This window comes from Bacteroides sp. NSJ-48, assembly GCF_014287405.1.
In the GTDB taxonomy this organism is placed as follows: Bacteria; Bacteroidota; Bacteroidia; order Bacteroidales; family Bacteroidaceae; genus Bacteroides; species Bacteroides stercoris.
The window spans coordinates 173015-225580 of the sequence record NZ_JACOOD010000001.1; the positions used below are offsets into that span (position 1 = coordinate 173015).

The 52566-nt window shown below is 47.6% G+C and carries 52 protein-coding genes and 1 other RNA gene (1 of these 53 running past the window's edge); 14 read left to right on the top strand and 39 right to left on the bottom strand.

What is annotated here, in order from left to right; genetic code table 11:
* The 5 genes from H8S52_RS00665 to H8S52_RS00685 form a co-directional block, all read right to left on the bottom strand.
* On the bottom strand, positions 1-351 hold the 5' portion of the coding sequence (locus H8S52_RS00665; RefSeq protein ID WP_287710773.1) for a DUF4943 family protein. 147 nt of this gene lie to the left of the window's left edge; the window shows 351 of its 498 coding nt (coding positions 1-351); the start codon lies at positions 349-351; its stop codon lies beyond the left edge, outside the window.
* Positions 352-418: 67 nt separating this feature from the next.
* Positions 419-1510, bottom strand: coding sequence for a porin family protein (locus H8S52_RS00670; protein ID WP_186909173.1), 1092 nt, complete (start codon positions 1508-1510; stop codon positions 419-421).
* The gene (locus H8S52_RS00675) at positions 1494-2105 is read right to left on the bottom strand and encodes an RNA polymerase sigma factor (protein WP_005653348.1); all 612 of its coding nucleotides are present in this window, start codon (positions 2103-2105) and stop codon (positions 1494-1496) included. Before H8S52_RS00675 ends, H8S52_RS00670 begins: the two co-directional genes overlap by 17 nt.
* Before the next feature lie 171 nt (positions 2106-2276).
* Positions 2277-3125 carry a carboxylating nicotinate-nucleotide diphosphorylase gene (nadC, locus tag H8S52_RS00680; protein WP_005653350.1) on the bottom strand — a complete coding sequence of 283 codons (849 nt, stop codon included), beginning with the start codon at positions 3123-3125 and terminating at the stop codon, positions 2277-2279.
* Positions 3118-3510 (bottom strand): DUF4783 domain-containing protein, encoded by a 393-nt coding sequence (locus H8S52_RS00685; protein ID WP_117984321.1) that lies wholly within the window; start codon positions 3508-3510, stop codon positions 3118-3120. Before H8S52_RS00685 ends, nadC begins: the two co-directional genes overlap by 8 nt.
* Before the next feature lie 112 nt (positions 3511-3622).
* Between H8S52_RS00685 and rlmH the strand changes: the two genes are divergently transcribed.
* A complete protein-coding gene (gene rlmH, locus H8S52_RS00690; RefSeq protein WP_005653354.1) occupies positions 3623-4096 on the top strand; it encodes a 23S rRNA (pseudouridine(1915)-N(3))-methyltransferase RlmH in 474 nt (157 codons plus the stop codon).
* Between the two features lie 16 nt (positions 4097-4112).
* On the opposite strand, the gene H8S52_RS00695 is transcribed toward rlmH, so the two are convergent.
* From H8S52_RS00695 to H8S52_RS00735, 9 genes are all read right to left on the bottom strand, one after another.
* Positions 4113-4460 carry a MarR family winged helix-turn-helix transcriptional regulator gene (locus H8S52_RS00695; protein WP_005653356.1) on the bottom strand — a complete coding sequence of 116 codons (348 nt, stop codon included), beginning with the start codon at positions 4458-4460 and terminating at the stop codon, positions 4113-4115.
* Between the two features lie 8 nt (positions 4461-4468).
* Entirely contained in the window at positions 4469-6925 is a 2457-nt protein-coding gene (locus H8S52_RS00700; protein WP_186909174.1) for an FAD-dependent oxidoreductase, read from the bottom strand.
* 268 nt (positions 6926-7193) lie between these two features.
* Positions 7194-8423, bottom strand: coding sequence for a clostripain-related cysteine peptidase (locus H8S52_RS00705; protein ID WP_186909175.1), 1230 nt, complete (start codon positions 8421-8423; stop codon positions 7194-7196).
* Between the two features lie 30 nt (positions 8424-8453).
* Positions 8454-8846 (bottom strand): hypothetical protein, encoded by a 393-nt coding sequence (locus tag H8S52_RS00710; RefSeq protein ID WP_016662114.1) that lies wholly within the window; start codon positions 8844-8846, stop codon positions 8454-8456.
* A gap of 111 nt (positions 8847-8957) precedes the next feature.
* Positions 8958-9818: an RNA polymerase sigma factor RpoD/SigA gene (locus H8S52_RS00715; RefSeq protein WP_002561589.1), complete on the bottom strand. Its 861-nt coding sequence runs from the start codon at positions 9816-9818 to the stop codon at positions 8958-8960.
* 192 nt (positions 9819-10010) lie between these two features.
* The gene (locus tag H8S52_RS00720) at positions 10011-11540 is read right to left on the bottom strand and encodes a trypsin-like peptidase domain-containing protein (protein WP_117906401.1); all 1530 of its coding nucleotides are present in this window, start codon (positions 11538-11540) and stop codon (positions 10011-10013) included.
* A 323-nt stretch (positions 11541-11863) separates the two neighbouring features.
* On the bottom strand, positions 11864-13198 hold the full coding sequence (locus H8S52_RS00725; protein WP_186909176.1) for a transglutaminase family protein: 1335 nt from the start codon (positions 13196-13198) through the stop codon (positions 11864-11866).
* A 61-nt stretch (positions 13199-13259) separates the two neighbouring features.
* Complete coding sequence (locus H8S52_RS00730; RefSeq protein WP_118939674.1) at positions 13260-14429, bottom strand: dipeptide epimerase; 1170 nt, start codon at positions 14427-14429, stop codon at positions 13260-13262.
* Position 14430: 1 nt separating this feature from the next.
* Positions 14431-15633, bottom strand: a complete 1203-nt coding sequence (locus H8S52_RS00735; protein ID WP_151870538.1) for an NlpC/P60 family protein — start codon at positions 15631-15633, stop codon at positions 14431-14433.
* A 172-nt stretch (positions 15634-15805) separates the two neighbouring features.
* On the opposite strand from H8S52_RS00735, the gene rnpB reads away from it, so the two are divergent.
* Both rnpB and H8S52_RS00745 read left to right on the top strand, forming a co-directional pair.
* An RNA gene (rnpB, locus tag H8S52_RS00740) (RNase P RNA component class A) lies at positions 15806-16178 on the top strand.
* A gap of 93 nt (positions 16179-16271) precedes the next feature.
* Positions 16272-17591: a YihY/virulence factor BrkB family protein gene (locus tag H8S52_RS00745; RefSeq protein ID WP_005653424.1), complete on the top strand. Its 1320-nt coding sequence runs from the start codon at positions 16272-16274 to the stop codon at positions 17589-17591.
* 8 nt (positions 17592-17599) lie between these two features.
* Here the strand turns inward: H8S52_RS00745 and H8S52_RS00750 are convergent, their stop codons facing one another.
* The 3 genes from H8S52_RS00750 to phoU all read right to left on the bottom strand — a co-directional run bounded on the left by H8S52_RS00750 (position 17600) and on the right by phoU (position 19833).
* Entirely contained in the window at positions 17600-18139 is a 540-nt protein-coding gene (locus H8S52_RS00750) for a nitroreductase family protein (RefSeq protein WP_005653426.1), read from the bottom strand.
* Positions 18140-18181: 42 nt separating this feature from the next.
* Positions 18182-18784, bottom strand: coding sequence for a riboflavin synthase (locus H8S52_RS00755; RefSeq protein WP_117904441.1), 603 nt, complete (start codon positions 18782-18784; stop codon positions 18182-18184).
* 353 nt (positions 18785-19137) lie between these two features.
* On the bottom strand, positions 19138-19833 hold the full coding sequence (gene phoU, locus H8S52_RS00760) for a phosphate signaling complex protein PhoU (protein WP_005653429.1): 696 nt from the start codon (positions 19831-19833) through the stop codon (positions 19138-19140).
* 1 nt (position 19834) lies between these two features.
* Between phoU and H8S52_RS00765 the strand changes: the two genes are divergently transcribed.
* The 4 genes from H8S52_RS00765 to H8S52_RS00780 all read left to right on the top strand — a co-directional run bounded on the left by H8S52_RS00765 (position 19835) and on the right by H8S52_RS00780 (position 24192).
* The gene (locus H8S52_RS00765; RefSeq protein ID WP_186909177.1) at positions 19835-20092 is read left to right on the top strand and encodes a hypothetical protein; all 258 of its coding nucleotides are present in this window, start codon (positions 19835-19837) and stop codon (positions 20090-20092) included.
* 248 nt (positions 20093-20340) lie between these two features.
* On the top strand, positions 20341-22080 hold the full coding sequence (locus tag H8S52_RS00770) for a glutamine--tRNA ligase/YqeY domain fusion protein (RefSeq protein WP_186909178.1): 1740 nt from the start codon (positions 20341-20343) through the stop codon (positions 22078-22080).
* Positions 22081-22090: 10 nt separating this feature from the next.
* On the top strand, positions 22091-23512 hold the full coding sequence (locus H8S52_RS00775) for a tetratricopeptide repeat protein (protein WP_022104823.1): 1422 nt from the start codon (positions 22091-22093) through the stop codon (positions 23510-23512).
* Positions 23513-23547: 35 nt separating this feature from the next.
* Complete coding sequence (locus tag H8S52_RS00780; RefSeq protein ID WP_186909179.1) at positions 23548-24192, top strand: DedA family protein; 645 nt, start codon at positions 23548-23550, stop codon at positions 24190-24192.
* Between the two features lie 74 nt (positions 24193-24266).
* On the opposite strand, the gene tpx is transcribed toward H8S52_RS00780, so the two are convergent.
* On the bottom strand, positions 24267-24770 hold the full coding sequence (gene tpx, locus H8S52_RS00785) for a thiol peroxidase (protein WP_005653439.1): 504 nt from the start codon (positions 24768-24770) through the stop codon (positions 24267-24269).
* 125 nt (positions 24771-24895) lie between these two features.
* Between tpx and H8S52_RS00790 the strand changes: the two genes are divergently transcribed.
* On the top strand, positions 24896-25471 hold the full coding sequence (locus tag H8S52_RS00790; RefSeq protein ID WP_186909180.1) for an HdeD family acid-resistance protein: 576 nt from the start codon (positions 24896-24898) through the stop codon (positions 25469-25471).
* Positions 25472-25601: 130 nt separating this feature from the next.
* On the opposite strand, the gene H8S52_RS00795 is transcribed toward H8S52_RS00790, so the two are convergent.
* Positions 25602-26198: a master DNA invertase Mpi family serine-type recombinase gene (locus tag H8S52_RS00795; RefSeq protein ID WP_117986062.1), complete on the bottom strand. Its 597-nt coding sequence runs from the start codon at positions 26196-26198 to the stop codon at positions 25602-25604.
* A 314-nt stretch (positions 26199-26512) separates the two neighbouring features.
* On the opposite strand from H8S52_RS00795, the gene H8S52_RS00800 reads away from it, so the two are divergent.
* Genes H8S52_RS00800 through H8S52_RS00810 form a run of 3 tightly spaced genes read left to right on the top strand, consistent with a single transcriptional unit; the run spans position 26513 to position 28681 of the window.
* A complete protein-coding gene (locus H8S52_RS00800; protein WP_005653445.1) occupies positions 26513-26977 on the top strand; it encodes a DUF4494 domain-containing protein in 465 nt (154 codons plus the stop codon).
* Between the two features lie 39 nt (positions 26978-27016).
* A complete protein-coding gene (locus H8S52_RS00805; RefSeq protein WP_186909181.1) occupies positions 27017-27685 on the top strand; it encodes a YggS family pyridoxal phosphate-dependent enzyme in 669 nt (222 codons plus the stop codon).
* An 18-nt stretch (positions 27686-27703) separates the two neighbouring features.
* Positions 27704-28681, top strand: coding sequence for a dihydroorotate dehydrogenase-like protein (locus H8S52_RS00810; RefSeq protein ID WP_005653448.1), 978 nt, complete (start codon positions 27704-27706; stop codon positions 28679-28681).
* A gap of 108 nt (positions 28682-28789) precedes the next feature.
* Here the strand turns inward: H8S52_RS00810 and H8S52_RS00815 are convergent, their stop codons facing one another.
* The gene (locus tag H8S52_RS00815) at positions 28790-30115 is read right to left on the bottom strand and encodes a PhoH family protein (RefSeq protein ID WP_117986064.1); all 1326 of its coding nucleotides are present in this window, start codon (positions 30113-30115) and stop codon (positions 28790-28792) included.
* Between the two features lie 152 nt (positions 30116-30267).
* Here H8S52_RS00815 and H8S52_RS00820 point away from each other — a divergent pair, with 152 nt between their 5' ends.
* Positions 30268-31521, top strand: coding sequence for a folylpolyglutamate synthase/dihydrofolate synthase family protein (locus H8S52_RS00820; RefSeq protein WP_117917398.1), 1254 nt, complete (start codon positions 30268-30270; stop codon positions 31519-31521).
* Here the strand turns inward: H8S52_RS00820 and H8S52_RS00825 are convergent.
* The 7 genes from H8S52_RS00825 to dnaN all read right to left on the bottom strand — a co-directional run bounded on the left by H8S52_RS00825 (position 31489) and on the right by dnaN (position 39627).
* A complete protein-coding gene (locus H8S52_RS00825) occupies positions 31489-31863 on the bottom strand; it encodes a RidA family protein (RefSeq protein ID WP_060386007.1) in 375 nt (124 codons plus the stop codon). The genes H8S52_RS00820 and H8S52_RS00825 overlap by 33 nt on opposite strands.
* A gap of 248 nt (positions 31864-32111) precedes the next feature.
* On the bottom strand, positions 32112-33818 hold the full coding sequence (locus H8S52_RS00830; protein WP_186909182.1) for a tetratricopeptide repeat protein: 1707 nt from the start codon (positions 33816-33818) through the stop codon (positions 32112-32114).
* 2 nt (positions 33819-33820) lie between these two features.
* Positions 33821-34561, bottom strand: coding sequence for a 23S rRNA (guanosine(2251)-2'-O)-methyltransferase RlmB (gene rlmB / locus H8S52_RS00835; RefSeq protein ID WP_005653455.1), 741 nt, complete (start codon positions 34559-34561; stop codon positions 33821-33823).
* A gap of 95 nt (positions 34562-34656) precedes the next feature.
* On the bottom strand, positions 34657-36318 hold the full coding sequence (gene recN, locus H8S52_RS00840) for a DNA repair protein RecN (protein ID WP_186909183.1): 1662 nt from the start codon (positions 36316-36318) through the stop codon (positions 34657-34659).
* 40 nt (positions 36319-36358) lie between these two features.
* Positions 36359-37582, bottom strand: coding sequence for a bifunctional phosphopantothenoylcysteine decarboxylase/phosphopantothenate--cysteine ligase CoaBC (coaBC, locus tag H8S52_RS00845; protein ID WP_005653457.1), 1224 nt, complete (start codon positions 37580-37582; stop codon positions 36359-36361).
* Positions 37583-37606: 24 nt separating this feature from the next.
* Positions 37607-38377, bottom strand: coding sequence for a 3'-5' exonuclease (locus tag H8S52_RS00850; RefSeq protein WP_117741296.1), 771 nt, complete (start codon positions 38375-38377; stop codon positions 37607-37609).
* A 125-nt stretch (positions 38378-38502) separates the two neighbouring features.
* Complete coding sequence (gene dnaN / locus H8S52_RS00855) at positions 38503-39627, bottom strand: DNA polymerase III subunit beta (protein ID WP_117955043.1); 1125 nt, start codon at positions 39625-39627, stop codon at positions 38503-38505.
* A 154-nt stretch (positions 39628-39781) separates the two neighbouring features.
* Here dnaN and H8S52_RS00860 point away from each other — a divergent pair, with 154 nt between their 5' ends.
* Positions 39782-40159 (top strand): DUF3127 domain-containing protein, encoded by a 378-nt coding sequence (locus H8S52_RS00860; protein ID WP_005653460.1) that lies wholly within the window; start codon positions 39782-39784, stop codon positions 40157-40159.
* A 319-nt stretch (positions 40160-40478) separates the two neighbouring features.
* Here the strand turns inward: H8S52_RS00860 and H8S52_RS00865 are convergent, their stop codons facing one another.
* The 5 genes from H8S52_RS00865 to H8S52_RS00885 all read right to left on the bottom strand — a co-directional run bounded on the left by H8S52_RS00865 (position 40479) and on the right by H8S52_RS00885 (position 45822).
* Positions 40479-42143, bottom strand: a complete 1665-nt coding sequence (locus H8S52_RS00865; RefSeq protein WP_186909184.1) for a DUF3352 domain-containing protein — start codon at positions 42141-42143, stop codon at positions 40479-40481.
* A 72-nt stretch (positions 42144-42215) separates the two neighbouring features.
* Positions 42216-42980: an MBL fold metallo-hydrolase gene (locus H8S52_RS00870; protein ID WP_117906395.1), complete on the bottom strand. Its 765-nt coding sequence runs from the start codon at positions 42978-42980 to the stop codon at positions 42216-42218.
* 28 nt (positions 42981-43008) lie between these two features.
* Positions 43009-43992 carry a UDP-N-acetylmuramate dehydrogenase gene (gene murB / locus H8S52_RS00875; protein WP_186909185.1) on the bottom strand — a complete coding sequence of 328 codons (984 nt, stop codon included), beginning with the start codon at positions 43990-43992 and terminating at the stop codon, positions 43009-43011.
* A gap of 5 nt (positions 43993-43997) precedes the next feature.
* On the bottom strand, positions 43998-44846 hold the full coding sequence (locus tag H8S52_RS00880) for a DUF4348 domain-containing protein (RefSeq protein ID WP_117955035.1): 849 nt from the start codon (positions 44844-44846) through the stop codon (positions 43998-44000).
* A gap of 19 nt (positions 44847-44865) precedes the next feature.
* Positions 44866-45822, bottom strand: coding sequence for an NAD-dependent epimerase/dehydratase family protein (locus tag H8S52_RS00885; protein ID WP_117906393.1), 957 nt, complete (start codon positions 45820-45822; stop codon positions 44866-44868).
* A gap of 155 nt (positions 45823-45977) precedes the next feature.
* Between H8S52_RS00885 and kbl the strand changes: the two genes are divergently transcribed.
* A complete protein-coding gene (gene kbl / locus H8S52_RS00890; protein ID WP_016662128.1) occupies positions 45978-47165 on the top strand; it encodes a glycine C-acetyltransferase in 1188 nt (395 codons plus the stop codon).
* A gap of 357 nt (positions 47166-47522) precedes the next feature.
* Here the strand turns inward: kbl and H8S52_RS00895 are convergent, their stop codons facing one another.
* The 7 genes from H8S52_RS00895 to H8S52_RS00925 form a co-directional block, all read right to left on the bottom strand.
* Positions 47523-48005, bottom strand: a complete 483-nt coding sequence (locus tag H8S52_RS00895) for a ferritin (protein ID WP_005653478.1) — start codon at positions 48003-48005, stop codon at positions 47523-47525.
* A 124-nt stretch (positions 48006-48129) separates the two neighbouring features.
* Positions 48130-48603: an N-acetylmuramoyl-L-alanine amidase gene (locus tag H8S52_RS00900; protein ID WP_117986072.1), complete on the bottom strand. Its 474-nt coding sequence runs from the start codon at positions 48601-48603 to the stop codon at positions 48130-48132.
* 43 nt (positions 48604-48646) lie between these two features.
* Entirely contained in the window at positions 48647-48748 is a 102-nt protein-coding gene (locus tag H8S52_RS00905; protein WP_016662130.1) for a smalltalk protein, read from the bottom strand.
* A gap of 94 nt (positions 48749-48842) precedes the next feature.
* A complete protein-coding gene (locus tag H8S52_RS00910; RefSeq protein ID WP_016662131.1) occupies positions 48843-49331 on the bottom strand; it encodes an HU family DNA-binding protein in 489 nt (162 codons plus the stop codon).
* A 358-nt stretch (positions 49332-49689) separates the two neighbouring features.
* The gene (gene dnaB / locus H8S52_RS00915; protein ID WP_016662132.1) at positions 49690-51066 is read right to left on the bottom strand and encodes a replicative DNA helicase; all 1377 of its coding nucleotides are present in this window, start codon (positions 51064-51066) and stop codon (positions 49690-49692) included.
* A gap of 32 nt (positions 51067-51098) precedes the next feature.
* Positions 51099-51713, bottom strand: a complete 615-nt coding sequence (locus H8S52_RS00920) for a hypothetical protein (RefSeq protein ID WP_016662133.1) — start codon at positions 51711-51713, stop codon at positions 51099-51101.
* 269 nt (positions 51714-51982) lie between these two features.
* The gene (locus tag H8S52_RS00925; protein ID WP_016662134.1) at positions 51983-52264 is read right to left on the bottom strand and encodes a DUF4248 domain-containing protein; all 282 of its coding nucleotides are present in this window, start codon (positions 52262-52264) and stop codon (positions 51983-51985) included.
* Between the last annotated feature and the right edge of the window lie 302 nt (positions 52265-52566).

Genomic DNA, 52566 nt, shown 5'->3' on the forward strand with positions numbered 1-52566 from the left:
GCCTTCATAATTCTCGGCATCGGTATGCACCATCTTACACCCCATCGAAGCATTATGTCCCAAACGAATCGTTTCCACCGTCCACAGGATACATTCGCCTAACCGCAGTTTTCCGCCTGCCGAATAGGATACGGGAGCCAACGGAAAAGAAGGTATTACCGTCAAATCCTCGGCATACTTCAGGAGTTCTTCAATATCTTCTTTGGCAAATTTGGGAACATTACTCAGTCCTTCAGGACTTTGAGTAGAGTATTTGCCGGTTTTCAGTTGTTTTACAAACAAATCTACATCCGGATGATTGTAATCCAGCGATTCTTTACCGCAGGATGCAAGCATAAGGCAAGCTGCCATTGCAAGTATCAGATATCCGTATTTATATAGTTTACAGAGAGCATTCATTTCGTTGTTGTATTTAAGGTTAATAAGTCATACGCACTCCACACAAAAGATTCAGGTTCGTAGGGCGTTCCGTCCGCAAGGTTCCGGTTTCGGAGTCCGTACCGAAATGGTGGGAAACCGAAGGCTCGGCAAACAAAGCAAACCGCTCATTCAATCTGTAACGCACCCCTACTCCTGCCGCTACTGACAGTTGAACGGGTTCCGCATTAAAGCCGTTATCCGCAGCGCCGGCAATGCACTTTTCGGCAGTTCCGCCTACAGTGGCATATAAATCGAGTTTGGGAGTACTTGCCAATGTCATATTCAATTTTACGGGAATCCCTAAAGTATGGAGCGTGCGGTCGGCATGCAAACGATTATACAGAATACCCGTTTCCAACGCGAACCGGCTGTTCAGACTGCGTTCCACTGTAACTGCCGCCGTCAGCGGCATATTGTAGTCCCCTTTAGGAAGAGAGGTTCCAAGAGCTGCTTTCAACGCCCACTTACGCGATTTCCGGTATTTTAAAGGAGTAGTTGCCTGCTCTTCTTCCGCAGGAACAGCGGAAAAGGTGTCCGAAGCAGAACTTATCCGGCCGGTGGTGTTCTGATAAGAACTGCCGGTTTGTGCAACGGCATTATTGTTGAAGTAACCGTCACCGGCCTGCTGCACCCGCTGCCTGATAGTGATGGAAAGCCGGACGGAAACGGACTCGCCCTCAGTTTCCGATTGGGCAGTCATGCCTGCGGGAATTCCATTGACAGGTTGTTTTGTACCGGAATTCCGTACCATCGGGGTTGCCTGATGGATAGATGGAAAAGATTCCTGCACCACATCTCCGTCCAGACTACCCTCTGGCGTCAAAGCAGCCACTTGCGTAAAGGCTTCCTTTATCTCCTCTTTCGGAGAGAAATACCAGAAAGCGGCCGAAGCGGCTCCCAGCACAAATATAACGGATGCGGCGGCTGCCACCCGATAATATTTAGGAGAAAGAACAGCCGCTCTCTTCCGACCTGCAGCCGAAGATGCCGCGTCTTCCTGCAACTGCTCCCAAAAGCCATCGCGTACCGTCATCTCTGTACCGGACAGACGGCTGCGGAACAATCCGGTTATTTCATCTTTTTCTCTCATATTCAGTATATTCTTTAATTCTTTTCGCTAACATACACTTGGCACGGTGCAACTGCGAGGTAGACGAATGCTCCTTGATATGAAGCAGTTCTGCAATCTCCTTGTGCGACTTCTCCTCGAACACGTACAAGTTGAACACGGTACGGCAGCCGTCGGGAAGTTCCGCCACGAACGCCATCAACACTTCCTCTGAAAGCCGGCTTCCGCTTTCGGCAATACTCGCTTCGTCCTGCACATCGGGAAGTTGTTCTTCGTTTACCACCAGTTGGCTGAAACGGTGCTTCCGTCGCAGATAGTCGATAGCTTGTGTCACCATCACCCTCGTTACCCACGTGCCCAATGCACATTCACCGCGAAACGTGAAGCGGGTGAAGATTTTGATAAAGCCGTCGTGCAAAACATCGTGCGCCGCATCCATATCGCCCGTATAACGGTAGCATACCGCCAGCATCTGCTTGGAATAGAGAGTGTAAAGTTCCTTTCGGGCGGAATCCTTTCCTGCCCGGCAGCCCTCTATCAGTTCTATCTCATTTTCCAATGTCAGTGCTCGTTTTACGGACGCCTCTTCGCGTCGTTTGTTAGTTAGACGCAGCATCCGGCAGAATGCTGCAATAGAATCTCTAAAAAGAAGTTAAAGAATAAGGTTATCCATATCTTTCCATTTCATCATTTGCCTTTTACAACATAAGAAAAAAGCCTCTCACAGACCTGCCCTGACGGGCAGCATTCCCTATGAGAGGCTTTCTCCTGTATTATATCGCCTTTATCAGCAGGCTTTGAAGCTCATGTCCAATCCTTTTACGGAATGCGTCAAAGCACCTACCGAGATAAAGTCTACGCCGCATTCGGCATAGTCGCGCAGAGTGTCAAAGGTGATGCCGCCGGAAGATTCCGTTTCATAACGGCCTGCTACCATTTCTACGGCTTTCTTCGTCATTTCGGGTGTAAAGTTATCGAACATGATACGGTCTACACCGCCCAAATCGAGTACCTGTTGCAGTTCGTCGAAGTTACGTACTTCAATTTCTATCTTGAGGTCCTTGCCCTTCTCCTTGCAATATTCCTTGGCACGGGTAATGGCTTTGTCAATACCACCGGCGAAGTCAACATGATTGTCTTTCAGCAGAATCATGTCGAACAGACCGATTCGATGGTTTACGCCGCCACCTATCTTCACAGCCATCTTTTCCAGAATACGCATGCCCGGAGTCGTCTTACGGGTATCGAGCACACGGGTATTCGTACCTTTCAGCTTCTCGGCATACTTATGGGTCATGGTAGCGATGCCGCTCATACGCTGCATAATGTTCAGCATCAGGCGTTCGGTCTGCAACAAAGACTGCACCTTGCCCTCCACAACCATAGCCACATCGCCCGGTTTTACTTCAGTACCGTCATTGATGAATACTTCCACTTTCATGGTGGGGTCGAAACGACGGAACACTTCTTTGGCTACCTCGATGCCGGCAAGAATACCGGCTTCTTTAATCAAAAGTTTGGATTTGCCCATTGCCGTAGCAGGAATGCACGAAAGGGTGGTGTGGTCACCATCGCCTATATCTTCGGCAAAGGCCAGGTCAATCAGCCTGTCAATCAATTCTTCTTCCTTATTCATTTGTCTTATCTATTCTTATTTGGTGTATCACATATTTGCCTGCCACTTTTCTAAAGAAACAATTCACCCGGAAGTTTCCGTTCGCGGTTGTCAGCGTACCGACTATGAAACTCGACTCATTGCGCTTTCCCTGGTGATTCACCGTAAAACCGCTCACCCGATTACCGGAAAAGAAAGATGCCATCTTTTTCTCTGCCGCTTGGCTGTCGACATTGATTGAACGACTCTCCAGAATCAGTTCCACTTTATCACTCAGATACCCGTTCAGTTCCTGAGAATTTCCTTTTTTAAAGGCGGAAACCACTCCTGCCGGCACGTCTTGCGCCATGAGCGAAACCGCCCAAATCAAGAGGCAGCCCCATAATATTACTACTCGTTTATTCATTTTCACAAGTATTAATGATAGGCAAAGGTAAGCAAATCTTATAAATAACAAGAAAAGAAAGGCGACATTCTCACAAGAAAGGATTATTTTTGCACGAAAATCAGTAACTCACATGAAAATGACTTTGCTCGTCGTAGGACGAACCGTAGAACAGCACTTTATTACAGCCATCAATGACTATATACAGCGCACGCGACGTTATCTCTCGTTCGATATGGAAGTTATCCCGGAACTGAAAAATACCAAAAGCCTCTCCGCAGACGTACAAAAAGAAAAAGAGGGCGAACTGATACTGAAAGCGCTCCAACCGGGCGATGTGGTGGTGCTGCTGGATGAGGGCGGAAAAGAAATGCGCTCCATAGAGTTCGCAGACTATATGAAGCGCAAGATGAATACCGTAAACAAACGGCTGGTTTTTATCATTGGCGGGCCTTACGGCTTCTCACCCAAAGTCTATGAAGCGGCACACGAGAAACTGTCTCTTTCGCGCATGACCTTTTCGCATCAGATGATAAGACTTATTTTTGTGGAGCAGTTATACCGTGCCATGACCATACTGAACGGCGGGCCGTATCACCATGAATAAATCGGAAAGCCTCTCTCTAAACAATCTCCTGCAATAGGGCCGGAATTTCGGGAGTGCTGTTTTTTATAACTGTAATACGGCTTTTCCCTTCCGGCGTCAGCGCAAAGTGCATCTGACGCTTATCCGTTTTTCCTACCAGACGGGTAATCAGCTTCTTGTCCTCTACCGAGCGGATTACCTTGGAAGTATTGGAAGCTGACAGTCCGAGCGCTTCCGCTATCTCGCTGGAGGTGAGTTTGGGCGTATTGAGCAGGGTACACAACAGCATACCTTCATTCAACGACAAGTCAAACTCCTGCATGAATTTTACTTCAAACTCGGCTATCGCCCGGTAAATATCGCGGATTCTACATAAAGTTTCCATTATTCCGTTTATATAAATAGATTCACATTCGCCTTGTCCGCGCGCTCCATATAGGTCGCTACACCGCCTATGGTAACTTCGTCCAGCAATTCTTCGCGCCGGATGCCCATCATATCCATAGACATCTGACAAGCAATAAACTCAACTCCTTGCGCCAACGCCTGAGAACGCAACGATTCCAAAGAATCTATTCCTTTCCGCTTCATCAGGAAGCGCATCATCCTGCTGCCCAAGCCCATCATATTCATTTTAGACAGTTTCAGCCGCAATGAACTGGACGGAAGCATCATACCGAACATCTTTCCGAAAATATCTTTCTCTGTCCGGGGTTTCTGTATCTTCTTCAAGACATTCAATCCCCAGAAGGTGAAGAATATCGACACTTTCTGTCCGGTTGCCGCTGCGCCGTTAGCGAGTACAAAGGTAGCTAAAGCCTTGTCTAAATCATCGCTAAAAAGAATTAAAGTTTTTCCCCGTCCGCCTGCTGCCGGAAGAGACGACGGGCAGGTACAAGCCTCATCGCCTTTTTCAAGCAATACCGTGTAGCGTCCTTTTTCTTCCTTTTTCTCTATCAGCTTGTTGCCCGTAGTGGCACACCAGGCAGAAGCGTCACGTGCAAATCCGGCATCGGTTGCCACAATTTCCACCCGCTCACCCGGAGCGATGCTGTCCATGGCTTTCTTTACCTGCATGATAGGGCCGGGACATTGCAGGCCGCAGGCATTAACCCTCAAAGGCTCTTTGACAGAACCGCTCTGTGCCGATTGCGACGGAGCGGATGCAGCAGGCTGCGCCGGCGATGATGCCGTAGGAGCAGGAATGGGCGCCACTGCCGTAGAATAGGTCTTATATCCGCCTATCAAGTTGGCCGTATTGCGATAACCGCGCCCTATCAGAATACGTTGTGCCAAATATCCGCGCAAACCTACGGCACAGAAAAGCACGACGGGCTTATCCGCCAGTATTTCCGACAAACGGTCGCGCATCTCATCCAGCGGGATATTGACAGCTCCCGGAATCGTTCCGAACGAGAACTCTTCGGGGGTACGGGTATCTATCAGCATTACTTCGTCTTTCTTCTCTGCCAGTTCGCGCCAGGAGATAACCGGCATGGCGCCGCTGATAATATTGGAAGCCACGTATCCGGCTATGGCAATAGGGTCTTTTGCCGATGAGAATGGCGGTGCATAGGTGTGCTCCGTTTCCATCAAATCGTAAACGGTTCCGCCATGTTTGATAAGTCCCGCTATCTGGTCGATGCGCTTATCCACTCCCTCGTAGCCTACGCATTGCGCACCATAGAGTTTTCCGGTTTTCGGATGGAACGTCAGTTTCAAGGTCAGAGGCAACGCATCGGGATAATAACCTGCATGCGAAGCAGAATGGGTTACCGAGCTTTGATACTCCATGCCCCATTGTTTCAGACGCTTGGCGGCAAGTCCAGTAGAGGCTACCGTCATATCAAAGACTTTGGCGATGGATGTGCCGATGGCTCCTTCGTAGGATGTGGTATTGCCCAATGCCATATTATCGGCAACGATGCGTCCCTGACGGTTTGCCGGATTGGCCAGATAGTTGAGCCACGGTTTTCCGGTCAGCGGATGGGGATATTCAATGGCATCGCCCACGGCATAGATGTCTTTTGCGGAAGTTTCCAAATACTCGTCTACCCGGATACCACCCATTTCGCCCAACTCCAAACCTGCCTGTTGCGCCAATGCCGTTGCCGGACGCACACCGATAGAAAGCAATACCATATCGGCAGGAATCGTCTTGCCACTTTTCAGAAAAACGGTAATTCCCTCTTCTGTACGGCGGAAACGGGTAACGCCCTCTTCCAGATAAAGGGAAACGCCTTTTTCGATCAGATGCTGGTGAATAGGTGCAGCCATGGAGAAGTCGATAGGCGCCATAACCTGATTGCCCATCTCCACAACAGAAACCGCAACGCCCGCATGATGCAGGTTTTCCGCCATCTCAAGTCCGATGAAGCCTGCGCCTACTACAACTGCGCGTTTTACTTGCTTGTCTATGATATAAGCCTTAATACGGTCGGTATCTTCCACATTGCGAAGCGTAAAGATGCCTTCCGAATCGATGCCTTCCAAAGGCGGTTTCACCGGATTGGCTCCCGGAGAAAGCAGAAGTTTGTCATAGGTTTCTTCATATTCCTTTCCATCTGCTTTACGGATAGTTAATGTCTTCTTTTCCGGATCGATTGCGATTACTTCGTTCTCTACCCGCACATCAATACGGAAACGTTTACCGAATGATGCGGGAGTCTGAACCAATAGTTTTTCGCGCTCGGCAATAACTCCGCCTATATAATAAGGTAATCCGCAATTGGCATAGGAAATGTATTTGCCTTTCTCCAATAAAATGATTTCAGCTTGCTCATCTATTCTTCTTAACCGGGCAGCAGCCGTGGCTCCACCTGCAACGCCACCGATAATTACATATTTCATATTTCTTTCTTTTTAGTTTGACACTGCAAAGAAAGCAATAATTTCCAATATAAAATAGTTTCCTTAGGAAAATAATGTTAATAGGTTATATTTTAGAGAGTAATATGGGCATAAAGATGATAATAAAAGAAAAGGTTTTAATCAAGAGATGAAGAAAAAACGTAGAAGCAGAGAAAAGACAGGTGGTAATTCTTCTTCCGTAAAGGGCTACTTTAGCATTTCAAAGTTAAACTTTAGTGTGCTAAAGTAGCCCTTTACGGAAGAAGAATTACCACCCTATTTTATTAAGACCGGCAGCCGTATACCAAGCTGTAGAACGATATGCGGCAGCAGCCTGAGAATCTAAGGAAAAAGGAATATAATGAGACACACCACAAGTCCGCCCCTGCGATATAGGGAACATTCCGATATAAGACGAATAATTCTTTGGAGTGGCTTTCCAATAAATAATTGCATTATTAGCTGCACTTGTCCAATTATCTATATCCGAAGACAAGTATTGCATTAACTGTCTCATATCATAATAGCCAATATACGAACTACTCGACTTAGCACGTCTATCATAATTATATATATTACTATTTAAAAGTAGATTCAATAGTATCGGGTCTGAACTCAAAGTCTGCTTCGTCACAGACGCCAAATTTTCTAAAGCAGCACAATCTATAACAGATACAGAAACACCAGCAGTCCAAGGATCTTCAAAACGACTAGGACGGTCCCCTGTATATAAAGCTGCATAAGGATCATAATATGCTTTACCAATCTCTATTCCTACATTAGCCGCAGCAAACATAGCCGGTACGACTTTATCATAAGAAGCGCCTGGTCCTGGGATTTCTGTTGGAGAACCTATAATATAATCAACATAGTCATGCAATTCATACACTACTTCTACGGACTGTCCGAAACAAGCGTCAAACAAGATAAAATCCAAATGACATCCTACTTTTTCAAATATGAAAGCCATATCAGCAATATTCAGATGATGACCGCTATCTTCACCTATCCAGCGTGTAGAAGTCTTTTTTACAATTGGCAAAGGACTGGGAATCCATCCTTCTCCATGCGACCAAACCACTAACCCATAACTCTCTGCGGGATATTCAGCAAATGTACGCTTCATAACTTCCTCCATCACCGAGGCATCAGTAGAAACCTGCTCTTTATACTCCCTCACAACTTCCTTCAACACAGTACCGGATTTATCTTTTGACAAACGAAACAGCGTAGGAGGATTATAGGACGGAGAGCCTTCCCTACTATTATCGTCTACATAAACTAAAAGATTGTTGTCTGAAGCATCCACGGCAGCCATTCCTACCATCATCTCATCAATATCCAATGATGCGTAATTTGACAAACTATTGTCTGCCATTATATAGACCAACACAGTCCGGCTAACTTTCTCAGGTGGCACCGGATCATCATCTTGATTACAAGCCGTAAACAAAAGGAAAAAAGATATGCACAGCAATGTATAAAGCTTCATTCTCATAGGTATCGTATAATTGTTGCAACGCACCGATTACTCTTCCGGCTTCTTAAAACTGAACTTATCCGACGTAATAGCCTGCAACACCATTGTGCTCTTCTTATACTTCGCCTTTACCTTGACAGCTTCCTTTTCCAGTTTCTTTTTATTCTCACTGAAATAGATCATACACGTATAATCGGGTTTCTTCAAATCGTATTCCAGATAGTTTTTCAATTGATAGCTGTACAAGTCACGCTTGGGCAAAAAGCCGTTCTTGTCCAGTGCCGTACTGTCCAATACTTGGATTTCCGTACAATACACTACCGAATCATTGAAAGACGCCGCTACGCCAAAAGCATAAACAGGCTTATGGCTTTTCATTGTAAATGCTGTACACAAAGTAAATACGAGCATCACTGCAAATACTATTTTTATGTGCTTCATAACTTCTTTTTGATTGTTTAATGGGGCAAAGATAATAAAAAAACCGGCCATCCACTCTGGACAGACCGGTTTTCTTAATTTCTTTTATTTGTCAGAAACCGATATTCTTATTTATCCCAAATAAGATTTGAGCAATTTACTACGATTACTTTGTCTTAATCTTCTGATTGCTTTTTCCTTAATCTGGCGGACACGCTCACGTGTGAGACCGAATTTGTCGCCGATTTCCTCTAATGTCATTTCCTGCTGTCCGATACCGAAAAACATCTGTATGATTTCTTTTTCCCTATCGGTTAACGTAGAAAGAGCTCTATCAATTTCCCTCGCAAGAGACTCGTTCACCAAAGAGCGGTCGGCCATAGGAGAGTCGTCGTTGACCAGCACATCGAGCAAGCTGTTGTCTTCTCCTTCAACGAAAGGCGCGTCTACCGAAATATGGCGGCCGGAAACCTTCAGCGTATCGGAGATTTTGTCAACAGGGATTTCCAGTTCATCGGCAAGTTCTTCGGGCGACGGGCGGCGTTCGTTTTCCTGCTCGAACTTGGAGAAGGCCTTGCTGATTTTATTCAGCGAGCCTACCTGGTTCAAGGGAAGACGCACAATACGCGACTGCTCTGCCAAAGCCTGCAAAATGGACTGACGTATCCACCATACTGCATAACTGATGAACTTGAAACCACGTGTCTCATCGAACTTTTCGGCAGCCTTAATCAGTCCTAAATTACCCTCGTTAATCAAGTCGGGCAAACTCAAACCCTGGTTCTGGTACTGTTTGGCTACAGATACAACGAAACGCAGATTGGCACGTGTCAATTTCTCCAGTGCAACACGGTCACCCTTGCGGATGCGCTGAGCGAGCTCTACCTCTTCTTCGACTGTAATGAGGTCTTCGCGACCGATTTCCTGCAAATACTTGTCAAGAGAAGCGCTCTCTCTGTTAGTGATACTTTTGGTAATTTTTAGTTGTCTCATTCTTATAATACAGATTTGGGTTGCAAAGTTACGACAAATTATTTATTACAACACTAACATGCCGAAACTTTTTCACCTTATTTATACCTTACTTATACAACAAAAAAGATGTCGGCAAGTATTCGCCGACACCTTTCTTTTCATCTTTCTTTGCTTATATTACAATCTTCTTACCTGATTATCATGTTTTTGTTATTCCTGGCTCAAATCAACAGCATAACTTGCACGCTTGCCCGACGGGAACATACCGGTGATAAACAACACTTGTTCGGGAGATTGGGCGGCAGCTTTCAGTACCTGCTCCATGTCCTCTACCGACTTCATCTGTACATTGTTCGCCTTGAGGATGATGAATCCCTTACGGATACCGGCATCTGCCATTTTACCGTTGGACACTCCGGTTACTTCCAAACCGTAACCCAAGTTAAGTTGTCTCTTCAATTCGGAAGATACAGGCTTGAAAGCTGCACCCAACAGTTCCATTCCGGCATCTTTCACTACTTTCGTATTGCCTTGAGAGTTCTTCAGCGTCAATACAAATTCCTTCTCTTTCTTGTCACGGATTACCTTCACCTTTACTTTATCGCCCGGACGATGCTTAGCCAGCACTTCCTGCAAATCGGTAAACTTATGCACCTTCTTACCGTCAATACCGATGATAACGTCATCCGACTTCAACACACCGGCAGCAGAACCGCCTTCTACAACTTCGGCAATCAAGACACCTTCCTTCACACCGAGTTCGTCGGCTTTCTTCTTCATTTCCTCAGCCAGTCTTTCGTCCATTTGCAGGTCTGTGCCCAATGTAGTACCGGTAATACCCAGCAAAGCACGCTGTACCGTACCGAACTGCTTCAAGTCCGCTACAACTTTCGTCATGATGCTGGTGGGGATTGCAAAGCCGTAGCCGGAGTATGCACCTGTCGGTGAATACAACATGGCGTTGATACCTACCAGCTCACCTCTTGCATTAACCAGCGCACCACCACTGTTGCCCTGATTGATGGCAGCATCCGTCTGGATGAAGGACTGGATATTCGCAGCCTGTCCGTTGGACGCCGTTGCGCCGATGGCACGAGCCTTTGCACTGACGATACCGGCTGTTACGGTAGAGTTCAGGTTGAACGGGTTACCTACCGCCAACACCCACTCACCTACTTTCAGTTCGTCGGAGTTGCCTACCGGTACTGTGGGGAAATCGTCACCCTCAATCTTAATCAGCGCAAGGTCGGTGCTGGGGTCAGTACCGATGATGCGGCCTTTCAACTCGCGGTCATCGTTCAGTTTCACGGTAATTTCATCAGCACCCTCAACCACGTGGTTGTTGGTTACGATATAGCCGTCTTTGGAAATAATCACGCCGGAGCCGAAACCTACGCGCGGTTGGGTCTGTATCTGACGCTGCTGTCCGCGACCGTCACCGAAGAAGAAGTCAAAAATATCCGGCATGCTCTGCACTGTCTGAGTCTTGCTCAACTGTTTGGCACGTATATGTACTACGGCATGAACCGAACTTTCTGCCGCTTGCGTCAGGTCAACAGGCTGCGCATCCGTCGCGTTATAAGCAGCCAACCGTAAATTATTAGGGTTCTGCTGGAACAATTCGCTAAATGTAGCAGACTTTTCCTTATTCTGCATCTTATAAGTGGTAACACCGGCCACTCCTGCACTCAGAACTACAATGGCTGCAACTCCAAGGATGTTTTTTGTTGTCTGTTTCATATTACTTTCTATTTTCTTTAATTGTTAATATTCAAATCTCATTTAACATTCTGACGTTAAAATAACGACAAAAATCGTTCTGTTATTCCGCTTGTCACTCTTTTTTGTTCTCTTTTAACAGTGAATATTTGGGACTTAACAGCGGTTAACGGCAGAAGCTGACAAATTAGCATTTATGCACGATTACTGTCTGTTAAAAGACTGACAGATAGACAAAACAAAAACGCACCATCCGTTTGCCTGTAACGGATGATGCGTTGAGGTTCAACAGATGATGCGTTTCGCCTCAACACATCATCTGTTTTCAAGCTGTATGCCATACCTTAATAATTAAGGTAATCGATGTCCATATGGTAACTCCATTGCGGAAAATAAAGGTTTCCACCTTCCCACTCTACCTCGCCGCGCTGGAAATCCACGGTTTCGCTACGCGGATACTTCTTTTCGGGCACTAACGGCATGCCGTAATCGGTATTTACAATCATGCGCCAGGAGTCGATACCACCCAGGAAGAAATACTCTTCATCGGCATTGCGGGCAAAAGCCGGGATTCCGAACGATTGGTCTACAGGCACCCACCCAACACCTTCAAAATATACTTCCGCCCAATCGTGCAGGTTCCAAGCACGGGGATGCATCATGAACCCGCTCTGAAAATGTGCGGGAATGCCGCTGATGCGGCATAAGGTTATGAATAAAAGGCTGACCTGACCGCAATCGCCGTGACGGTTGTCCAATACATATTCCGGAATATTCTCAATCGTGGAATACTCGCGGGCAGATGCCCAGGGGAAGTGGTCGTTAATCCAACGGAAGATGCGCTTCGCCTTTAAATAAGGATTGGTTTCACCTGCTGTCAACTTGGCAGCCAACTCACGCAGCCGCGGAGAGAAGACGATGTGTTTCTCCCGCTCGGCGGTATACTCTTTATAAAGAGCGGCAGTCGTATCATAAGGCAGAACATCTTCCGCACGCAGATTATGCCACTCTCCGCAGGAGGTATATTCAAATGTTTCGGAGAACACGGTAGGCTCTCCTTGTACCGCACACTTTTCCATATAGAGCGTGCTATGCCGGCACTCTTGCGGAGAAAAGACATACTCCGGCTCACTGGCAGAGATGAACTTCACATCCCGCTGCCGGGCCTGGTCGGTACGGGGATAAGGCAACCAGCAGCGAACCAGCTTTCCGGCAGGAACGGCATTGGTGTCTACCGTCAGCGTATAAGTGACACGCATCCGCTTAGGAGCGACTATCGCCTTGTTTTCTTTCTTCACGGCGGTAATCACTTCGGGCAGATTCTCTTTATTCACCTTCTCACTTCCGCTTAGAGCAGTGCCCTCTTTGGCTATCTTTATATCATAGCAGGCAGAATCCACACGAAACAGGTTAGGACCGGCATTACGGAAATAGCGTTTTTCGCCATCCAGAACCATGCACTCCAAAGCATTGGATGCTTCCCACTGCCGCATCTGTTCGTCCGTTACATCAGGGATATACTTTCTGATATAGTCCTTGACCTGAGATTCCGTCAAACAAAAATCCGTAAGCAGACGCTGGTGCAAATCATCATCCCAACTGTATGGTTTATTCTCCGGTTTCGTGCTGCAAGCAGAAACAAAAACAAACAAAAAGACAATATATAGCAGATTCTTCATGGATTATATAAGTAAATCAGTTTATATCAGGAGCACCTGTCACTGTATGATTTCCGTACTTTTATATCTTCACGACTCCAATACCCGGCAAGTCCGGCAGTGTAATCTTTCCCTTTACAACTTCCATTCCCTTGAAACGGTCGTTGGCTATCAGCAAACTGCCGTCCAAATCGGCAAAATCAACTGCCGGAGAAAATTGTGCAGCCGCAGAAATGGCACACGAAGTTTCGGTCATGCACCCCACCATTACTTTCATGCCCAAAGCACGCGCCAGTGTCACCATCTTCCATGCCTCACGCATACCGGTACATTTCATCAGCTTGATATTGATACCGGTAAAAGCATCTTTCAGCCCTACTATATCTTTTAAGCGTTGGATGGATTCATCTGCAAATACCGGCAACGGACTTTGCCCGGTTACCCACGCAATATCATCCAATTGCTCTTTAGGCATGGGCTGCTCTATCATCACAATGCCTTTCTCTTTCAGCCAGTGAATCATATCAAGCGCATAGTGTTTGTCTTTCCAGCCCTGATTGGCGTCAATGGCGATAGGCAGGTCGGTTACCGAGCGGATGGTCTCGATCATCTCCTTATCGTTGTCGCGCCCCAGCTTCACCTTCAGGATATTGAACTGCCCGGCACACTCTTTGGTCTTTTCACGCACCACATCGGGCGTATCAATACCGATGGTAAAGGTGGTAGAAGGCGCTTTCTCCTTATCCAATCCCCAGATTTTATACCAAGGGGCCTGCAACAATTTACCCACCAAATCGTGCAAGGCAATATCCACCGCAGTCTTGGCCGCCGAATCTCCTGCAGAGAGACTGTCTATATAACTCAGGATATCTTCCAGCCGGAAAGGATCGGAGAACTGTCCGATAACATCCTGCACTTTCTTTAAGAAAGCCAGTACGCTGTCCATCGTGCCCAATTCGTGTTGCAGATAGGGCGGCATGGAGGCTTCGCCATAACCGATGATGCCATCATACTCTATTTCGACCTGCACATCGGGAGTGGTGGTGCGCGAATAAGCAGCCACCGTAAACACATGACGCAACTTCAGTTCATACGGAAAGAAACGCAGCTTCATCTTAGGCGTAACGCCACTCTTATTGATATTGAACAAAGCAGGCGCCGCACCCTCACCTGCCAATACGCTATTGATAGCCATGCCCGAACCTAAGGCGGCAAAGGCGGCGGTCTTTAAAAAGTCTCTTCTGTTTTGCATGTCATTTATAGTATTCATTGGTTTCCGTCGTATTTAATCCCTCTTCCTTATTTATATAAGGTAATACGCGCGTAGCGAACAGCAACCGCCCGAGATTGTACTCATCGAACAATTCATCTGCCGGGTCGAAACTGCTGATATGCACATCGCCCTGCGAATGGATGAAACGCTTGCCGCCAATATACATACCCACGTGTACGACCCGTTCTTTACGTTCCGGAGTTGCCTTGCGGCCGAAGAATATCAAATCGCCCGGTTGCAGGTTGGAGAAATCGGCTGCAATGTCTATATGCTCGCCCACATAAGCCTGCTGGGAAGCATCACGTGGTATAATGATGTCGTGCATAAAAAGTATGGTACGCATAAATCCGCTGCAATCCACGCCTTTCGATGAAGTTCCCGCCCAAAGATAAGGTATTCCCATCATGGTGTGTGCCGTACGGATAATGCCGGCGGCATCCTGCTGCAAGCCGGAACGCCATTTCTTCTCGGGCATGGCTATGGATTTGGAGATGTATCCCCGGCGACCGTCGGGATAGGTCACCTTGTAGAAAGCTCCCTTGCTCCCTTCCCACTTCAAACGGTTGCCGGCCACAACGTCCGAAACCGTTTGTGAAGTTTGGTTTGGCTCGGAATAAACAAAACCGTAATGAGCGGTCACAACGATCTTTTCCGCCTTGTTCCACGCAGCCATTTCTTCTTCGGTCACCGGATGTACACCCACACGATGCACCCAAGCGATATAATTGTCGGGAGTCTGGATACGCACCCAGCCATCGCGCTGCAATACGCGCACTGGCATCCCCATCAAACTCTGCGTCATCATTTCCGACGAAAAATCCGGAGCGACACGCATATTTGCCACAGACACATTGATAATACCGCAGGTTTTGCCTTCCAGCCCCTTCACATCGGGAAGCAGTTCAAGACAGTCCATTACGGTATAGCCTTTTCTTGCCAGTTCCTTCAACAATACGTTTTTCGCTTCTGCCGAAGTAGTGACGCCACGCAGCATCACATTCTTATCGGAAAAAGAATAATCTATATCCAGCAATGCCACACGCCTGTCCGGTGCAAACTGTTTTTTCAAACTGTCGGTAAGGTGTGCCACCTCTGCCGGTATATCACGATCTCCGGACTCCGAAGCAACGGTAAATAGAGGTATCAAGAGAAACACAGCAAAGAGTGAGGCTAACTTTTTCATAAGCTTATATGAATTTGGGGGTTATTAATGTTAGCAAAGCTAACAAATTATTCTGAAAGAGATACATATTTTCAGTGTTTTTAAGAAATTACACAAATAAAACACCGATAACGAACAAATCACCGGTCACCTGACGTCAATCACTAAAAAATTCCTATCTTTGCACCTCAAAGCAGTTGGTCGGTCTGTCGCTTGCGCCCCGTGCGCATGAGGAAAGTCCGGGCAACACAGAGCATCCTACTTCCTAACAGAAAGCTGTCCGCGAGGGTAGAGTAACGTAGAAGAAAATAACCGCCATGCCTTCCGGGGTTGTGGTAAGGGTGAGAAGGTGGGGTAAGAGCCCACCGGCCTTGTGGCGACACAAGGGCTGTACGTCTTAGGAGTTGTAAGGTCATGTAAACCGACGTTATGAGAGTTGCTCGCTCCATGTCGGAGGGTAGACCGCTAAAGCCTGTATGGCAACATACGGCTCAGATAAATGACAGACGCCTTGATTCAATTGCTGAATCAGGGAACAGAACCCGGCTTACAGACCGACTGCTTTTTTAAATTAAAAATTAAAAATTGAGAATTAAGAAATAAAGCCCTTTCGGCATACTATCGTTTTTCAATTCTCGATTCTCATTTTTCAATTTAGCATGAACAAGCGCATTGCCACCCTTTGGAAATTCCTGACATACGACATCTGGCGTATTACAGAAGATGAAGTCACTAAAACGACTTTCTCCTTATATAATATTATCAAGACCATTTATCTCTGCATCAACCGCTTTACCAAAGACAGGCTTGTAAACAAGGCATCGGCATTGACATATAGCACTTTACTGGCTATTGTACCTATCCTGGCCATTGTGTTTGCCATTGCACGCGGGTTCGGCTTCGACAATCTGATGGAGAGTCAAATCGTTCAAGGCTTCGGCGGCCCGTCGGAAACAACGGAAGTTATCTTTCAATTCGTCAACTCCTATCTATCGCAAACCAAAAACGGCATATTCATCGGCGTGGGCCTGATCATGTTATTGTGGACGGTGCTCAACCTGATTAACAACATGGAGATTACCTTCAACCGCATCTGGCAGGTAAAAAAAGCAAGAAGCATGTACCGTAAAATCACGGATTACTTCTCCATGCTCCTGCTGATACCCCTTCTGCTGGTAGTTTCGGGCGGTCTTTCCATATTTATGAGCACCATGCTGAAGAATGTGACAGACTTCACCCTGCTCGCTCCCATCGGCAAATTCCTAATCCGCCTCATACCTTTTGTGCTGACATGGGTGATGTTCACGGCACTGTATGTTTTCATGCCCAATACAAAGGTGAAACTCAAGCATGCGCTGATTTCGGGCATTCTGGCAGGTACGGCACACCAGGCGTTCCAGTTCCTCTATATCAGCAGCCAGTTGTGGGTATCCCGTTACAACGCCATTTACGGTAGTTTTGCGGCACTTCCCATGTTCCTGTTGTGGTTGCAGATATCGTGGACCATCTGCCTTTTCGGAGCGGAACTGACGTATGCCGGACAAAACATCCGGAACTTCAGTTTCGATAAGGATGCACGCAACATCAGCCGCCGTTACCGCGACTTCATCTCCATCCTCATCATGTCGTTCGTAGCCAAACGTTTTGAAAAGAACGAACCGCCCTATACCGCCGAAGACATATCCGAGGAATGCCAGATACCCATACGCCTGACCAACCAGACTCTTTATGAACTGCAGGAAATCAACCTTCTGCACGAAGTGGTGACCGATGCCAAAAGCCAGGACATCGCCTACCAGCCTTCCATGGACATCAGCAAGCTGAACGTTGCTCTCCTGCTGGACAAGCTGGACACTCACGGTTCCGAGGACTTCAAGATAGACAAGGACAAAGAATTCCACGGGCAATGGGAAACACTGATGAAAGCACGGGAAGAGTACTACAAGAGTGCAAGCCAAGTACTGCTGAAAGACCTGTAACGGTAGCTTTAATAATGGTTGTATGAAACAACCTTGTCCTTGGATTTCCTGGACTTCTTCCGTTTGTCTTTTGCCGGATAGCCTATCGTGATGTCGAGCAACAGACGTTTATTGGCAGGAATGCCGGTAAGCTTCTTAATCTCCTTTTCATCGAACCAGCCCAGGATGCACGAACCCAGCCCCTCGCTTTCGGCAGCCAGCGTAATATGAGCGGTGGCAATGCCGATATCTATCAGAGGGAAATACTTGTCCTTAATCTTGGCGCCCAAGAAAGAAGTGATATTCATGGATTCTTCCACCACCAGAATATGTACCGGAGCATCTTTGGCAAACTTATTCATCCCCAATCCGGCAGTGGCCTTACCCACTTTTACAGCAAGTTCCGGATCGGTGATCACCACAAAACGCCACGGCTGTGCATTGCATGCCGAAGGCGACAGCCGGGCAGCTTCCAAAATACGTTCCAACTTCTCCGGCTCTACCGCACGGGACATATCATAAGCACGGTCGCTTTGACGTGAAGCGGCCAATTGCAAAAAATCATTCATAATAAGATATGAGTTATGAATTATAAATTATGAGTTATAACTCTATTTATACTGTATCATTCTGCTGATATATTTACCGATAATATCGAATTCGAGATTCACTACGCTCCCCACCTTGAAAGCGTGGAAATTGGTATGCTCGAAGGTATAAGGGATAATGGCTACCTGAAAGGTATCGTCCGTAGGGTTGCACACGGTCAGGCTGACACCGTTTACGGTTACCGAGCCTTTATCCACGGTGATATAACCGCGCTTCGCCATTTCCTTATCAAAGGCATACCGGAACGTAAAGTAATAGCTGCCCTCGGCATCCTTTATGTCCACACAGGTTGCCGTTTGGTCTACGTGTCCCTGTACGATGTGTCCGTCCAGACGGCCGTTCATCATCATGCTGCGCTCCACGTTCACTTCATCGCCTACTTCCAACAAGCCGAGATTGGAACGGTCCAGCGTCTCTTTCATCGCCGTCACCGTATAAGTATCATCCGTCATGCTGACAACCGTAAGGCATACGCCATTATGAGATACGCTCTGGTCTATTTTTAATTCATTTACGAACGAACACTTGAAAGTAAAGTGCACGTTTTCTTGGTCTCTGACCATAGCCACCAGTGTGGCACATTCTTCTACTATTCCGGAAAACATAAGCTTGTTACAATTTAAATTTAGATATTACCCGCATTGCGGATGCGACAAAGATACAAAAAGGGTCTCATATAGAAATGAAAAAAAGGAAGCTTTTCACAAAGCCTCCTTTTTCAGTTTTCAATAGGTATTAGTTTTTTTTAAGGTAAAAAGATTGTTTTCAGGATAACGTTGCAAAGATAGCCGCTTTTCAAGATACCAACCAAATTAAAAAACATGTCTTATAACATCTTTTCTGTAATTCTTTTGATTTTATTATCATTTCAAAGCAAATTTCTACATCTGCAATCGTTTTCAATGGGCAAATATAGGGCTATTTTCCATTAAACACTAAAAATATCCTAAAAAGTTGACTATTTCTTATCGTCTGCATAGTGTTCGTCCGTACGTCCGCTATGTTTCAGCACCTTCGCATCGATAAAAAACACTATTTCCTCGGCGATATTCGTAATATGGTCTCCGGAACGTTCCAGCTTACGGAAAACACTAACCAGATTCAGACAAGAGAGTGCGCTTTCGGGATGCTTGCCGATATAATCTGCCAGAACAGCAGTGGCATTTGCATTAATTTCATCCAGCAGGTTATCTTTGGCGAATACCGCGGTTGCCAGTTCCTGACTTTCTTCCTGAAGAGCTCGTTTGGCAAGTTCAAGCATGGCCGAAACTTGATTTATCATCTCCTCCAGGCGCAGTTCCTTCACCAGTCCGCTTGCCAGAATCGGTTCCTTGCAATTCAGCGCAAAGCGGGCTATGCCTTCGGCGAAATCGCCCAAACGCTCCAGGTTCGTATTGATTTTGAGCATGGCAAGCACAAAACGCAAGTCGATAGCGACAGGATTATAGAGGGCGATGATGTCTTCTATATCACTGTCTATCTTGAGTTCGAAGGCATTGACACGACGTTCGCGCACCAATACCTGCTGTGCCAGCTCGCGGTCCAAAGTCAGTACGGCTTCTCCGGCACGGCCGAGCTGGTTATACACTAAAGTCCACATTTCGTCTATTTCTTTTTTCAGCAAGACGAGCTCTGATTCGATAAACTGCACCATAATGTTTTTCTATTTCAAAATTATCAATTTCCTAATCATATCACTTGTTCCAACGCATGAAACTGTCCGTACCAAGGCATGGTATCGCCCGTACCACGGCATGAAACTCACTGTACCAAAGGGTGGTAGTGTCTGTACCAACGCGTGGTACGAGAAGTACCATGCCGTGAAATTCCCCGTACCGGCACGTGGTATTTTTTTCATATTGCCTACGTTTTTCCGCGTACAAAGAAACAAGGGAAATATTAAGGCAGTATGACTATTGTTTGAAAGAAATGTTTCAAACATGTTACAAAACCGTTACAATACGCACAAACCCGCCGCATGTAACAAGAATGCAACATGCGTTGCTTTAATTCGCATGCAAAAAACTCCGGCTTTCACGGTTCGTGTCTGCCGCCTTCCGGACAGGAAATCACTAAAAAAGAGCGGATATATTCCCGTGAAATAACGATATACGAAAAAATAGTCGTACTTTTGCGTCACTATACGAATAACAATAGCATTATGGCAGAAATAAAAAGCGAAGAAACAAGCGAAAAGAAGAGCCTGAACTTCATTGAACAAATAGTAGAGAACGATTTGAAAGAGGGTAAAAACGACGGAAAGGTACAGACACGTTTCCCGCCGGAGCCTAACGGTTATCTTCACATCGGACATGCCAAGGCCATTTGTCTGGACTTCGGCATTGCCGCCGCACATGGCGGAGTCTGCAACCTGCGTTTCGATGACACCAACCCCACCAAAGAAGATGTGGAATATGTGGAAGCCATCAAGGAAGATATTCAATGGCTGGGTTACCAGTGGGGCAACGAATACTATGCCTCCGACTACTTCCAGCAGTTATGGGACTTCGCCATCCGCCTCATCAAAGAAGGCAAAGCATATATCGACGAGCAGACATCCGAGCAGATTGCCGCTCAAAAAGGCACTCCTACCCAACCCGGTGTGGAAAGCCCTTACCGCAACCGTCCCATCGAGGAAACACTCGAACTGTTCCAAAAGATGAATACCGGCGAGATAGAGGAAGGCGCCATGGTGCTCCGTGCCAAAATTGACATGGCAAGTCCCAACATGCACTTCCGCGACCCGATTATCTATCGCGTGGTGAAACATCCGCACCACCGTACGGGTACTACCTGGAAAGCTTACCCGATGTACGACTTCGCTCACGGACAAAGCGACTACTTCGAAGGTGTAACCCACTCCTTGTGTACGCTGGAATTCGTTCCTCACCGTCCGTTGTACGACCTCTTTGTAGATTGGGTAAAAGAAGGAAAGGACCTGAACGACCACCGTCCTCACCAGTACGAATTCAACAAGCTCAACCTGAGCTATACGCTCATGAGCAAGCGCAACCTGCTGACTTTGGTGAAAGAAGGCCTTGTCAACGGCTGGGACGACCCCCGTATGCCGACTATCTGCGGTTTCCGCCGTCGCGGCTATTCACCCGAATCCATTCATAAATTCATCGATAAAATCGGTTATACCACCTACGATGCCCTCAATGAATTTGCCTTGCTGGAGAGCGCCGTACGCGAAGACTTGAACGCACGCGCCACCCGCATATCCGCAGTATTGAATCCGGTGAAGCTTGTCATCACCAATTATCCGGAAGGGCAGGTTGAGGAAATGGAAGCCATCAACAACCCGGAACGTCCGGAAGAGGGCAGCCACAACATCGAATTCAGCCGCGAACTGTGGATAGAACGCGATGACTTCATGGAAGATGCTCCGAAGAAATATTTCCGCATGACTCCCGGACAGGAAGTTCGCCTGAAAAGCGCGTACATCGTGAAGTGTACCGGCTGTAAGAAGAACGATGCAGGAGAAATCACAGAAGTATACTGCGAATACGACCCTGACAGCAAAAGCGGCATGCCCGGCGCTAACCGCAAAGTAAAAGGCACGATTCACTGGGTGAGCTGCGCACACTGCCTGCAAGCCGAAGTACGCCTTTATGACCGGTTGTGGAAAGTGGAAAATCCGCGCGACGAACTGGCAGCCATCCGCGAAGAAAAGAATTGCGATGCGCTGACCGCCATGAAGGAAATGATAAATCCGGATTCTCTGAACGTATTGCCATGTTGCTATATCGAAAAATTTGCCGCCGGTATGAAGCCCCTCTCCTACCTGCAGTTCCAGCGTATCGGTTACTTCAATGTAGACCGCGACTCTACACCGGAGAAAATGGTGTTCAACCGTACCGTAGGCTTGAAAGATACTTGGGGGAAAATCAACAAATAATATAACATTAATGAGTAAAAAGAACCTGTTGTCCGGAAGAGACAAGGAATTGCAAGAACTTGCAGAACAATATGAAGCAGCGAAAGCTGAGAACAAACCTATCTATCTGGATGCAGACGATTTAGCCGACCTTGCCGACTGGTATGCCATGCACAGAAAAAACAGCCAGGCTACCGAAGTCGTAGAATATGGTCTGAGCTTACACCCCGGCAGTACGCCTCTGTTGGTAGAGCAGGCTTATCTCTTCATGGACGCCCGGGAAAGGGATAAGGCCAAACAAGTGATAGAGGAAATAACCGAAGATTATTCCTCGGAAGTAAAAGTACTGAAAGCCAATATTCTCTTGGGCGAAGGCAAAATAGATGAAGCTGAACAACTCCTTGACTCCATAGAAGACAAAGAGGACCTGGCCAACATCGTGGACGTATCCTATATGTATATTGATATGGGGTATCCCGATAAGGCTGTACCATGGCTGACAAGGGGATTGGAAAAATATGCCGAGGAAGAAGAGTATCTGGCCGTTACAGCCGACTGTTTCCTGGCGCAAGGCCTGAAGGATAAAGCCGAAATGTTCTATAACAAGCTGATAGACAAGAATCCTTATTCAGCTCCTTATTGGTTCGGACTGGCACGTTGCTATTTCGAACAGCAACTGTTTGACAAAGCCATTGAGGCATGCGACTATGCAATCGTGTCAGATGAAGAATTTGCCGATGCCTATATGATGAAAGGACATGCTTTCTATCAACTTGGGAATGAAGAAAGCGCGCTTGAAAATTATACCCTGGCAGAAAAGTATAAAGCCGTCAGCCCCAATTTCCTTCATATGTTCATCGGATTCAATGAAATATCCAAAGGACACTGGGAAGAAGGATACCGGCATCTTGAATTGGTCATACACAGTAAAGATACCGACTCAACGATGTTGCCGTCTTTATATGCGCATGTAGCGATTTGCCTCTATAACTTAGGCGAAAAGCGTCAGGCCGACCTGTTTTTCAAGAAAGCCCATGAGATAGGCCCGAAAGATGCAGAGCCCTATCTGATTGAGGGGGGCATGTATATGGAAAAAGGAGATTTCGACAAGGCTGTAAAGAAATGGGCTTTGGCTTTAGAGTGTGCCCCGTGTGCCGATACTTGGAATGAAATCGGCATGAGCAGCATGGAAACGGGCCATATACAATATGCCCAAACGGCTTTTGAGCAGGTTAAGAAACTGGAGCCCGACTTCGAGAATATCAACGAGAAGCTGACCGCCCTTTATCTGTTACTTGACGACATGGAGAACTTCCTAAAGTACAACCAGCTTTGCGCACACCCGTTTCAGGCAAAAGACCTGGAAAACATGCTGGATTTGCTGGATTGTAAAAACCGGGATGAAATGATAAAAAGAGTGAAAGAGATATTTGGCGGGTCAGGTTTATTTTAAAGACATAAACAAATTATTAATCACAAGTATTATATATGGAATCATCTGCAGAACTTATCAAATGGGTTTTAGAAAATCTGAATTATTGGGTAGTTACCATCTTCATGACTATCGAAAGTTCATTTATCCCATTTCCATCGGAAGTTATAGTGCCGCCGGCTGCATGGAAAGCGATGACCGATGACAGTATGAATATCTTCCTTGTCGTTATTTTCGCAACCATCGGCGCAGATCTCGGCGCACTCATAAACTATTATCTTGCACGTTGGCTGGGTCGTCCTATTGTCTATAAATTTGCCAACAGCCGTTTCGGTCATATGTGCCTGATTGACGAAGCGAAAGTACACCATGCCGAAGAGTACTTCAGGAAGCATGGCGCCGCATCCACATTCTTTGGACGCCTCATCCCCGCAGTACGGCAGCTTATCAGTATTCCGGCAGGGCTGGCCGGCATGAAATTAGGGCCGTTCCTGCTTTACACAACGCTCGGTGCGGGAATCTGGAACACGATACTGGCGCTGCTCGGCTATTTTATATACCGGTTTACAGACATCAAGACAACCAACGATGTCTATGTATTGGCTACGGAATACAGCCACGAAATCGGTTATATCATTCTGGCAGTTGCAGTATTCGTTGTAGGTTTCCTGATTTATAAAGGAATAAAACAGAAAAAATAAGAATAAAAAACGGTGGATAAAGATAGCCCTTCTTCATCCACCGTTTTTTTATTGTATAGTTAAGTCCAAAGCGGTTATTTCCTAACTGCCGCAATCGCCTTTTCATAGTCCGGCTCTTGCGTAATCTCCGGTACGAGTTCCGTATAGGCAATCTTTCCATCCTTACCGACAACAATCACCGCCCGCGCCAGCAAACCGCTCAACGGTCCGTCTGCCATACGCACGCCATAATTTTCATCAAAATCCGAGCAACGGAAATCGGACAAGGGAATTACGTTCTCAATACCTTCCGTTGTACAAAAACGGGCATGTGCAAAAGGCAGGTCTTTTGAAACAGCCAATACCACCGTATCCGGCAAACCGGCAGCCAATTCATTGAATTTGCGTACGGAAGCAGCACATACGCCGGTATCCAGACTCGGAAAAATATTAAGAATTACATTCTTCCCGTTCAGTTCTTTCAAAGAGAAAGAAGATAAATCCGTCTTTACCAACTCGAAATCAGGAGCGACTGCTCCTACTTTTATAAACTCACCGATAACTTTTACCGGTTGTCCCTTAAATTTTGTTGTAGCCATAATTTTATCAATTTATACAATAGAGAAACAAACGGGATGCTGAAAAAGTTCAATAAAACTTTTCATACCACAGATTGTTATTCCCCCAACGAACTTATAATAATCACTTTTAAATTAAGATTTACATGAAAACAATTTTTGATGAGCTGAAACAGGAAGTAAAAAACTGGTGGGTTTCACTTATTCTCGGCATCCTGTATGTAGCCGTAGCTCTGGGGCTAATGTTCTTCCCTTTTAACGGATATGCCGCATTGAGCATTTTATTCAGCATCTCGATGCTGGTCAGCGGTTTGCTGGAAATTGCCTTTGCAGTAAGCAACCGCCAAAGGGTATCCAGCTGGGGCTGGTATCTGGCAGGAGGAGTCATTGATATGATTTTGGGGCTCTACCTGGTGACTTATCCTGTGCTGAGCATGGAAGTCATTCCGTTTATCATCGCCTTCTGGCTGATGTTCCGGGGATTTTCCTCGGTAGGCTATGCAATGGACTTAAAGAGGTACGGGACAAAAGAGTGGGGCTGGTATACAGCATTCGGCATCCTTGCCATCGTATGCTCGCTTATTATCCTGTGGCAACCGACGGTCGGAGCTATCTACGCCGTTTATATGATTTCGTTTGCATTCCTTATCATAGGATTCTTCCGCATCATGCTCTCTTTCGAACTGAAGAATCTGCACAAACGAAGTTCCCGCAATTCATAATTCGCCACAGATTACACAGATATGTACAGATTAGATATTCTTGAGTAAGCCTCGGACGCTTTAAATCCGTCTGTAATAATCGGTATAATCCGCAGTGAATCAAAGCACATCCCGGTTGGAGACTTCCGGTTTATCTTTTATGATGCAGAAAACGGAACATGGTTGTTCTGGACACTCCCATCCGCCGGGCGAGTTCAGAGCAGGATGTTCCTTTCTTCTGCTCTTTAAGCAATTGTTTCTTGTTCTCCGTAAGTATCTTCATCTTAGGCATATCCCCCTTTTTACGCCCCAGGTGCTTTCCTTCCTGCTTTCTACGGGCCAGCGCCTCTTTAGTACGCATTGAAATCAGATTACGCTCTATCTCGGCCATCAGTCCGAATGCAAATCCCAGCACTTTGCTGTTAATGTCATTCTGAAACACGTATCCCTCTTTGGTGCTGTACAATATCACTTCTTTTTTTATACACGAATTGAGAATAGTCATAATCTCAAGCAGCGTACGGCTGAGCCGTGATATCTCCGTAACAATCAAGGAGTCGCCTGGACGCATCTTATCCAACACCCCCGACAACTTACGTTCTTTACTGCTGACGCTTCCGCTGACCGTTTCCGTATACCACCTGTCAATGCTCATCCCGTTCCTTTCGGCGAAGCGTATAATCTCCTCTCGCTGGTTTTCCAAAAACTGTTTTTCTGTACTTACTCTCAAATAAGCTACTACTGCCATAAATCTTGTTGTTGTTTTATTGGTTTAACGCCGCCAAAGAACGGTTATTCCAATAAAATAGCCAACCGGTCCGTCATATCCTTTACCAAGCGTTTTCAAAATACGGAGTTATTCCCAAACAGACGCCAAACAGATAAAAAGTTTTGCATTAACATAATCTTCTTCCGGCTATATCAAACTTTTTTCCCCTTTTTCGTTTATCTTTGTACATCCTTTCATGATAAAAAAGGAAAGGGTTTCTTCTACAAGCCGCAAAAGGCAGGAAGAGGAAACAATCATTTACTAATTAAAATACTAACTAAAATCAGAAGATTATGGCAATGCATACATGGTTTGAGTGTAAAATCCGTTATGAAAAAACAATGGAAAACGGAATGAACAAAAAAGTTACCGAACCTTATCTGGTAGACGCACTCAGTTTTACGGAAGCGGAAGCACGTATCATCGAAGAGATGACACCGTTTATTTCAGGAGAATTCACGGTATCGGACATCAAACGTGCCAACTACAGCGAACTGTTTCCATGCGAAGAGGAAGCTGCCGACCGTTGGTTCAAATGCAAGCTGGTTTTCATCACATTGGACGAGAAAAGCGGTGCTGAGAAAAAAACGTCTACCCAGGTATTGGTGCAGGCAGCCGACTTGCGTGATGCGGTAAAGAAGCTGGATGAGGGCATGAAAGGTACAATGGCCGATTACCAAATTGCATCGGTAGCGGAAACCGCCATCATGGATGTATATCCCTACAGCGCAGAACCGGATGACAAGCCGGAAGTATAAGAACCTGAAAATTTCATTTCACAGATTATCATATATACGATGAGTATTGCAGAAAACATAAAACAAGTACTGAGCGAACTACCTGATGGGGTGCGGCTGGTAGCTGTTTCCAAATTTCACCCCAACGAGGCCATAGAGGAAGCTTATAGCGCAGGGCAGCGTGTGTTCGGAGAAAGTAAGGTGCAGGAAATGACTGCCAAATACGAGAGCCTTCCAAAAGATATCGAATGGCATTTCATCGGACATCTGCAAACGAATAAAATCAAATATATCGTACCCTATGTTACTCTGATTCATGGAGTGGATTCCTACAAACTCCTTACCGAAATCAACAGGCAGGCAGCCAAGGCCGGACGAACCGTAAACTGCCTGCTTCAACTGCACATAGCACAAGAAGAGACCAAATTCGGTTTCAGCTTCGACGAATGCCGGGAGATGCTTGCAGGCGATGAATGGAAAAAGCTCGGCAATGTCCGGATATGCGGACTTATGGGCATGGCTACGAATACGGACAATACCGAACAAATCAAAACTGAATTCCGTTCATTAAACAACTTCTTCCAAGAGGCTAAAGCCACCTGGTTTTCCAATGCAGAGTGGTTTCGGGAGCTGTCAATGGGAATGTCCCATGATTACCATGAGGCCATTGCCGCCGGCAGTACCCTGGTACGTGTAGGAAGTAAAATATTTGGAGAAAGAATATATTAATACCTAATAACTGTTATTATGGCAACATTAGAAACCACCTTTGCAGGGTTAAAACTTAAAAACCCGATTATTATCAGCAGTTCCGGACTTACCGACAGTGCCGCCAAGAACCAAAAGCTTTACGAAGCCGGAGCAGGAGCCATTGTACTCAAGTCTCTTTTTGAGGAACAAATCATGATGGAAGCCGATTGGCTTGGAGATCCCAACATGTATCCGGAAGGAAGCGATTACCTGGTAGGATACATACGCGAACATAAACTGGGCGAATATTTGAATCTGATTAAAGAAACCAAGAAAGTCTGTGACATTCCTGTCATTGCCAGCATCAACTGCTATCAGGATGCGGACTGGATTGAGTTTGCCAGAAAGATAGAAGAGGCAGGAGCAGATGCTTTGGAAGTCAATATCCTTGCTTTGCAAACCGACATACAATATGCTTACGGTTCTTTTGAACAACGTCATATCGACATCTTGAGCCATATCAGGAAAACAGTCAATATTCCTGTTATCATGAAATTGGGAGACAACCTCACCAATCCGATAGCACTCATCGACCAGCTCTATGCCAATGGTGCGGCGGCAGTAGTAATGTTCAACCGGTTCTACCAGCCGGATATCGATATTGAAAAAATGGCTCAAAGTGCCGGAAGCGTCTTCAGCACAGATGCCGATTTATCCAAATCCTTACGCTGGATAGGTATCGCCTCTGCGGCTGTGAGCAAGCTGGACTATGCGGCATCCGGCGGCATACATGCCCCCGAAGGAGTAGTAAAGGCTATCTTGGCGGGCGCTTCGGCAGTAGAGATATGCAGCGCACTCTATCAGAATTCTTACGCCATCATCGAAGAGTATGTCCGCTTCCTGAGCGCATGGATGGAACGCAAAGGGATGGAAAACATCAGCCAGTTCAAAGGCATGCTGAATGTAAGCGACCTGAACGGTATAAATACTTTCGAACGTACCCAGTTCCTGAAATACTTCTCGGCACGCAAATAATAAAAATATGGTATACTAATAAAAACGGATGGTGCTTACCAGTGGGGCATCATCCGTTTTTTTATGTCACATTCTTCGCCTTCACCAGGAAAGGCAAAACAGCAGATATTACATTAAATTACTTGCCAGTTCGCTCAGCTGGCTACGCTCTCCCTTCACCAGATTGACATGGGCAAACAGGTTCTGGTCTCTCATGCGGTCTATCATATAGACAAGCCCGTTGGACTGGCTGTCCAGATACGGCTGGTCAATCTGTTGGATGTCGCCCGTGAATACCATCTTCGTCCCTTCGCCGGCACGTGTTATAATGGTTTTTATTTCGTGAGGAGTAAGGTTCTGCGCTTCGTCGATAATGCAGTAGGTCTCGCTCAGGCTGCGCCCGCGGATAAAGGCGAGGGCTTCAATGACAAGCTGGTCGCTTTTCTGCATATCTTCCAACCTTTTCACTTCGCTTGAGTTAGATGCGAACTGATGCTTGATTACATTCAGGTTATCAAACAACGGCTGCATATACGGAGCTACCTTTTCATTGGCATCACCCGGCAAGAAACCTATATCTTTATTGGACAATGCAACGATAGGACGCGCCAGCAGGATTTGCTTATAGTCCGTCAGCTTGCCCAAAGCGGCTGCCAGTGCCAACAGAGTCTTACCCGTTCCTGCCTTGCCGGTGAGGGCCACCAGCTTGATGTTCGGGTCATTCAATACCTCGAAAGCAAAACTCTGTTCGGCATTACGCGGTTCGATGCCGTAATTCTTTGTCTTATTGACACGGCAAACGGAATGGGTAAAAGGATTGTAGCGGGCAAGCACACTGCTGCGGTCGCTCTTCAGGATAAAACACTCGTTGGGGTGAATAACATCCTTGAAGTCGAATTCGCTGATGTCCAACCCTTCCTTAGAGGAATAGATGCGGTCTATCAGAGTCGGGTCAATCCCTTCGAACACTTCGTTCGACTTTTCAAATATATCCACGTTAATGACCTTGTCGTTGATATAGTCCTCGCACAGCAGACCGATAGAGCGCGCTTTCATACGAAGGTTGACATCCTTGGTGACAAGAATGGACTTCATATTCGGCTTCTTCACGGTCAGCCAGTCAACGACAGAGAGTATCTGATGGTCGGGAATACGTTCCGGGAAAGAGTCGTGCACGCGGGGCGAATCTACCGAACCCGCCACCACGAACAGGCGTCCAAGACCTTCGCCCAGCGGAGCGCCTTTGGTAAAAAGGTTATCATCGGTAATCAAGTCGAGCTCACGGACAAACTCACGGGCATTGAAATTTATCTGCTCGTTGCCCTTCTTGAATTTATCGAGTTCTTCAAGCACTACAATGGGAAGATAAATATCGTTCTCTTGAAAATTCTTCAAACAGTTATAATCGTGAAGGATAACATTGGTATCAATCACAAAGTTTTTCTTAGCTCCCATACTCTTTAGATTTAAATTGTTTATACCTCATACCGACAATATAAAATAAAGCAAGCATACACACTTAAATAAAATTGCCTTATCTTTGCCGTTCCTAAAGATAACACTTTAATAAGGAGAAAGGATTGCTTTCCCGTTAATTTTTATAAAAGATGGACTATCAGAACACTTTAACTTACTTATATAACAGCGTACCCATGTTCCAGCAAGTGGGCGGCTCGGCATACAAAGAGGGTTTGGAAAACACGCGCATATTAGACGAACATTTCGGACACCCCCACCGTTCGTTCCGCACAATCCACGTGGCAGGAACCAATGGCAAAGGCTCCTGTTCCCATACATTGGCTGCCATATTGCAGGAGGCGGGATACCGCGTGGGCCTTTACACCTCTCCCCACCTGGTGGATTTCCGTGAACGCATCCGTATAAACGGCTCTCCCATACCCGAAGAGTATGTAGTGCACTTTGTAGAAAAAGAACGTGACTTTTTCGAGCCTCTGCACCCTTCTTTCTTTGAATTGACCACTGCGATGGCATTCCGCTATTTTGCCGATGAGAAAGTGGATGTAGCCGTTATAGAGGTCGGACTGGGCGGCCGGTTGGACTGTACGAACATCATTCATCCGGATTTGTGCATCATAACCAACATAAGTTTCGACCATACCCAGTTCTTGGGCGACACATTGGCAAAGATAGCGGGAGAAAAGGCAGGTATCATCAAACCCGGCATTCCCGTAGTCATTGGCGAAACCACCCCCGAGACCAAACCGGTTTTCCTGCAAAAGGCCGCGGCAGAGAAAGCCCCTGTCGTATTTGCAGAAGAAAGGATGAACAACGATTATCCCGGACTGAAAACAGAGTTGCAGGGACTTTATCAACTAAAAAACACACGCACCATCCTCACAGCCTTGCCATTGCTGAAAGAGACCGGATACCACATTGACGAAAGGAGTGTGCGCAACGGCTTCGCCCGTGTCTGCGAACTGACGGGGCTAATGGGACGCTGGCAAAAGCTACAGGAGTCCCCCACCCTGATATGTGATACCGGACATAATGTGGGCGGCATTACCTACATCGTAGAACAACTGAAACAACAGACTTACCGCCAGCTCCATATCATCATAGGAATGGTCAATGACAAAGACATCAGCGGTGTGCTTGCCCTGCTTCCCAAAGATGCTGTATACTACTTCACCAAAGCCAGCGTAAAACGCGCCCTTCCGGAAGAGGAGCTGTGCAGGCTCGCTGCCAAAGCAGGCTTGCAGGGAAACTGTTATCCGGATGTTCCCGCCGCCGTAACCGCCGCGCAAGAAAAAAGCCACCCCGAAGATTTTATCTTCGTAGGTGGCAGCAGCTTTATCGTGGCAGATTTATTAGCGAACCGCGATGCACTCAATCTCCACTAAGGCGTCTTTCGGAAGCGCCTTTACGGCAACAGCCGAACGCGCGGGAAAGTCTCCCTCAAAATAAGTGGCATATACTTTATTCATGTCGGCAAACAAAGACATATCCGCCAGGAAAACGGTAGTCTTCACGATATTCGCCATGCCCAATCCTGCCTCTTCCAGAATGTGCTTTACATTCTCCAACGACTGGCGGGCTTGGGCTTCCGCGCCTTCCGCCATTACTCCGGTAGCAGCATCGATAGGCAACTGACCCGATACAAACACCATTCCGTTTGCTTCAATAGCCTGACTGTAAGGGCCGATTGCCCCCGGAGCTTTTTGACTACAAATTACTTTTTTCATAATTTCACTCTTTTATCTGTTCATTATCAAATATATAGTATTTTTTCCTACTATATTCCCCAAAAAAAATCAGAAGACTCGTGCAGTATTTCCCAGAATCGTGCATTTATATATACGAATGCACGAAAGAAAAATTTCATTCATAACCTGTTAATACCTAGACTTAACTTATATTTTAGCATGGGGAAGTTTCCCAAACAAAGGCTCTGCTTGTGAAAGCGGAGCCTTTATTTTGTTAAGTATACCGCTTATTTACAATGCTTTTCAATCAGTCCGTCCACATTCGGGTCGCCCAATTCCTTTGCCTTGGCAAAACTTTGGCACGCTTCCTGTTTCTTTTTCATCTGCAACTGTGCAATTCCCATAAGCCGATAGGCTTCGGCATATTTAGAATCAATAGCCAAAGCATCCTGCAACACTTTCAAGGCTTCTTCATTACGTCCTACACGGATATTGACCACGGCAAGCTCTGCACGGTAGGTCAGGTCTTTCGGACTCAGCTCAATAGCCTTCTCCATATCATTCAGTGCACGCTGGAACTGTTTGGCCTTCAAGGCAGCCTGCTCACGATAATAATAGAACACATCATTCACCTTGCCGTTTACCGCTTTATAATAAGCATCGTAATCAAGCATGGCGGCACGCGCCTGATTGGCGTTCATGCGGGCTTGGGCACGTTCCAACAAGTAAGGGGCGGCTTCTTCCGTGTACGGTTCGGTGAAACGTACTACACAACTGTCCATAAGTGCCAGCACTTCTTCTGCCGGCGCTTTCATCAGTTCCTTCGTCTTGGCTGCACTGAAAAACGTTGATGCCGACGCTATATCAGACTGATTAACCTTTTCGTAGCATGCCAAAGCTGCCGCATAATCCTGCTTTGCAAACAAAATATCCCCTTCGGTCTGTACATACACCGGAAGTTCCTGAACGGCAATCGCTTTTCTTATTTCATCCACAGCCTTATCGTAAGACCAGTCCTTATAGGGCTTTTCCGGATTACCCAGCATATAATTGTATATCAGTTTGGCACGGTTGTAATATACGTCGTCTTTCTTTTGAGCCACACTCAGGGCTTTATCCATATCCGCCACGACCTTATCCATCGAGGCATCATCCTTGGAGCGGTATATCCGGTTGGTGGCACGGCGCACATAGCCGTCCGCACTATTCGGATATTCAGCGATGAAATCGTCCAACAGTTCTGCATACTTCTCCGGAGCAACCTGTGAGGAAGCCATGAAGAGAAACACCAGCGCCTGTTCTTCCGTATCGGGCAGTGCTTTCTTAATGCCGATATTCTTTAAAGTCATATCGCTGAAGGAAAATGCCGAAACATTCTGGTCCATGGCAAAATCGGCATCTACCGCATAGCATATTGTAGCGGTATCGGCGCCGGATGACTTCTGTGCAAGCGCAAAGACCTGTCCTTCTTCGGTCATCACGGGACAGCTCACCATCTTATCCTTCAGGCGCAGATTGAGCGTATAGTAGTGATACTTTCCGGAGAATTCATCCGCTACTTTCACTTGTCCGGCAGTATAGGAACGGTCTTTCTGTGTGGAATAAGGCAGGATATACACATTGGCGCCCACAGTCGGAGCCGCGGTTGCCGGATTCAATGCCGGGACTTTTTTGGTGGATATACCTACACGGAATTTAATGACATCGTACATGTCATTCGCACCCATAATAGAAACCACCGGCATCTGTACGCCTTCCGAATTCACGACCACCGCCCGTTGCGCTCCTTCGAACAAAGAACAGTCGGACAAGGCCACACCGTCTTCCGTCACGAAGAAACCGTTTCCGGTATTCAAAATCTTATCATTCTCGCCATAAGTAATCACCGAGAATACGGCACGTTTGGCTTTATCCACCCATTTGGGAGCTTGTGCCATGCTCCACTGTACCTCCAAAAGGCATAGAGCGGAAAGCAGGAAAATCTTCTTTTTCATATTCAGTTCGTTCTTTGTTTCACAGCTTCATAAATCAGGATACCCGCCGCAACGGATACGTTAAGAGACTCAATCGTACCCAGCATCGGAATCTTTACCCATTCGTCGCAAAGTGCAAGGTTATCGTAAGAAACTCCCTTGTCCTCGGCACCCATGATGATACACATAGGACCTGTGTAATCGGCTTTTGTGTAATCGTAATCACCCTTTTCCGTAGCAGCCACTATATGGAAACCGCTGCTTTTAAGAAACTGCAGGGTATCTTTCAGGTTCTGTTCGCGGCATACGGGCAAGGTATGCAACGCACCTGCCGAAGTCTTTACCGCATCGGCATTCACCGTTACGCTGTTCTTGGCGGGAATAATAACGGCATCCACCGCCGCACACTCGCAAGTACGGGCTATCGCTCCGAAATTACGCACATCCGTTATGCCGTCCAGCATTACAAACAACGGATTCTTGCCTTCCTCAAAAAGGAACGGTACAAGGTCTTCCGTTTTCTGATAGGTCACGGCGGAGACAAATGCTATCACCCCCTGATGGTTCTTACGCGTAATGCGGTTGATACGCTCCACCGGCACACGTTGTACGGGAATCAAAGTTCCCTTTAGAGCGGCAAACAATTCTTTGGACAAGTCGCTCTGAATATCCTTCTTCACCAATATCTTGTCAATGTCCTTACCTGCCTGAACAGCTTCTATCACGGCACGAACGCCGAAAATCATTTCACTTTTATCTATCATTGTATCATATTGTTTTTTTTGTTCTACTTTAGCCGGCTAAAGTACTACACTACGATTGTAAACCTCTACTTTACAACCGTAAAGTACTACATTAGTCAGACGATGCCCAACAGTGCCTTGGCATTGTTCAGCGCGGCATCGGTCAGGGTGGCTCCACTCAGCATATGCGCAATCTCCCCTACCCGTTCCTCGTCCGTCAAACGGCGGATGTGGCTGTTGGTTTCCGTTTCATTATCCTGCTTATACACCTTATAATGGGCACGTCCGCGGGCAGCTATCTGCGGCAGATGCGTGATACTGATAACCTGGCGGTCGCTATCGCCCATTTCCTGCATAATATCCGCCATGCGGTCGGCTATCTCACCGGACACTCCCGTGTCTATTTCATCGAACACGATAGTGGGCAGCTTCACCGCTCCGGCTATCATTGCCTTGACAGACAGCATGACACGGGCTATCTCGCCCCCCGAAGCTACCGAAGAAATATTCTGCAAAGCCCCGTTCTTGTTGGCAGAGAAAAGGAAGTTCACCGTATCCGCCCCCTGTGCACCCGGCTCCTTGCGTGCACCTATTTCCACCTGAAAACGGACATTGGGCATGCCCAGAGGTATCAGGCGGGCTGCCATCTGCTTTTCAACCTCGCGGGCTGCGGCGGTACGCAATCCCGTAAGTACCGCTGCCTGCCGCTTCACCTTATTATATAAGGCTTCGCTACGGACTTTCAACGTTTCAATCTGTTCATCCGATGAAGTGATGTTGGACAGTTTGGCGGCATAATCATCCGCCAGAGCCAGAAGCTCGTCCACCGTAGAGACGCGATGCTTCTGCTGGAGAGTATAAATCAGGTTCAAACGTCCGTTCACCTCTTCCAGCCGGGCAGGGTTAAATTCTATCTCCTCTTCTTTTCCCGAAATCTCCTGAGAAATATCTTTCAGCTCGATGTAGCTGCTTTCCAGCCGTTCGGCAAGTTCCCCGGCGGCAGGATATACTTTCTGCAAGCCCGCCATTGTATTCAGGCACTCTTTCAGTACGGAAAGCAGGCCGCCCTCATCGGAGTTCATCGCCTGACCGGCACGGAACAGTCCGGCTTTTATCTCTTCGGCATGGCTCAGCGTATCGGCTTCCTGCTCCAGTTCTTCCTGTTCTCCGGCAGCCAGATGCGCATCCTCCAACTGCTCCAACTGAAAACGGATGTAATCTTCGTCCGCCTTGTTCTTTTCGGCCTGTGCAACAAGCTGTTCCAAATCCTGCTGCACCTGCTTCCATTCCCGGTGGAGAGAGCGGTATTTACTTAGCTCGTCTTCGTCATGCGCCAGCAAATCCAGCACGCTCAACTGGAAACCTTCCTTGTTCAGCAACAGGTTCTGATGTTGCGAGTGCACGTCAATCAACTGTTCGCCAAGCTCCTTCATCTGTACCAGCGAGGCAGGCGTATCGTTGATAAACGCACGGCTCTTGCCCGAAGCATAGACTTCGCGGCGAAGGATACACTCATCTTCGTATTCCAGTTCGTTTTCCTCAAAGAAAGGCTGCATACCATAACCGGCAATCTCAAAACGGGCTTCAATCACACATTTTGCAGCACCCCGCCTGATGGATTTCACATCGGCACGCTGCCCCAGCAACAGACCGATAGCCCCCAATATGATGGACTTTCCCGCACCGGTCTCACCGGTAATCACCGAGAAGCCGCTACCGAAGTCTATATCAAGCTTCTCGATAAGCGCATAATTCTGTATGTATAGAGAACGCAACATTTTATTAAACAGATAATTGAAAGTTGACAATCAAAAAATATCATTCACGCTTCATCACTTCCGCCAAATGGTCGACGATGTCCGCAGCCACTTCCGCTTTGGACTTCAACGGGTAGTCCTTTTTACCGTTCCGGTCGATAATGCTGATTTTATTGGTATCGTAACGGAAGCCCGCACCTTTGTCATTCAACGAATTAAGCACGATAAAATCCAGGTTCTTACGGTTCAGTTTATCTTCCGCATTATGCTGTTCGTCATTGGTTTCGAGGGCAAAGCCCACCAGCACCTTGCCAGGATGCTGTTTCTTCATCTCGCCCAAATGGGCGGCGATGTCCCGTGTAGGCTTCAGGTGCAATGACATATCACCTGTCTTTTCGCGCTTTATCTTCCTGTCGGCAACCTGCTCCGGCGTATAGTCGGCAACGGCGGCAGCCATGATAACGGCATCCGCATCGTCAAACAAAGAGGTGGCCGCCTCAAACATCTCTCCGGCAGACTCCACACCGAAGTACCGGTACACGGGGTAGTGTGTCCGGAGCTGGACGGGTCCCGAAACCAGAATAACCCTTGCTCCTCTTGCCGCACACTCATCGGCAAGTGCAAAGCCCATCTTTCCCGACGAATAATTGCCGATGAAACGCACCGGATCAATCTTTTCGTATGTCGGTCCGGTGGTAATCATTATTGTTTTTCCCGCCAGGTCACCGTCCTTAGCGGCAAAGAACTCTTCCAGCCTGCGGATAATGACATCCGGCTCTTCCATTCTGCCCTTGCCTACCAGATGGCTTGCAAGCTCGCCCGTACCCGGTTCTATGATATGGTTGCCATACGAACGCAGTGTCTCCAGGTTCTTTTGGGTGGACGGATGGGCATACATATCCAGGTCCATTGCCGGGGCAACAAACACAGGAGCTTTTGCCGACAGGTAAGTGGTTATCAGCATATTGTCGGCAATGCCATTCGCCATCTTGCCGATAGTGGAAGCCGTGGCAGGAGCTATCAGCATGGCATCCGCCCACAGGCCCAAATCCACATGGCTGTTCCAGGTTCCGTCACGCTGCGCGAAGAACTCGCTGATAACGGGCTTGCTGGTAAGGGCAGACAAAGTAATGGGAGTTATAAATTCCTTGCCCGCAGGCGTTATGACAACCTGCACTTCCGCGCCCCGTTTTATAAGTCCGCGAATAATATAACAGGCTTTATAAGCGGCAATACTGCCTGTAATGCCGAGTACTATTTTCTTTCCTTTCAGTGGGTTTGCCATGAAATCAAACTACTAATTACAAATTTACTTCTGGGTAATCTCGCGCAGGCGGATTTTAGTCAGCATAGCCTTGGTGTTCAGTGTAAAATCACTGTTCAGTATCCAGCTGTAATAGCCCGGATCGCGTTTCAGCACATCTGCCACCGGCATGCCTTTGTATTTACCGAAATTAAACACTTCCACACCTTTATCATCGTAAACCATGCGTCCTGCAAAGTCCACGTTCTTGTTGAAGCTGGAATAATCCGAGAGGAAAGCCACATCGTTCTGCAATTCGGGATAACGGTCCAGTTGCGACATCAGCACCTCGTAAGTGGCGCGCGTATCGGCTTCCGCCGTATGGGCGTCTTCCAGGTTCTTGCCGCAATAGAACTTGTAAGCGGCAGACAGTGTGCGCTGCTCCATTTTGTGGAAGATAACCTGCACATCCACAAACTTGCGGCGGCTCATGTCTATATCCACGTCTGCACGCAGGAATTCTTCCGCCAGTACCGGAATATCAAAGCGGTTGGAGTTGAACCCGGCAAGGTCGCAGCCCTCAATATCATTGGCTATATTGCGTGCCACTTCCTTGAACGTGGGGCATTCAGCCACATCTGCGTCGTAAATGCCGTGAACGGCGGAAGCCTCTTCCGGTATGTGCATTTCGGGATTGATACGCATGGTTTTGGTTTCCTCGTTTCCGTTGGGATATACTTTGAGATAACAGATTTCTACTATTCGGTCCGAGTTAATGTTTGTACCGGTGGTCTCCAAGTCAAAAAAGACAATCGGATTTTTAAGATTCAGTTTCATGAAGTTTCGTATTTATTTATCTTTTAGGCACGGACTGCACGGAACGGTGCGGTTTTTCTATAAACCCGAACCGTGAAATCCGCGTAACCCGTGCCTAAATAAAAAAATGACAGATTACTATTTCATTAATCATTCAGCATCATCGGCATCAGCAACATCAGCAGGTCTTCGTTTTCTTCCTGCTCTGCCGGAACAATAACGCCGGCACGCGAAGGATCCGCCAACTCGATAACCACTTCATCCGCCGATATATTATTCAGGATATCAATCAGGAAAGTAGACTTGAAGCCGATGCTCATCGGATTGCCTGCATACTGGCATGCCAGCGTTTCCTCTGCCGAAGTGGAGAAATCGATGTCCTGTGCCGAAATCACAATCCGGTTCTCCTGCATACGCAGTTTGATAAGGCTGCTTGCCTGTGAGGAGAAGATAGACACGCGGCGCAACGCACCAATCAGCAGCAGGCGGTCTACCGTTACTTTATACGGGTTGTTCTGCGGAATTACGGAGTTATAGTTGGGGTAGCGTCCCTCAATCAGGCGGCATACCATGCGATAGCTTTCCAATGTAACCACGGCATTGCGTTCGTCAAATTCAATGGTCACCGTGCCCTGCTCCTTCGGCAACAGGTTCTTCATCAGGTTGGCGGGTTTCTTGGGCAGGATGAAAGCCGCGCGTTCATTGCCTTTGGCGGCCAGCGTCTTGCAGCGCACCAGCTTATGTCCGTCGGAAGCCACCATTGTGATGTCTTCGGTAGTAATATCGAAATAGATACCGTTCATCACCGGACGAAGCTCGTCATCGGCGGTTGCAAACACGGCGCGGTTGATACCGCCCAGCAACACCTGTGCATCCATTTCCACACGGACGGCATTCTCGCCCAGCATGGCCGACTGCGGAAATTCGTCCGCATTCTGCCCCATCAGGCTGTATTTACCGTTCTGATACTGAACCGTAATCTCCAGAGAACTCGTATTGATGTCAAACGTCAGCGGCTGTTCGGGAATTTCCTTTAAAGCGTCCAACAAAGTCTTGGCAGTCACTGCAAAACGTCCGTCGGCATCACTTTCATTCACTTCGACTGTGGTAACCATCGTTGTTTCACTGTCGGAAACAGTTACCGACAAGGTTCCGTCTTGTAGTTCAAAAAGGAAACAATCCAAAATAGGCAGCGCATTCTTTGAATTAATCACACGGCTGATAGCCTGCAAATGACTGGAGAGCGCAGTACTCGAAACGATAAATTTCATATATTCTATGTATTTAAGTTTTAATTTCAGTTCAGTTGTTAACTAACGGACAAAGTTAAAAAAAGAATTCCCTACGGCAAAGAAAAAACAGCCGTTTATTCGTCGCATATCCCTAAAAAATTGTAACTTCGCCGCATCATTTAAAAAGAGTACAATGGAATTTACAGGAAAAATCATCGCTATACTCCAGCCCAGAGGCGGAGTTTCCAAAGCATCAGGTAACGAGTGGAAAGCGCAGGAATACGTAATCGAAGACCACGGGCAATATCCCCGCAAGATGTGTTTCGACGTATTCGGAGCAGATAAAATAGAACAATTCAATATCCAGATGGGTGAAGAGCTGACGGTATCTTTCGACATCGACGCACGTCAGTGGCAAGACCGCTGGTTCAACAGTATCCGCGCATGGAAAGTGGAACGTGTCAGCGCAGCAACAGCAGCACCTGCACCGGGAGCACCGGTTCCGCCGCCCGCTCCGTCCGCAGCACCGGAATTCTTATCCGGAGACGCAAAGGACGACTTGCCTTTCTAATTTGAGGATTAAAAATTGAAAACAGGAATCAGCAAGTTTATCCGGTAAGAAAAGGAAGGTGTCAAAATACACTTGACGATTTCTTTTAGGCACGGATTACACGGAAAGCACGGATTCCACAGAAAAAGAATAAAGAACATCTGTGGAATCCGTGCTTTTCGTGTAATCCGTGCTTTCCGTGTAATCCGTGCCTAAATAAAGAAACAAATAGTAAGTGGATTTTAGTTTTGACACACATTCCTCAGATGTTATAGTCATAGTTACAATCTGAACTTTCTCAGAGCACTCATTTTAGTTTTGACAATATTTCTCTTATTTTTCAATTCCCAATTTCTTCAAACTCCCCTATTTTCTCTCCTTTATACAGCAGGACGAGATTCGGATACACCACTCCTTCCGCGCAAGTAAACTGTATGGCTATAGTGAAGTGGCGGAAGAAATCGGAATGACGGAAGAAGAAATTCGGAACCAACCGCACATAAGTTTCCGGCTGGTGCATCATCTCTTCCATATCCACCATCATGGCAAAGTTATAATAAGGGGAAAGACTGCCTACACCTTCCTCGTATACCGAAGTCCCGTCCAGCACATCCCCGTTCTCCACAGCATCCACATAAGCGGAAAGACTCTGTGCATCGGGCGCCAGCAACAAAGCCCCTTTATAGAAGCAGGCGTAGGTGTGAAGCGCGGATTCCGTAATGCCCGTCAGTTGCGTCAATACGGTATTCCGGGGCAACATATACTGCCGGTACTTCCGTGCACGCGGGTATCGCCTGTAATTCGGATAGGTCCGCTCCACGGCCGGAGCGCCTTTTTCTTCGGGAGTGGCATACAGCAATTTCTGCAGGACACGTTCCGCCTGCGCTTCATCTTTCACAGCAACGCTCATTACAGCGCAGGGATGCCGGTCAGTAGTATCCTTGGAATGAAACAGGCAAGACATGACATTCTCTCCCGCATACGCTTTCATAAATTCCATCCACTCGCCATCCCGCTTCTTGATATAATCGGAATAGGCAGCCTTAGCATATTCCTGCTGCGAAGTAAAGCCGAATATGGCTTCCAAATCCGAGATTGCCCACTGGTTGTAGAAGAAGACAGATGCCGGCAGCCGCTCTCCCGAAAAATCCTTTATCGGCTCCTGCCTGCGAAGCGCATTGATAAACGTCCGGGCTGTATCCGCTCCGTGACTGATACCTGAACAATAAACGGCTTCTTCATTGAACTTCATATCAAACTCCGCCCAACTTCCCAGATGCGTCTGCGGACGAATGCCGTCTGTATTCTTGCCCATGCCCACTTCTTTCATGCGTACATACACCGTTGCCGCCACATTGTTGCGCTTACCGGCATACATGGCACGGAAAGACGCCATGTCCATCAACGATTTTCTGGAACGGCAGGCATCGATAACCTGCTCTATCAGACGCTTCTGAAAGCTGACAGCCAGAAAGTCCGGGGTAAAATAAGCCGCAAGGAAACGCCCGTCCGCCGTGGGATAGATGCGTATTTCCTCGCCGTTGTAATCAAAATACTTGGAAGGAAAAGTGCTGGAACTGTATTTACGCACGAAAGACTCCACCAGTTCGTAATCCCCCTCCCCCAGGCTGCAATACAACACCTGGTTCAAGGGAGTATCCGGCTCGTGGAAGCTGATGAGCATTTTGTTCATCTGCCTGCTCAGTCCATGCGGCGTATCGCCTACCAATGTATTGAAATACTTCTTCAGGTATACAAAAAGCTCCGATACATACAGGAAATGCTCATCCTTGCTGCAATGCAGGCCGTCGACATCTTCCATCAGATCCGCCATACGGTCTGTCTCAAGCACGGCCGTGGCATCTTGCGGCACTAACGTAAAGAGATTAAAATCCTGCCGGTTCTCCACTGCATTCATGCGCAGAAACGAGTATACGCCAAAGCCTGTACACAGCAATACTATGGACACAATAACGGCTATTCGTATAAGGGTTCGAAGCTTCATGGCATATATTCGTCAACTGTTGGCAAAAATAAACATTTATACTAATAAAACAAAACAAATGTTTCAAAAAGTTTAGAAATCTATTTCCATACCGTCATACGCAAAGTGCACATGGGGCGGCAGTTGGCGGTTGATTTCGACATGCAGCCCTGCATGATGACTCATGTGGATGAAATAAGTTTCCCTTGCGCCGATACGTTCCGCTGCCGCCAGCGCTTCCGGTATGCTTTGGTGCGTAGAGTGCGGCTGCGGCCGCAAGGCGTTTATTACCAGAACATCCAGTCCCTGTAATTGTTCATACGAAGCATCCGGCATCGTAAGCATGTCCGTTACATACCCCAGCCGCCTGCCGATACGGTATCCCAGGATAGGCAGCCGCCCGTGCATCACGGTAACCGGCAGTATTTCCGTTTCCCGCACGTAGAAAGGCCTGCCTACTTCCACTTCCTGCAAATAAATGCGCGGCACACCCGGATATTTCTTATCCACAAAGCAATAAGGCATCCGTGCCCGCAGATGAGCGGCTGTGTAGGCATCCGAATAGACAGGTATTTCCGAGAAACGGCAGAAAGGGCGCAAATCGTCCAATCCGCCCACATGGTCGTAATGCTCATGGGTTATCAGCACGCCGTCTATCCGCTCGTACACGGAAGCACGCAGCATCTGTGTCCTGAAATCGGGACCGCAGTCTATCAATATCACCGCATCGTCCGTATGCAGCAGGGCAGATGCACGCAAACGGCTGTCCCGCGGGTCGGCAGATGTGCAGACCGGGCATGTGCAGCCAATTTCCGGCACTCCGGTAGATGTTCCGCTTCCTAATATAGTCAGTTTCATAAAACAGTGATTGATGATTATCGGTTAATCATTCTATAAAGTTCACTTCCGGACAAATTTCCACTCCGAATTTCTCCTTTACCGAGGCTCTGACGGCATCCGACAGGGCAACCACATCTTTTCCGGTTGCACCACCCAGATTCACAAGCACCAAAGCCTGCTTGTCGTGCACGGCGGCAGGACCTAAGGCCTTGCCTTTCCAGCCGCATTGGTCTATCATCCATCCGGCGGGAATCTTCACCCGCCCGGCATCCACCTCGTAATAAGGCATGGTGGGATACAAGTCCAGCAACGCTTCAAATTGCGCACGAGGCACGATGGGATTCATAAAGAAACTCCCGGCATTACCCAGCACTTTCGGGTCGGGCAGTTTGCTTTCGCGAATATCTATAATCACACGGCGCAAAGTGGCTAAGGTCACTGACGGATACCCGGCAAGCTCCTGACGGATCGTACCATAGTCCAATGTATAATGCTCCTTCTTGCTCAGTACGAAATTCACGTAAGTCACAAAGACCGATTTTATTTCAGGCTTTTTGAAAAGGCTTTTCCGATAGGCATATTCACATTCGTCTTTCCGGTAGGTACGCTTCTCGCCGCGGATGTTTATCGTCTCCACAGACTCTATGAGGTCTTTCACCTCTACACCGTAAGCACCGATATTCTGTACGGCAGCCGCTCCTACCTCACCGGGTATCAGCGACAGGTTCTCCGCACCATACCAGCCCTGCTCCACACAGTAAGCCGCAAAATCATCCCATACTACACCCGCACCCACACGTACATGCACCTGCCCGTCATCTTCCGCGGTCACTTCCATGCCGCCGATGCACGAGTGCAGCACCATGCCTTCATAATCTTTCACAAACAACAGATTGCTGCCGCATCCTATATGCAAAAAAGGAGAAGTGATGCGCCCTTCGGCTATCCATTTCTCCAGTTCCTCTACCGAGTGATATTCTGCATATACGGCAGCTTTTACATCAAATCCGAATGTATTGGGTATTCTCATAAGTCTCAAATGCTCGTATCTTCGTATTTATACATCTTCCACTCACCGCCCCGCCTGCGGAAATAGAAAACGTTGGAATATCCGTTGCCGATACCGTTTACTTTCAGGATTTTCGTATTCGAATTATCCTCGTTCTTCTGTCCGTAGTTGATGTTGGACAACTTGTCTGCGGGCAGCGACGGACGGAAAGCATACCACTGGTTCACGTCGAGAGTGGTTTCCAGTATGGCAAACTCATCGTCGGGGTCGATGGTGACAAACTGCAACGGATTGGCAATGTGCTCGCTCTGATACAGGCTGTCCGTTACAAAACGGGTATAGAAATCCACAAAATTCTCGCCTTCACCGTCCTCTATATGGCGCAGATTAATGGCCTCGAGCATCCACATGCCCTGCTTACGCTCAAAGTAATACTTCTTTACCATACGCGTTTTCAGGTAAATCCACTCTACCTGCACGGACTTCAGCGCAGTGTCGCCCACCATGTCCATGTCGCTCTCACGGTCGAAAAGCAACGTATAATAATTCTGCTTGGTAAACAGGTAGTCGTGCTTCCAGAAGCGTTCCTCTATCTTCGAAGGAGTGTCCCGGTTGTAATAAGGCAAAGGAAATTCCGTCCTTGCCCGTTGCAAAGCCTCGTCCGAAGCATAGTTGAAGATAAAATCGTCAAACAGTTCGTCCGCTTCCAGCGGTTCAGGCTCCTCCTTCACTTCCGCCTGTTGCAGCGTATCGGCTTCATGCCCGGCCGAATCCACCATTTCGGTAATGGTAGCAAAGGGATCCATTTTCGTCTTTCTGTTCCCGCACGAGAACAGAAAGACGAGTATAAAAAATCCCGTTAGTAATCGTTTCATCCTTTAGCGACCTCTACGGTCATTTATTTAATTTTGCTCTTAGTTTCTCAAGCATGTCCACAGTCATGGACTCCAGGTCGAACTGCGGCATCCAGTCCCACTCCTCGCGGGCACAGGAGTCATCCAGCGAATCGGGCCAACTGTCGGCAATGGCCTGCTTCAAAGGATCTATCTGATAGGTCATTTCGAAGTCGGGCACATGTTTCCTGATAGCCGCATAAATCATTTCCGGGTCGAAGCTCATGGAAGCGATGTTGAACGCATTCCGGTGCTTCAGCCGTGCCGGATCGGCTTCCATCAGCGAGATAGCCGCATTGAGGGCATCGGGCATGTACATCATATCCATAAATGTACCCGCCTTTACGGGGCATACGAACTTCTCGCCTTTCACGGCAGAGTAGAAGATGTCTACCGCATAGTCCGTCGTACCGCCGCCCGGAGGCGTCACGTTGGAGATGATGCCGGGGAAACGTACCGCACGGGTATCCACCCCGTATTTCGTATGATAATAATCACTTAACAATTCCGTAGTCACTTTTGTTACGCCGTACATGGTACGCGGACGCTGAATGGTATCCTGCGGTGTCTTTACGTGGGGAGTATTCTCTCCGAACGAACCGATGGAGCTCGGCGTAAACACGGCGCAACCGTACTCGCGCGCCACTTCCAGCACATTCCACAACCCGTCGATGCCAATCTTCCACGCCATGGCGGGACGGCTCTCCGCCACTACCGACAACAGGGCTGCCAGGTTATAAATTGTATCAATCTTGAATTGCCTCACCACCACTTCAATAGACTGGCGGTCTGTCACATCGGCTATGGCCGAAGGACCCGAGGATTTCAATTCACCCTGCGGCATGGCGCTCGGAATATATCCGGCTACAACATGGTCATTACCATAGCGTTTACGCAACTCCAATGTTAACTCCGAGCCAATCTGTCCTGTGGCTCCAATTACCAAAATATTTTTCATACAACTTATTTATAAGGTATTCTTTCGTTACTGAGTCGCAAATATACACACTTTTTTTTCATTTTTCTATCAAAAAGATATTGTTTATTCCAAGAAAAATGATGTCCTTTGTAGAGCTTCAAATAACGAAGTATTACCTATTAAAATAAAAAGCTATGTACGGTAAAATGAAAGACCATCTCAGCAAAACGCTTGCTGAAATAAAAGAAGCCGGACTCTATAAAGAGGAACGCCTGATCGAGAGTGCACAACAAGCTGCTATCACCGTGAAAGGCAAGGAAGTACTGAACTTCTGCGCCAACAACTACCTGGGATTATCCAATCATCCCCGCCTGATAGCCGCTGCTCAGAATATGATGGAACGCCGCGGATACGGCATGTCGTCCGTCCGTTTCATCTGTGGCACACAGGACATCCACAAGGAACTGGAAGCTGCCATTTCCGATTACTTCAAGACGGAAGACACCATTCTATATGCCGCCTGCTTCGATGCCAACGGCGGTGTGTTCGAGCCTCTCTTCACCGAAGAGGACGCCATCATCTCCGATTCCTTGAACCATGCTTCCATCATCGACGGCGTGCGCCTCTGCAAAGCCAAACGTTACCGTTATGCCAATGCCGACATGGCAGAGCTTGAAAAATGCCTGCAAGAGGCTCAGGCGCAACGTTTCCGCATCATCGTAACGGACGGCGTGTTCTCCATGGACGGCAATGTAGCTCCCATGGACAAGATATGCGACCTTGCCGAAAAGTACGATGCGCTGGTTATGGTGGACGAATCCCACTCTGCCGGAGTAGTGGGCGCTACGGGACATGGCGTGAGCGAACTGTACAACACCTACGGACGTGTGGACATCTACACCGGTACATTGGGCAAAGCCTTCGGCGGCGCTTTGGGCGGTTTCACCACGGGCCGCAAAGAGATTATCGACCTGTTGCGCCAGCGCAGCCGTCCGTATCTCTTCTCCAACTCACTGGCTCCGGGCATCATCGGTGCAAGCCTCGAAGTGTTCAAGATGCTGAAAGAGAGCAACGCCCTGCACGATAAGTTGGTAGAGAACGTCAATTACTTCCGCGACAAGATGACTGCCGCCGGTTTCGACATCAAGCCTACCCAGAGTGCCATTTGCGCAGTAATGCTGTACGATGCCAAACTGTCGCAGGTTTATGCTGCCCGCATGCAGGAAGAAGGTATCTATGTAACCGGTTTCTACTACCCCGTTGTACCGAAAGGCCAGGCACGTATCCGTGTACAAATCTCTGCCGGACACAATAAGGAACATCTGGATAAATGTATTGAAGCGTTTATTAAGGTAGGAAAGGAATTGGGAGTGCTGAAATAGGAAATGGGGTGCACTTAATGATTTTTTAGGCACGGATTACGCGGAATTACGCGGATTTTACGGATTTACTTTATCCTTTCTCCCGTGTAATTCCGCGTAATCCGTGCCTGAAAATAATAAATGTTTCCGTGTTGCAACACATCCCTACTCTTGCAACATTACCCTATTTTTCATGCAGGCACGGTCATTAGCTCGCGCCCTATTTCACGTATTGTTTCTATTATCTCATCAAAACGTTGTTTAGACAGTTTCTTTGTTCCACTCACATATTGCGCAAACAACGATAGCAGACAGACAAAAAACGGGTGATAAAGCCCACGCCTTACCACCCGTTACCTTACCGGTTATATTTCTTACTTATTTTCTTTCGCCCAGCTTCGCATCAATAAAGAAGATTCCGGCTGCACCGGCTTTCTTCACCATATCCACGATACCGGCAGCGGTAGCTTCTTCCTCTACCTGCTCGCGAACGAATCCCCACAAGAAGTCTTGGGAAGCCTTATCTTTTTCAGCAGCAGCCACGTCTACGAGAGCGTCAATCATCTTTGATACGCGGCATTCGTGTTCGTAAACCTGCTCGAATACTTCCAGCGGAGTACCGAAGTCGTTGGGAACAACGTCAACCTTATCCAATTTGGCCTTGCCGCCACGCTTGATGATATACGATGCCAATTCACAAGCATGTGCATGTTCTTCGAACGACTGCTTCTTCAACCAGGAAGCCATACCACAATAACCCTCTTTCTCCATGTAGAAAGACATTGCCAGATAAAGGTTGGACGACCACATCTCAGCCGTAATCTGCTCGTTAATTGCATTCTGTAATTTTTCTGTTATCATAATTGTATTTATTAAGTAAATTGAAATGATTACAAATATAACAAGAACACATGAATATTGTTTATCTCAATAACATTATTTAGTAAAAAAAGCATAACATAACCTTTCGCATATACCAATTGCATTACAATGAGACCGGATTAGGGGGCGGTGGTTCTTGCAGAATGGATGCAGCGTCAAAACAAGGACACGCCTTTATCCATTCTTCGGGTTCTATCTCGCCGTTACGGTTGAGGTCGGGGCTGAGGTCGCGATGCCCGCAGAGGCGGCTGCCGGGATAATCGCGCAGCAACAGCATGACGAGTACCCGCAAAGAGTGTTTCTGAAAATCGGTGCGGGTATCGGCAGGATGCCCCCGCTCGTCCAGCCCGCCCTCGTAACAAATACCGACACTGTGAGCGTTATGGCCTTTGGCATGCGCCCCGGAACGTTCCAAAGACCGGAGCGTCTTTATATCACCGTTCCTGCGGATATAATAGTGATAACCTGCGCCGGAGAATCCCCGGCGCAGGTGGTCTGTGGTCAACTCATGTTCGGTATAGCTACGGTCGCAACGGGTAGCGGAACAATGAATGACGATGAGGTTGATAAATCTCACTTTCTTTAAGTATAAGGTACGTAACTTAAGTATAAAGTATAAATCAGGCAGGCATTGCCTGTACGCCTAAAGCACCTAAAACAGCCGAAGCCACTGCGATTACGATTTTGAGGAGCTTGTCCCACCAGTTTGATTTTGTTGCCATAAGATTTAAATTAAGGGTTAGATTAAAAAAACATACGTCCGGCGGCCATACAGATTCGCCGCATTGTTTATTGACGGTAAAGACCGGTCACGGCCTATCCGAGCGGGTTCTCCTCTTCACCGCCGCTACCGCCGCTGTTGCCACCGGAAGAACTGCCGTCCGCAGGCTTGTCCAGCGCAAAAGACACATTTGCCGGACTGCGGGTGGCAGCCGTACTGCCGTTCACAAGCTTCAGCTCCTTGTCGGGCACAAAGCGGATATTCACTTTGGAGATATTCCTCACCGTGCAGTCTTCCGACTTCTCCACACCCGGACAGCGAAACGTCATGTGAAGCGTGCCGAGCTGGTTCAGCTTCACCTTGTCGCCGTTGGCAAGGTTCGTCTGGATTTCTTCCACAAGGGCTTCGATTACGTGCTTCACATCACCCTTCGTCATGGCACAGTTTTTCTGAATACTGGCGGCAAGGACATCAATATCCACCTTGCCGCAGGTCTTAGGCTTCTGACGGAGATAATACAGTTTCTGAGAATTAGGATCCGTTACATCCTTCCGGCGCTGAAAGCGCTCTACAAGTACATCCATAAAAAATAAAGTTTAGGTTAAAAAATAAATAAGAATCAAGTGTAAGCCGACTGTACGTACTTACTTACAAAAACCAAACACAAAAAGGAAGAGTAAAAAGGCGCCTTAATCAATGATTTACCTCTCTTTAAGCATATAACAAAGATACTAAATTCAAGAGGCAAAGTCAAGTATTCAGCCATTTATTTTCAACAATCCGCGCACTTTTTTATCAGAAAACCAGGTAAAAAAACAGACGGTCTGTTTGCTCCTTACAGACCGTCTGTTCCACTCCGGCAGACCATGCGTTTACCTTCCACGCACCATCTGTTTTTCCTATATTCCCTATATAAGTAATGAATACATTAATATTAGGGTATCATTTCGCATTCCTCATCAGCCATTCCGTAGGCGGAACATACTCGCCCAGCTTCGTCATGCTGGGGTTATGCGCAAAGTACACATCGCCCGTCTCTCCGTTGCGGTGCTTCGCCACAATCACCACTCCCAGGTGTTCCGACGGATACTTGCTTACCGGTTCCGTCCTGATGCCTGCCAGCGCAGGGCGATAGAGCAGCATCACCATATCCGCATCCTGCTCGATGGCGCCGCTCTCGCGCAAATCGCTCAGGATAGGACGGCTGAAGGGGCGTCCGTCGCTACCCCGGTTCAACTGGCTCAGGAGCAGGACGGGCACATTCAGTTCCTTCGCCATGAGCTTTGCCTTACGGGTGGTCTGCGCCACTTCCTGCTCCCGGTTCCGGTTCTTCTGGTCGGACTTCATATCGCAGAGTTGCAGATAATCCAGAATAATCAGGTCGCACTTGCCTTTGCTTTGCAGCATACGTGCCGAAGAGCGCACACGATCCATGCTCGTTACCGGATGGTCGTCCACATGGATGGGCAGGACACGAAGTTCAGAAGCCGCCGTCCTCACCTGCGCCACTTCATCATCGGTGAGCTGTCCGCTACGCAAATGACGGGCATTTACATCCGGCGAAGCGGCTATCAGCCACCGGTCGCCCAGGCGTTCACCCTGCATTTCGAGACTGTATACCGCCACATGATGTCCTGCGGTGGCGGCGGCACGTGCCAGATGCAGGGCAAAGGCCGTCTTGCCCACGGCAGGACGGGCGGCAATGACATTCAGGTCGCCCCGCTGCCAGCCCGAAGTCAGGCGATCCAGGTCGGCAAGACCGGTGGAGATGCCCGTAACCCCGTTCGAGCCGGATGCCTGACGCGCATCCACCTGTTGCAGCGTATCGTCCATCAAGGTATCCATATCACGCAAGTGCTCGATGGTGCCGCATTCCCCCTCCAGGCGGTCCAGCAGATTATGGGCATCCACCAGCGTGTCGCCGATGTCCGTCGTTTCATCGGCTGCAAGCGCCAGGAGTTTATGGAATCCGAGTATCATTTCCCGCCGCAAGTACTTCTCGCGCAAAATCAGCACATGATATTCCAGGTGCACCGCCGACGCCACCCTGCCGCTGATACGGGTCAGCTCATACGGCCCGCCTGCCGCATCCAGCTTGCCGCGTGCCACAAGTTCATTCTTCACCGTGATAATATCTATCTGCCTCCCTTCCCGGTACATCACCTGCATGGCGGCATAAATCAAAGCGTTCTTATCAAAATAGAACATCTCCGGACGCAAGCGGTCTGCCACCATCGGCATTGCTTCGCGCCCTATGAGGCAGGCTCCAAGTATAACTTCTTCAAGTTCCGCATCCTGCGGATTCAGTATTTCAGCCATTACATTATATGTGTGTTATGGTAAACGGTTCGTCAATACTCGTATTCGTACTCGTTCAAAAACGCTTTGTGGGAGAGGTAGTTCACGGCTTGCAGGCAGAACAGGGTGTTGTTGAGGTGGTAGTAGTAGGTTTCGATATTCTCCAGGGCGGCGATGCGCTCACCGGCAGAGAGTTTGTTCCAGACTTTGCGTGCCTTGCCGGGATTTACCTTATCCTTGCGGGTAATCTCGTGGTACTGTTCCCAGAAAGCTTTGAAGCCATTGTCGGACGGTGTGCCGGATGCCGGTTCCTTTTTGGCCGCACGGGATATCCGGACATCATAATCGGGGATGCGGATATGCGTGGAAAGTCCGTCGTCCAGATGCACCAGCCGCTCGCAGGCGAACATCCTTTTGAAAAAGCGCATGGTGCGCCCGCGGCTCCAGCCAAGGATTTCGGCCCATTGCAGATAGCTGAACAGGCTTTCGCCACGTGCACATACATACTCCACCCCGTTGCGGCGGTAAACGCTCTCCTTGTAATTGGCATAGAGCAGCACACGCAGAAAGGCTTCCTGTTCTCCGGCAGCTTCCGGGCACTCGCGTATAATATCATGGATTAGTTGTCGGGGAACCATGACATACCCCTTTTCAGTTGTTTCTAACATTTCGTTGTTTTTAATTACGCAGCAAAGATAGAGGGGAATGCAACGCCCCGCAACCCCGGCATGCAGTTCCGGTAAGTTTCGGTAAATAATAGCCGGTTTCGGTGGAAAATAACTATTTTAAGCTACTTTTGGCATGAACAACATTCCGGACACCCCGGCGTACACCTGTAAAGGCTGTCCCTCAAGGGATTGCGCCCTTAAGCGGACAGCCTTCCGGACATTTGCCGGACACATAAGAAATAAAGAAAGAATTGATATATTAAAATATATCAGTACTTTTCTTCCTTAAAACGTTTTTGGCCTTCAAGAAAAGCTTCGCCCGGCATCCCCCATTCGCGGATAATGGCAGCTATCTGCAAAGGAACCAGTGTAGTGGTGCGCTCGGTATATCCGTACCGGCAAAGGGCCTCGTAAAGCCTCGGATAAAGTTTCACCAGTTTGCGGAAAGCGCGCGTAGAGGAAGTTGTGTGCTCGCAAGAGCAGTAGGCCATAGCCACATCGGACACCGGATGACATCCGAAAAGCATCCATTCGTAATCTGTCTGTTTCATTTTTAGTACATTTTGTTAGAAAAATGAGGGCAAAGGTATACAAAAAAGTAAAGCATAATACAGGCCGGATGCTCTTCGAAACCGGAGCGTTGTCCGCAAGTAAATAAATTTCAAAAAGTGCAATATAGTATATCGCGTGCGGTAATGGCGCACGCAAAGACTGTAAATATTATAAAACTAACGGATCATGAAAGATTTAACAACCTTTACGCTTTCAGTCATACAGGAGCTGGAAGACGAAGGGCGGTTCGGAACCGCCCATGTATACCGCAGCATGCTGCGGGCTTTCCAACGGTACTGGG

Excerpts from the sequence above, each read along its gene's own strand:
- H8S52_RS00725 (WP_186909176.1), bottom strand. The coding sequence starts at position 13,198 with ATGAAGAATCTGCTATATATTGTCTTTTTGTTTGTTTTTGTTTCTGCT.
- kbl (WP_016662128.1), top strand. The coding sequence starts at position 45,978 with ATGTACGGTAAAATGAAAGACCATCTCAGCAAAACGCTTGCTGAAATA.
- H8S52_RS00810 (WP_005653448.1), top strand. The coding sequence starts at position 27,704 with ATGGCAACATTAGAAACCACCTTTGCAGGGTTAAAACTTAAAAACCCG.
- H8S52_RS00910 (WP_016662131.1), bottom strand. The coding sequence starts at position 49,331 with ATGGATGTACTTGTAGAGCGCTTTCAGCGCCGGAAGGATGTAACGGAT.
- H8S52_RS00730 (WP_118939674.1), bottom strand. The coding sequence starts at position 14,429 with ATGCAAAACAGAAGAGACTTTTTAAAGACCGCCGCCTTTGCCGCCTTA.
- H8S52_RS00710 (WP_016662114.1), bottom strand. The coding sequence starts at position 8,846 with ATGAAGCACATAAAAATAGTATTTGCAGTGATGCTCGTATTTACTTTG.
- H8S52_RS00880 (WP_117955035.1), bottom strand. The coding sequence starts at position 44,846 with ATGAAACGATTACTAACGGGATTTTTTATACTCGTCTTTCTGTTCTCG.
- H8S52_RS00870 (WP_117906395.1), bottom strand. The coding sequence starts at position 42,980 with ATGAAACTGACTATATTAGGAAGCGGAACATCTACCGGAGTGCCGGAA.
- coaBC (WP_005653457.1), bottom strand. The coding sequence starts at position 37,582 with ATGGCAAACCCACTGAAAGGAAAGAAAATAGTACTCGGCATTACAGGC.
- H8S52_RS00850 (WP_117741296.1), bottom strand. The coding sequence starts at position 38,377 with ATGAAACTGAATCTTAAAAATCCGATTGTCTTTTTTGACTTGGAGACC.
- H8S52_RS00805 (WP_186909181.1), top strand. The coding sequence starts at position 27,017 with ATGAGTATTGCAGAAAACATAAAACAAGTACTGAGCGAACTACCTGAT.
- rlmB (WP_005653455.1), bottom strand. The coding sequence starts at position 34,561 with ATGATAGATAAAAGTGAAATGATTTTCGGCGTTCGTGCCGTGATAGAA.
- rlmH (WP_005653354.1), top strand. The coding sequence starts at position 3,623 with ATGAAAATGACTTTGCTCGTCGTAGGACGAACCGTAGAACAGCACTTT.
- murB (WP_186909185.1), bottom strand. The coding sequence starts at position 43,992 with ATGAGAATACCCAATACATTCGGATTTGATGTAAAAGCTGCCGTATAT.
- H8S52_RS00750 (WP_005653426.1), bottom strand. The coding sequence starts at position 18,139 with ATGAATGATTTTTTGCAATTGGCCGCTTCACGTCAAAGCGACCGTGCT.
- H8S52_RS00765 (WP_186909177.1), top strand. The coding sequence starts at position 19,835 with ATGTTTTTCTATTTCAAAATTATCAATTTCCTAATCATATCACTTGTT.
- H8S52_RS00820 (WP_117917398.1), top strand. The coding sequence starts at position 30,268 with ATGGACTATCAGAACACTTTAACTTACTTATATAACAGCGTACCCATG.
- tpx (WP_005653439.1), bottom strand. The coding sequence starts at position 24,770 with ATGGCTACAACAAAATTTAAGGGACAACCGGTAAAAGTTATCGGTGAG.
- H8S52_RS00755 (WP_117904441.1), bottom strand. The coding sequence starts at position 18,784 with ATGTTTTCCGGAATAGTAGAAGAATGTGCCACACTGGTGGCTATGGTC.
- H8S52_RS00790 (WP_186909180.1), top strand. The coding sequence starts at position 24,896 with ATGAAAACAATTTTTGATGAGCTGAAACAGGAAGTAAAAAACTGGTGG.
- dnaN (WP_117955043.1), bottom strand. The coding sequence starts at position 39,627 with ATGAAATTTATCGTTTCGAGTACTGCGCTCTCCAGTCATTTGCAGGCT.
- H8S52_RS00865 (WP_186909184.1), bottom strand. The coding sequence starts at position 42,143 with ATGAAGCTTCGAACCCTTATACGAATAGCCGTTATTGTGTCCATAGTA.
- H8S52_RS00670 (WP_186909173.1), bottom strand. The coding sequence starts at position 1,510 with ATGAGAGAAAAAGATGAAATAACCGGATTGTTCCGCAGCCGTCTGTCC.
- H8S52_RS00830 (WP_186909182.1), bottom strand. The coding sequence starts at position 33,818 with ATGAAAAAGAAGATTTTCCTGCTTTCCGCTCTATGCCTTTTGGAGGTA.
- H8S52_RS00675 (WP_005653348.1), bottom strand. The coding sequence starts at position 2,105 with ATGCTGCGTCTAACTAACAAACGACGCGAAGAGGCGTCCGTAAAACGA.
- H8S52_RS00780 (WP_186909179.1), top strand. The coding sequence starts at position 23,548 with ATGGAATCATCTGCAGAACTTATCAAATGGGTTTTAGAAAATCTGAAT.
- phoU (WP_005653429.1), bottom strand. The coding sequence starts at position 19,833 with ATGGTGCAGTTTATCGAATCAGAGCTCGTCTTGCTGAAAAAAGAAATA.
- H8S52_RS00745 (WP_005653424.1), top strand. The coding sequence starts at position 16,272 with ATGAACAAGCGCATTGCCACCCTTTGGAAATTCCTGACATACGACATC.
- H8S52_RS00795 (WP_117986062.1), bottom strand. The coding sequence starts at position 26,198 with ATGGCAGTAGTAGCTTATTTGAGAGTAAGTACAGAAAAACAGTTTTTG.
- H8S52_RS00770 (WP_186909178.1), top strand. The coding sequence starts at position 20,341 with ATGGCAGAAATAAAAAGCGAAGAAACAAGCGAAAAGAAGAGCCTGAAC.
- H8S52_RS00895 (WP_005653478.1), bottom strand. The coding sequence starts at position 48,005 with ATGATAACAGAAAAATTACAGAATGCAATTAACGAGCAGATTACGGCT.
- H8S52_RS00800 (WP_005653445.1), top strand. The coding sequence starts at position 26,513 with ATGGCAATGCATACATGGTTTGAGTGTAAAATCCGTTATGAAAAAACA.
- H8S52_RS00775 (WP_022104823.1), top strand. The coding sequence starts at position 22,091 with ATGAGTAAAAAGAACCTGTTGTCCGGAAGAGACAAGGAATTGCAAGAA.
- H8S52_RS00685 (WP_117984321.1), bottom strand. The coding sequence starts at position 3,510 with ATGAATAAACGAGTAGTAATATTATGGGGCTGCCTCTTGATTTGGGCG.
- H8S52_RS00700 (WP_186909174.1), bottom strand. The coding sequence starts at position 6,925 with ATGAAATATGTAATTATCGGTGGCGTTGCAGGTGGAGCCACGGCTGCT.
- H8S52_RS00715 (WP_002561589.1), bottom strand. The coding sequence starts at position 9,818 with ATGAGACAACTAAAAATTACCAAAAGTATCACTAACAGAGAGAGCGCT.
- H8S52_RS00920 (WP_016662133.1), bottom strand. The coding sequence starts at position 51,713 with ATGTTAGAAACAACTGAAAAGGGGTATGTCATGGTTCCCCGACAACTA.
- H8S52_RS00825 (WP_060386007.1), bottom strand. The coding sequence starts at position 31,863 with ATGAAAAAAGTAATTTGTAGTCAAAAAGCTCCGGGGGCAATCGGCCCT.
- dnaB (WP_016662132.1), bottom strand. The coding sequence starts at position 51,066 with ATGGCTGAAATACTGAATCCGCAGGATGCGGAACTTGAAGAAGTTATA.
- H8S52_RS00860 (WP_005653460.1), top strand. The coding sequence starts at position 39,782 with ATGGAATTTACAGGAAAAATCATCGCTATACTCCAGCCCAGAGGCGGA.
- H8S52_RS00925 (WP_016662134.1), bottom strand. The coding sequence starts at position 52,264 with ATGAAACAGACAGATTACGAATGGATGCTTTTCGGATGTCATCCGGTG.
- H8S52_RS00815 (WP_117986064.1), bottom strand. The coding sequence starts at position 30,115 with ATGGGAGCTAAGAAAAACTTTGTGATTGATACCAATGTTATCCTTCAC.
- nadC (WP_005653350.1), bottom strand. The coding sequence starts at position 3,125 with ATGAATAAGGAAGAAGAATTGATTGACAGGCTGATTGACCTGGCCTTT.
- H8S52_RS00885 (WP_117906393.1), bottom strand. The coding sequence starts at position 45,822 with ATGAAAAATATTTTGGTAATTGGAGCCACAGGACAGATTGGCTCGGAG.
- recN (WP_186909183.1), bottom strand. The coding sequence starts at position 36,318 with ATGTTGCGTTCTCTATACATACAGAATTATGCGCTTATCGAGAAGCTT.
- H8S52_RS00720 (WP_117906401.1), bottom strand. The coding sequence starts at position 11,540 with ATGAAACAGACAACAAAAAACATCCTTGGAGTTGCAGCCATTGTAGTT.
- H8S52_RS00705 (WP_186909175.1), bottom strand. The coding sequence starts at position 8,423 with ATGAGAATGAAGCTTTATACATTGCTGTGCATATCTTTTTTCCTTTTG.
- H8S52_RS00735 (WP_151870538.1), bottom strand. The coding sequence starts at position 15,633 with ATGAAAAAGTTAGCCTCACTCTTTGCTGTGTTTCTCTTGATACCTCTA.
- H8S52_RS00905 (WP_016662130.1), bottom strand. The coding sequence starts at position 48,748 with ATGGCAACAAAATCAAACTGGTGGGACAAGCTCCTCAAAATCGTAATC.
- H8S52_RS00695 (WP_005653356.1), bottom strand. The coding sequence starts at position 4,460 with ATGGAAACTTTATGTAGAATCCGCGATATTTACCGGGCGATAGCCGAG.